The sequence below is a fragment of the Rhodococcus wratislaviensis genome, from assembly GCF_900455735.1.
Classification (GTDB): domain Bacteria; phylum Actinomycetota; class Actinomycetes; order Mycobacteriales; family Mycobacteriaceae; genus Rhodococcus_F; species Rhodococcus_F wratislaviensis.
In genome coordinates this window covers 115,097-165,977 of record NZ_UAUI01000006.1, presented here as the reverse complement: position 1 = coordinate 165,977, position 50,881 = coordinate 115,097, and the positions used below count along the sequence as shown (strand labels likewise).

50 protein-coding genes and 1 pseudogene (1 of these 51 only partly in view) are annotated in these 50,881 nt (G+C 68.4%); 31 read left to right on the top strand and 20 right to left on the bottom strand.

What is annotated here, in order from left to right:
- The 4 genes from DTA22_RS10900 to DTA22_RS10885 all read right to left on the bottom strand — a co-directional run.
- On the bottom strand, nt 1-1,194 hold a 1,194-nt coding region (locus DTA22_RS10900), incomplete at its 3' end, for a DEAD/DEAH box helicase (RefSeq protein ID WP_174233787.1).
- Between the two features lie 252 nt (nt 1,195-1,446).
- Nucleotides 1,447-1,860 (bottom strand): molybdenum cofactor biosynthesis protein MoaE, encoded by a 414-nt coding sequence (locus DTA22_RS10895; RefSeq protein WP_112299431.1) that lies wholly within the window; start codon nt 1,858-1,860, stop codon nt 1,447-1,449.
- Entirely contained in the window at nt 1,853-2,827 is a 975-nt protein-coding gene (gene moaCB, locus DTA22_RS10890; protein ID WP_112299430.1) for a bifunctional molybdenum cofactor biosynthesis protein MoaC/MoaB, read from the bottom strand. Before moaCB ends, DTA22_RS10895 begins: the two co-directional genes overlap by 8 nt.
- Nucleotides 2,824-4,008 (bottom strand): molybdopterin molybdotransferase MoeA, encoded by a 1,185-nt coding sequence (locus tag DTA22_RS10885; protein ID WP_112299429.1) that lies wholly within the window; start codon nt 4,006-4,008, stop codon nt 2,824-2,826. The genes moaCB and DTA22_RS10885 overlap by 4 nt, the downstream gene beginning before the upstream one ends.
- Before the next feature lie 122 nt (nt 4,009-4,130).
- Between DTA22_RS10885 and moaA the strand changes: the two genes are divergently transcribed.
- Together moaA and DTA22_RS10875 are read left to right on the top strand one after the other, a co-directional pair.
- Entirely contained in the window at nt 4,131-5,186 is a 1,056-nt protein-coding gene (gene moaA, locus DTA22_RS10880) for a GTP 3',8-cyclase MoaA (protein WP_112299428.1), read from the top strand.
- Complete coding sequence (locus DTA22_RS10875) at nt 5,179-5,436, top strand: MoaD/ThiS family protein (protein WP_037245341.1); 258 nt, start codon at nt 5,179-5,181, stop codon at nt 5,434-5,436. The genes moaA and DTA22_RS10875 overlap by 8 nt, the downstream gene beginning before the upstream one ends.
- Here DTA22_RS10875 and DTA22_RS10870 read toward each other — a convergent pair.
- A complete protein-coding gene (locus DTA22_RS10870; protein WP_112299427.1) occupies nt 5,433-6,218 on the bottom strand; it encodes an SDR family oxidoreductase in 786 nt (261 codons plus the stop codon). The two genes, DTA22_RS10875 and DTA22_RS10870, sit on opposite strands and share 4 nt — an antisense overlap.
- 4 nt (nt 6,219-6,222) lie before the next feature.
- Nucleotides 6,223-7,062: an ammonia-dependent NAD(+) synthetase gene (nadE, locus tag DTA22_RS10865; RefSeq protein ID WP_037245345.1), complete on the bottom strand. Its 840-nt coding sequence runs from the start codon at nt 7,060-7,062 to the stop codon at nt 6,223-6,225.
- A gap of 50 nt (nt 7,063-7,112) precedes the next feature.
- Here nadE and DTA22_RS10860 point away from each other — a divergent pair, with 50 nt between their 5' ends.
- Entirely contained in the window at nt 7,113-7,664 is a 552-nt protein-coding gene (locus tag DTA22_RS10860) for a nucleosidase (protein WP_112299426.1), read from the top strand.
- On the opposite strand, the gene DTA22_RS10855 is transcribed toward DTA22_RS10860, so the two are convergent.
- On the bottom strand, nt 7,661-8,431 hold the full coding sequence (locus DTA22_RS10855) for an META domain-containing protein (protein ID WP_112299425.1): 771 nt from the start codon (nt 8,429-8,431) through the stop codon (nt 7,661-7,663). The two genes, DTA22_RS10860 and DTA22_RS10855, sit on opposite strands and share 4 nt — an antisense overlap.
- Nucleotides 8,432-8,465: 34 nt before the next feature.
- Nucleotides 8,466-9,065 (bottom strand): TetR/AcrR family transcriptional regulator, encoded by a 600-nt coding sequence (locus tag DTA22_RS10850; protein WP_112299424.1) that lies wholly within the window; start codon nt 9,063-9,065, stop codon nt 8,466-8,468.
- A gap of 101 nt (nt 9,066-9,166) precedes the next feature.
- Here DTA22_RS10850 and DTA22_RS10845 point away from each other — a divergent pair, with 101 nt between their 5' ends.
- Nucleotides 9,167-9,730, top strand: coding sequence for an NAD(P)H-dependent oxidoreductase (locus tag DTA22_RS10845; RefSeq protein WP_037245358.1), 564 nt, complete (start codon nt 9,167-9,169; stop codon nt 9,728-9,730).
- Nucleotides 9,731-9,758: 28 nt separating this feature from the next.
- Here the strand turns inward: DTA22_RS10845 and DTA22_RS10840 are convergent, their stop codons facing one another.
- On the bottom strand, nt 9,759-10,592 hold the full coding sequence (locus DTA22_RS10840; RefSeq protein ID WP_112299423.1) for a siderophore-interacting protein: 834 nt from the start codon (nt 10,590-10,592) through the stop codon (nt 9,759-9,761).
- 563 nt (nt 10,593-11,155) lie between these two features.
- Between DTA22_RS10840 and DTA22_RS10835 the strand changes: the two genes are divergently transcribed.
- The 4 genes from DTA22_RS10835 (at nt 11,156) to nrdF (ending at nt 15,111) form a co-directional block, all read left to right on the top strand.
- Nucleotides 11,156-11,389: a redoxin NrdH gene (locus tag DTA22_RS10835; RefSeq protein WP_005240286.1), complete on the top strand. Its 234-nt coding sequence runs from the start codon at nt 11,156-11,158 to the stop codon at nt 11,387-11,389.
- 88 nt (nt 11,390-11,477) lie between these two features.
- The gene (nrdI, locus tag DTA22_RS10830; protein ID WP_112299422.1) at nt 11,478-11,936 is read left to right on the top strand and encodes a class Ib ribonucleoside-diphosphate reductase assembly flavoprotein NrdI; all 459 of its coding nucleotides are present in this window, start codon (nt 11,478-11,480) and stop codon (nt 11,934-11,936) included.
- On the top strand, nt 11,894-14,080 hold the full coding sequence (nrdE, locus tag DTA22_RS10825; RefSeq protein ID WP_043825778.1) for a class 1b ribonucleoside-diphosphate reductase subunit alpha: 2,187 nt from the start codon (nt 11,894-11,896) through the stop codon (nt 14,078-14,080). The genes nrdI and nrdE overlap by 43 nt, the downstream gene beginning before the upstream one ends.
- Before the next feature lie 65 nt (nt 14,081-14,145).
- Entirely contained in the window at nt 14,146-15,111 is a 966-nt protein-coding gene (nrdF, locus tag DTA22_RS10820) for a class 1b ribonucleoside-diphosphate reductase subunit beta (RefSeq protein WP_015890191.1), read from the top strand.
- Nucleotides 15,112-15,176: 65 nt separating this feature from the next.
- Here nrdF and DTA22_RS10815 read toward each other — a convergent pair whose 3' ends face one another.
- From DTA22_RS10815 to DTA22_RS10805, 3 genes are read right to left on the bottom strand one after another with little or no spacing between them, the layout of a single operon-like run.
- Nucleotides 15,177-15,650 (bottom strand): NUDIX hydrolase, encoded by a 474-nt coding sequence (locus DTA22_RS10815; protein ID WP_112299421.1) that lies wholly within the window; start codon nt 15,648-15,650, stop codon nt 15,177-15,179.
- Nucleotides 15,651-15,658: 8 nt separating this feature from the next.
- On the bottom strand, nt 15,659-16,726 hold the full coding sequence (locus DTA22_RS10810) for an iron-siderophore ABC transporter substrate-binding protein (RefSeq protein ID WP_112299420.1): 1,068 nt from the start codon (nt 16,724-16,726) through the stop codon (nt 15,659-15,661).
- A gap of 35 nt (nt 16,727-16,761) precedes the next feature.
- Nucleotides 16,762-17,769 carry an ABC transporter substrate-binding protein gene (locus DTA22_RS10805; protein WP_112299419.1) on the bottom strand — a complete coding sequence of 336 codons (1,008 nt, stop codon included), beginning with the start codon at nt 17,767-17,769 and terminating at the stop codon, nt 16,762-16,764.
- Between the two features lie 302 nt (nt 17,770-18,071).
- Here DTA22_RS10805 and ctaD point away from each other — a divergent pair, with 302 nt between their 5' ends.
- From ctaD to yczE, 4 genes are all read left to right on the top strand, one after another.
- A complete protein-coding gene (gene ctaD, locus DTA22_RS10800) occupies nt 18,072-19,862 on the top strand; it encodes an aa3-type cytochrome oxidase subunit I (protein WP_112299418.1) in 1,791 nt (596 codons plus the stop codon).
- Between the two features lie 104 nt (nt 19,863-19,966).
- Nucleotides 19,967-21,187, top strand: a complete 1,221-nt coding sequence (gene serB / locus DTA22_RS10795; RefSeq protein WP_005240300.1) for a phosphoserine phosphatase SerB — start codon at nt 19,967-19,969, stop codon at nt 21,185-21,187.
- A complete protein-coding gene (locus tag DTA22_RS10790; protein ID WP_112299417.1) occupies nt 21,184-21,963 on the top strand; it encodes an aminoacyl-tRNA hydrolase in 780 nt (259 codons plus the stop codon). Before serB ends, DTA22_RS10790 begins: the two co-directional genes overlap by 4 nt.
- 83 nt (nt 21,964-22,046) lie before the next feature.
- Complete coding sequence (gene yczE / locus DTA22_RS37250; RefSeq protein WP_245973304.1) at nt 22,047-22,748, top strand: membrane protein YczE; 702 nt, start codon at nt 22,047-22,049, stop codon at nt 22,746-22,748.
- Nucleotides 22,749-22,792: 44 nt separating this feature from the next.
- On the opposite strand, the pseudogene glgX reads toward yczE, so the two are convergent.
- A pseudogene (glgX, locus tag DTA22_RS10780) lies at nt 22,793-24,763 on the bottom strand (glycogen debranching protein GlgX); the annotation flags it as partial.
- 50 nt (nt 24,764-24,813) lie between these two features.
- Here glgX and DTA22_RS10775 point away from each other — a divergent pair.
- The 5 genes from DTA22_RS10775 to DTA22_RS10755 all read left to right on the top strand — a co-directional run bounded on the left by DTA22_RS10775 (nt 24,814) and on the right by DTA22_RS10755 (nt 29,569).
- A complete protein-coding gene (locus tag DTA22_RS10775; RefSeq protein WP_112299415.1) occupies nt 24,814-25,638 on the top strand; it encodes an ABC transporter ATP-binding protein in 825 nt (274 codons plus the stop codon).
- A gap of 65 nt (nt 25,639-25,703) precedes the next feature.
- Complete coding sequence (locus DTA22_RS10770) at nt 25,704-26,546, top strand: NUDIX hydrolase (protein ID WP_112299414.1); 843 nt, start codon at nt 25,704-25,706, stop codon at nt 26,544-26,546.
- Between the two features lie 57 nt (nt 26,547-26,603).
- Entirely contained in the window at nt 26,604-27,383 is a 780-nt protein-coding gene (locus DTA22_RS10765; RefSeq protein ID WP_037245385.1) for an enoyl-CoA hydratase/isomerase family protein, read from the top strand.
- 55 nt (nt 27,384-27,438) lie between these two features.
- The gene (locus tag DTA22_RS10760; RefSeq protein WP_007296833.1) at nt 27,439-28,410 is read left to right on the top strand and encodes a class I SAM-dependent methyltransferase; all 972 of its coding nucleotides are present in this window, start codon (nt 27,439-27,441) and stop codon (nt 28,408-28,410) included.
- 1 nt (nt 28,411) lies between these two features.
- Nucleotides 28,412-29,569: a THUMP-like domain-containing protein gene (locus tag DTA22_RS10755; protein WP_112299413.1), complete on the top strand. Its 1,158-nt coding sequence runs from the start codon at nt 28,412-28,414 to the stop codon at nt 29,567-29,569.
- 39 nt (nt 29,570-29,608) lie between these two features.
- Here DTA22_RS10755 and DTA22_RS10750 read toward each other — a convergent pair whose 3' ends face one another.
- On the bottom strand, nt 29,609-30,916 hold the full coding sequence (locus DTA22_RS10750; protein ID WP_112299412.1) for an outer membrane protein assembly factor BamB family protein: 1,308 nt from the start codon (nt 30,914-30,916) through the stop codon (nt 29,609-29,611).
- Nucleotides 30,917-31,055: 139 nt separating this feature from the next.
- On the opposite strand from DTA22_RS10750, the gene DTA22_RS10745 reads away from it, so the two are divergent.
- The gene (locus DTA22_RS10745) at nt 31,056-31,799 is read left to right on the top strand and encodes an acyltransferase (RefSeq protein WP_005240319.1); all 744 of its coding nucleotides are present in this window, start codon (nt 31,056-31,058) and stop codon (nt 31,797-31,799) included.
- 25 nt (nt 31,800-31,824) lie between these two features.
- Nucleotides 31,825-32,082, top strand: coding sequence for a DUF3253 domain-containing protein (locus DTA22_RS10740; protein ID WP_037245391.1), 258 nt, complete (start codon nt 31,825-31,827; stop codon nt 32,080-32,082).
- Between the two features lie 8 nt (nt 32,083-32,090).
- Here DTA22_RS10740 and DTA22_RS10735 read toward each other — a convergent pair whose 3' ends face one another.
- The 3 genes from DTA22_RS10735 to DTA22_RS10725 are packed head-to-tail and all read right to left on the bottom strand — an operon-like array spanning nt 32,091 to nt 35,754.
- On the bottom strand, nt 32,091-33,335 hold the full coding sequence (locus DTA22_RS10735) for a glycosyltransferase family 4 protein (protein ID WP_112299411.1): 1,245 nt from the start codon (nt 33,333-33,335) through the stop codon (nt 32,091-32,093).
- Entirely contained in the window at nt 33,332-34,930 is a 1,599-nt protein-coding gene (locus tag DTA22_RS10730; protein ID WP_174233786.1) for a 1,4-alpha-glucan branching protein domain-containing protein, read from the bottom strand. Before DTA22_RS10730 ends, DTA22_RS10735 begins: the two co-directional genes overlap by 4 nt.
- Nucleotides 34,927-35,754 (bottom strand): class I SAM-dependent methyltransferase, encoded by an 828-nt coding sequence (locus DTA22_RS10725; RefSeq protein ID WP_112299410.1) that lies wholly within the window; start codon nt 35,752-35,754, stop codon nt 34,927-34,929. The genes DTA22_RS10730 and DTA22_RS10725 overlap by 4 nt, the downstream gene beginning before the upstream one ends.
- 241 nt (nt 35,755-35,995) lie before the next feature.
- Here DTA22_RS10725 and DTA22_RS10720 point away from each other — a divergent pair, with 241 nt between their 5' ends.
- From DTA22_RS10720 to DTA22_RS10680, 9 genes are all read left to right on the top strand, one after another.
- Complete coding sequence (locus DTA22_RS10720; protein WP_037245401.1) at nt 35,996-36,796, top strand: electron transfer flavoprotein subunit beta/FixA family protein; 801 nt, start codon at nt 35,996-35,998, stop codon at nt 36,794-36,796.
- 46 nt (nt 36,797-36,842) lie between these two features.
- Entirely contained in the window at nt 36,843-37,799 is a 957-nt protein-coding gene (locus DTA22_RS10715; protein WP_005240335.1) for an electron transfer flavoprotein subunit alpha/FixB family protein, read from the top strand.
- A gap of 134 nt (nt 37,800-37,933) precedes the next feature.
- Nucleotides 37,934-38,767 carry a GNAT family N-acetyltransferase gene (locus DTA22_RS10710; protein ID WP_112299409.1) on the top strand — a complete coding sequence of 278 codons (834 nt, stop codon included), beginning with the start codon at nt 37,934-37,936 and terminating at the stop codon, nt 38,765-38,767.
- A complete protein-coding gene (locus DTA22_RS10705) occupies nt 38,764-39,687 on the top strand; it encodes a lysophospholipid acyltransferase family protein (protein ID WP_112299408.1) in 924 nt (307 codons plus the stop codon). Before DTA22_RS10710 ends, DTA22_RS10705 begins: the two co-directional genes overlap by 4 nt.
- 17 nt (nt 39,688-39,704) lie before the next feature.
- On the top strand, nt 39,705-40,925 hold the full coding sequence (locus DTA22_RS10700) for a cysteine desulfurase family protein (protein WP_112299407.1): 1,221 nt from the start codon (nt 39,705-39,707) through the stop codon (nt 40,923-40,925).
- Nucleotides 40,925-42,019, top strand: coding sequence for a tRNA 2-thiouridine(34) synthase MnmA (mnmA, locus tag DTA22_RS10695; protein WP_112299406.1), 1,095 nt, complete (start codon nt 40,925-40,927; stop codon nt 42,017-42,019). The genes DTA22_RS10700 and mnmA overlap by 1 nt, the downstream gene beginning before the upstream one ends.
- Nucleotides 42,016-43,038 (top strand): methionine synthase, encoded by a 1,023-nt coding sequence (locus tag DTA22_RS10690; RefSeq protein WP_112299405.1) that lies wholly within the window; start codon nt 42,016-42,018, stop codon nt 43,036-43,038. The genes mnmA and DTA22_RS10690 overlap by 4 nt, the downstream gene beginning before the upstream one ends.
- Nucleotides 43,039-43,079: 41 nt before the next feature.
- Entirely contained in the window at nt 43,080-45,170 is a 2,091-nt protein-coding gene (gene ligA, locus DTA22_RS10685; protein ID WP_112299404.1) for an NAD-dependent DNA ligase LigA, read from the top strand.
- Between the two features lie 57 nt (nt 45,171-45,227).
- On the top strand, nt 45,228-45,716 hold the full coding sequence (locus DTA22_RS10680; protein WP_037245415.1) for a GNAT family N-acetyltransferase: 489 nt from the start codon (nt 45,228-45,230) through the stop codon (nt 45,714-45,716).
- 52 nt (nt 45,717-45,768) lie between these two features.
- Here DTA22_RS10680 and DTA22_RS10675 read toward each other — a convergent pair whose 3' ends face one another.
- Nucleotides 45,769-46,419: an ACT domain-containing protein gene (locus DTA22_RS10675; RefSeq protein ID WP_025432327.1), complete on the bottom strand. Its 651-nt coding sequence runs from the start codon at nt 46,417-46,419 to the stop codon at nt 45,769-45,771.
- A 204-nt stretch (nt 46,420-46,623) separates the two neighbouring features.
- Here DTA22_RS10675 and DTA22_RS10670 point away from each other — a divergent pair, with 204 nt between their 5' ends.
- Genes DTA22_RS10670 through gatA form a run of 3 tightly spaced genes read left to right on the top strand, consistent with a single transcriptional unit; the run spans nt 46,624 to nt 49,019 of the window.
- Complete coding sequence (locus DTA22_RS10670) at nt 46,624-47,181, top strand: antibiotic biosynthesis monooxygenase (RefSeq protein ID WP_112299403.1); 558 nt, start codon at nt 46,624-46,626, stop codon at nt 47,179-47,181.
- A gap of 60 nt (nt 47,182-47,241) precedes the next feature.
- A complete protein-coding gene (gene gatC, locus DTA22_RS10665) occupies nt 47,242-47,541 on the top strand; it encodes an Asp-tRNA(Asn)/Glu-tRNA(Gln) amidotransferase subunit GatC (protein WP_112299402.1) in 300 nt (99 codons plus the stop codon).
- Nucleotides 47,538-49,019, top strand: a complete 1,482-nt coding sequence (gene gatA / locus DTA22_RS10660; RefSeq protein WP_105413070.1) for an Asp-tRNA(Asn)/Glu-tRNA(Gln) amidotransferase subunit GatA — start codon at nt 47,538-47,540, stop codon at nt 49,017-49,019. Before gatC ends, gatA begins: the two co-directional genes overlap by 4 nt.
- On the opposite strand, the gene DTA22_RS10655 is transcribed toward gatA, so the two are convergent.
- On the bottom strand, nt 49,016-50,467 hold the full coding sequence (locus DTA22_RS10655) for an alpha/beta-hydrolase family protein (protein ID WP_112299401.1): 1,452 nt from the start codon (nt 50,465-50,467) through the stop codon (nt 49,016-49,018). The two genes, gatA and DTA22_RS10655, sit on opposite strands and share 4 nt — an antisense overlap.
- Nucleotides 50,464-50,881, bottom strand: partial view of a hypothetical protein gene (locus DTA22_RS10650; protein WP_112299400.1) — the 3' portion only. The gene runs 224 nt beyond the window's last position; the window shows 418 of its 642 coding nt (coding positions 225-642); its start codon lies beyond the right edge, outside the window; it ends in the stop codon at nt 50,464-50,466. Before DTA22_RS10650 ends, DTA22_RS10655 begins: the two co-directional genes overlap by 4 nt.

Below are 50,881 nucleotides of genomic sequence, written 5' to 3'. Positions count from 1 at the left end.
GTGCGGTGCGATGTCGCCGACCAGGTCGAGCACGTGCGCGGAATCCGCGGTGCTGCGGACGGGGGTCACCTTGATCGCGGCCTTGCGCATGAGGACGGCGAGGTCCTTGCGCTGCTCGGGCAGCACGACCGTCACGACGTCGCCGGCGCTGCCCGCGCGTGCGGTGCGACCGGAACGGTGCAGGTATGCCTTGTGCTCGGCGGGCGGATCGACGTGGACGACCAGCTGCACGTCGTCGACGTGGACGCCGCGCGCTGCGACGTCGGTGGCCACCAGCACGCGTGCCTCACCGGCGGAGAACGACGCCAGGTTGCGGTCACGGGCCGCCTGCGACAGGTTGCCGTGCAGGTCGACCGAGGGGATTCCCGCCTCGGTGAGCTGACGGGCCAGCTTGCGGGCCTGGTGCTTGGTGCGCATGAACAGGATCCGGCGTCCGGTTCCGGAGGCCAGCCGCTCGACCAGCTTGCGCTTGGCTTCGACGCCGTCCACGTCGAACACGTGGTGCGTCATGGCCGCGACGGGCGAGTTCGCCTCGTCGACCGAGTGCAGAACCTCGTTCTTCAGGAACCGCTTCACCAGCTTGTCGACGCCGTTGTCCAGGGTGGCGGAGAACAGCAGCCGCTGTCCCTGCTGGGGGGTCGCGGTGAGGATGCGGGTGACGACGGGCAGGAAGCCGAGGTCGGCCATGTGGTCGGCCTCGTCGAGCACGGTGATCTCGACGGCGTCGAGGCTCACGAACTTCTGCTTCATCAGGTCTTCGAGCCGTCCGGGGCACGCGACGACGATGTCGACGCCGGCCTTGAGGGCGCTCACCTGACGGTTCTGGGAGACACCACCGAAGATCGTGGTGACCCGCAGGTCGTAGGCGGCTGCGAGGGGCTCGAGGGTGGCGGTGATCTGCGTGGCGAGCTCACGGGTGGGGGCCAGGATCAGGCCGACCGGGCGACCCGGGCGGCGCTTTCCGCCCGACAGTTCGCCCGCGAGGCGGGACACCATCGGAATGGAGAAGGCGAGCGTCTTACCGCTGCCCGTCTTTCCCCGGCCGAGCACGTCGCGGCCCGACAGCGTGTCGGGGAGGGTGTCGACCTGGATGGGGAACGGGGAGGTGATCCCCTTGTCGGCGAGTGCTTTCACCAGGGGGTCACGGACACCGAGCGCGGCGAACGTCGTGTCGGGAGTATGTGTGTCAGACAAGTGGTCAGGCCTTTCGGGCACAGGGTTGTGCCCGGAGGGCCGATACGGAAGGTCTCCGTCGGAGCTCGAGCACAGGTTGGCGGCGTTGCCGGTCGGCAAGCTTCTTCGCCGTAAGAAGAGCGGATGCGGTGGTGCACATCCAACAGGATTCGGGTGACCGAACTGAATGCGTTCTACGACGCTGGGTGACCGTCGTGGTCACCTAGTGATGGCCACTGTACCCGGTGGCGGCCCAACGGTCCGACCGAGGAGTCACAGACCCACCCATTCCGAGGCCCCGTCGGCGAACTTCTGCCGCTTCCAGATGGGTACCTCGTGCTTGATCCGCTCGACCAGTTCGGCGCACGCGGCGAATGCCTCGGCACGGTGGGGTGCGGCGACCGCGGCGACCACCGCGAGGTCGCCGACGGTGAGGGATCCGACCCGGTGGATGGCCGCCACGGGAAGTCCGGAAGAGGCCGCGACCTCCTCGCAGACGGTGCGGAGGAAGCGCTCGGCGTCGGGGTGCGACTGGTACTCGAGGGACGAAACGGATTGTCCGCCATCGTGATTGCGGACGACTCCGGTGAACACCACGACGGCGCCGTGCTCGGGCCCGGCCACGGCCGCGTCGACTACGGCGGGATCGAGGGGCTGATCCGAGATCTGGGCGAGGATGTCAGGCATCGTGCGTACCTCCGCCGGCGACCTGGGCGAGAAGGTGGTCGACGAGGGGATCGAGAACGGATAATCCGTCCTTGACGCCACCCGGCGAGCCGGGGAGATTCACGACGACTGTGCCGTTCGCCACACCGGCGAGTCCGCGGCTCAGCGAGGCGTGCGGCGTCACCTCCGTCCCGCGGTTCCGGATGGCGTCGGCCACACCGGGTAGTTCCCGGTCGAGCACCGCACGGGTGGCCTCCGGCGTGGCGTCGGTGGGGGAGACGCCCGTGCCGCCGGTGCTGATGATCAGCGCAGGATTGCCGGACAATGCGTCAGCGAGGCCGGCCGCGATGTCGGCGTCCGCGTAGACCAGCGGACCCCGGGTGGTGAAGCCACGCTCCTCGAGCCATGCCGCGATCACCGGGCCGGTCGTGTCTTCCCGGGTGCCCCTCGCGCCACCGGTGGAGGCGACCAGGACGGCCGCGGATCGCGGTGTCACCGTGAGGGTTCCGGTGCTCTGCTGCTCACGCGTCCAGTGTCCGCGTTTGCCGCCGTCCTTGGTGAGCAGCCGGACGCCGTCCAGTGTCGCGGCGGGGTCGACGGCTTTCACCATGTCGTGCAACGTCAATCCGGCCACCGCCACGGCGGTGAGGGCCTCCATCTCGACGCCGGTGGGGCCCTTCGTCTTCGCGGTGGCCTCGATGGTGATGGCATTCTCGGTGAACCCGAACTCCAGCTTCACCGAGGACAACGCAAGCTGATGGCACAGCGGAATCAGCTCGGACGTCTTCTTCGCCCCCGAGATCCCGGCGATCCTGGCCGTCGCGAGAACGTCCGCCTTCGGCAGATCGTCGGCCCGGACGAGTTCGATCACCCCGGGTGTGGTGACCAATTGCCCCGCGGCCACCGCGATTCGGGTCGTGTCCGCTTTCGCGCTCACGTCGACCATGCGGGCGCGGCCCTCACTGTCGAGGTGCGTCAGGTCGGTCATAGGGGGATCACCTTCACGAGTTGGCCGGCGTCGAGCGCGGTGACGTCGGCGGGAACGTCGAGGAGGACGTCCGCCCATGCCATCGCGGCGACGAGATGGGAACCGGGGCCGGATACGAGTTCGACTCCGGCGTCTGTGCGGCGTGCGCGGAGGAACTGCCGCTTGCCGGGAATGGAGGTGACGGCCGCGGCGAGCGGCAGTTCCTCGGATTCCGTCGGGGGGAGCCCGGCTGCGCGCCGGATCTCGGGACGCGCGAACACCTCGAACGAGACGAGGGTGCTCACCGGGTTCCCGGGAAAGTTGAGGACGGGCGTGCCGTCCACGACGGCGGTGCCCTGCGGGCCGCCCGGTTGCATCGCGACGTGACCGAACTGTGCGCCGAGCGGCGTGAGCGTCTCCTTGACCACCTCGAAGTCGCCCATCGACACCCCGCCGGAGGTGAGGACGAGATCGGCAGTGGTGGTCGCTTCCGCGAGCAGGGTGCGGAACTCGGCCGGGTCGTCGCCGCTGCGGGTGATCGAGACGACCTCGGCGCCGTTGGCCCGGGCGCTCGACGCGAGAGCGATTCCGTTGGAGTCGTATATCTCCCCGGGGTGCAGCGCAGTTCCGGCATCCACCAGTTCGGCCCCCGTGGTGATCACGGCGACGCGGGGACGGGGACGCACCGGGACGCGCTGCAGTCCGACGGCGGCGAGGACGGCGATGTGCCGGGCGGCGAGAACACTGCCCGCGGGCAGCAGGAGCGTGCCCTCGCGGACGTCGCTGCCGCGCTCGCGCACGAATTCGCCCGCCGTGCGCGAGCGTTCGATGCGGACCTGCCCGTCCGTGGCCTCCGTGTCCTCCACCGGGACGACGGCATCGGCACCGTCGGGGATCGGCGCGCCGGTCATGATCCGGTAGGCGGTCCCGGGTGTGTGGGTGGTGGCGCCGGCCGGTCCCGCGGCGATCACACCCAGCACCGGCAGCAGGGCCGGGACCGATGCGACGGATGCGGCGTCGACCGCGTATCCGTCCATCTGCGAATTCCGGAACAACGGCAGGTCGACGGGGGAGTGGACGTCGGCGGCGAGGGCGCGCCCGAGTGCCTCGCCCAGCGGAATCTCCTCGGCCGGCCGCTCGTGGAGCGTCGCGAGGAGTTCGGCGACGTGCTGGGCGTGCTGCTCCACAGAGCGTGCGGTCACGATGTTCCTCCGGCCATGGTCACCAATCCTAGGCACCTCTCCAGCGGAGCGACGCATGCCCCGCGCCGGACAACGGTCACCCCCTCGCGGCATACTGGACAGATGCAGGGAAAGGCAACTCGATGACGGCGGTAGCGATGGGAATCCCGACCGTCCGGCCGTCGGTCTCGCTCGAGGGGAGGCCCGACGTCGACCAGCTGGTCGACCGGTTCGGCCGGGTCGCGCGGGACCTGCGGGTGTCCATCACCGAAAAATGCTCGCTGCGCTGCACGTACTGCATGCCAGAGGAAGGTCTGCCTGCCATTCCCGCGGAGAACCTCCTCACCGCGAACGAGATCGTCCGGCTCGTCGACATCGCCGTCCACCGGCTCGGTGTGCGCGAGGTGCGGTTCACCGGGGGTGAACCGCTGATGCGGGTGGATCTCGAGCAGATGATCGCCGGGTGCGCCGAGCGCGCGCCGGGTGTCCCGCTCGCGATGACCACCAACGCGGTCGGACTCGAGCACCGCGCGGCCGGGCTCGCCCGCGCCGGACTGACGCGGGTCAACGTCTCCCTCGATTCGGTCGATCGTGAGCACTTCGCGAGACTGACGCGGCGCGACCGTCTGCCGTCGGTGATCGCCGGTATCCGCGCCGCCGCCCGCGCCGGACTGGCGCCGCTGAAGATCAATGCGGTGCTGATGCCCGAAACTCTCAGTGGAGCGGCCGATCTCCTGGAGTGGTGCCTGAGCGAGGGCGTCGCGCTGCGGTTCATCGAGGAGATGCCGCTCGACGCCGATCACGAGTGGGCACGCGAGAACATGGTCGCCGCCGACCGGTTGCTGGCCGTCCTCGGCGAGCGGTTCACCCTCACCGAACACGGGAGGGAAGATCCGTCCGCGCCCGCCGAGGAGTGGCTCGTCGACGGTGGACCGGCCACGGTCGGGATCATCGCGTCCGTCACCCGCTCGTTCTGCTCGGACTGCGACCGCACCCGTCTCACGGCGGAGGGAACGGTACGGTCCTGCCTGTTCAGCGACCAGGAGATCGACCTGCGGGCGGCCCTGCGGTCGGGTGCGGGCGACGAGGAGCTGGCGCAGTTGTGGCGCGGCGCGATGTGGAACAAGTGGGCGGGCCACGGAATCAACGCGGACGGCTTCGCACCGCCGCAACGCAGCATGGGAGCAATCGGTGGATGACGTGACGGGCATTTCCGTGCGGTACTTCGCAGCCGCCGCCGACGCGGCGGGCTGCACCAAGGAAACTCTCGACCTCCCGGCCGGCGCGGATCTCGGCCAGGTGAAGGCGCTTCTCCTGGCCAAGTACGGTCCCGACATGCAGCAGGTGCTGTCGGTCTCCGCGTTCCTCGTGGACTCCGAATTGACGCGCGATCTGACCCGCACCGCCGGTGCGCAGGTGGACGTGCTGCCGCCGTTCGCCGGCGGCTAGCGGCCCGCGTTCGCGGAGTCGGCCAGCCACCGGTCGAACGTGATCGTTCCGAACCGATTGTCGGGCACCAGGTTCGATCCGTCCCGAAAGAACCGACCCAACGCGCCGGGAAGGGGCACGTTCACCACGAATCCGTGCGTTCCGGTGGCCTTCTTCCACGCCGTCGTCATATCGCGGGCGGTGCGCACCTCCGGTCCACCGATGGTGATCGGCCCCTCCGGCGCCGGTTCCGCGGCCAGGGCGGCGTCGACCAGCGCGGTCGCGACATCCCTGGTGTCGATGGTCTGGAAACTCGTCTTGGAGAAGGCGGGGATCAACCCGGCCCGGCTCGCGGGCTTCGCGATCATGGGAATGAAGTCGTGGAACTGGGTCGACCGCACTATCGTCGTCGCCATCGCAGCACCCTCGTAGACCCGTTCCTGCTTCCGCTTCGCCTGGTAATAAGGGAACTCGGCCTGGTCGACGTTGACGATGGACAGCAGGACGGCGCGTCCGACGCCCGCACCGTCCGCGGTGGCGAGCAGGTTCTCGGCGCCCTTCTCGAGCACGGCCCGAGTTCCCCGGGTCTTGCCGTCGGTGGTGTCCACCAGGACGTCGACACCGTCGAGTGCCTCGGCGAGGCCGTCACCGGTGACGAGATCACCGTGGAAATGGGCGATCTCGCTGCCCGGCGCACCGCCGTGCCGGGTCAGGACCCGGACGGAGTGACCGCGCGCGAGGAATTCCTTGACCACCTGCCGGCCCGCCGTGCCGGTACCGCCCGCGACCAGCGCCTGGACCATCGGGTCACCGCCACCAGGTGTCGAGCGGGGTCACCGGGACCGTGCGCTTGTGGCGGGTATTCAGGAACATCGTCTCCAGCTTCTGCCCGACGGCGTCCGGCACGTCCTTGCCTTCGAGGTAGTCGTCGATCTGGGCGTACGTGACCCCCAGCGCTTCCTCGTCGGGGAGGGCGGGCCGATCATCCTCCAGATCGGCAGTCGGAACCTTCTTCCACGTGCTCTCGGGTGCGCCGAGTTCGCGCAGGAGCGCGGCGCCCTGACGCTTGGACAACCCGGTCAACGGGGTGACGTCCACGCCGCCGTCGCCGAACTTGGTGAAGAAGCCGGTGATCGCCTCGGCGGCGTGATCGGTGCCGACGACGAGATACCCGAGCTGGCCGGCGATCGAGTACTGGATCACCATCCGTTCGCGGGCCTTGATGTTCCCTCGGACGAAGTCGCGGAGTTCGCCGCCGTCGCCGATGATGTCGCGCAGCGCCTCGGACGACTCCTTCGCGGTGGCGTCCGCGCCGGGCTTCACGTTGACGACCACCGACCGGTCGGGCTTGATGAAGTCGAGGGAGATCTGCGCGTCGGACTCGTCGGCCTGGGTGCCGTAGGGCAGTCGCACGGCGACGAACTCGGCGTCGTGGCCCTCGTCGCGGAGCTCGCTCGCCGCAAGCTGGGCGAGGCGGCCGGTGAGGGTGCTGTCCTGACCGCCGCTGATACCCAGGACGAAACCCTTGGCCGGGGTCGACAGCAGGTAGTCCTTCAGGAACTGAACACGTTTGCGGATCTCGTCAGCCGCATCGATGGTGGGCTGGGCACCGAGTTCCTCGAGGATCTGCGCACGTAGATTCGCCATGCCAGAACTCTAGCGAGTGCCCCTGACGAACGCAGGGTACGGTTCCGCGCATGAGTAGATCGGACGTTCTGGTGGTCAGCGCGACCAAGGCGGAGGCGGTGCACGTCCCGTCCGAGTTCGAGGTCCTGATCACCGGGATCGGAAAGGTGAGCGCCGCCGTCGCCGTGGCGTCCGCACTCGCCGACTACCCGCGAACGGACAAACCGCTCGTCGTCAACATCGGTACCGCCGGCGCGTTGCACGAGCATCACAGCGGCCTGTTCACGCCGTCGACCGTCCTCAACCACGACATCAGTGGCGATGCCATCCGGGCGCTCGGGCACGAGGTGGCCGATCTCCTCGCCCTGCCGGACGGTGACGGTTCCGTGCTCGCGACCGGCGACCTGTTCGTGTCCGACGCCGGCGTACGCGACATACTCGCCCGCAGAGCCGACCTCGTCGACATGGAGGGCTTCGCCGTCGCCTATGCCAGCGCTCGCGGCGGCGCCCGGTGCCGGCTGGTCAAGCACGTCAGCGACACGGCCGACGACTCGGCACTGGACTGGCCCGCCCGGATCGATGCGAGCGCCCGGGAACTCGGGCGCTGGCTCGCGGCTCTCTAGCTCGCCCGCAGTGTCAGCCCGACCCCGTCGCTGTTGACCAGCCGCAGCGAGTCCGAGTGGACGCTGTAGCCCGTCTCCCCGGTCAACGCCGCGAGCACGGCACGCTCGACCTCGGAGACGTCCGGGGGGCACGCCATCCGGGTGGTGGCCCAGGGGCCGAACAGGATCGAACTCTGCTGCACGTCCGCGGTCCCGGTCATGCGGTTGCAGCCGGTGAAGCCGGACGCCGAACCGTCGCCGGCGATCAGCAACTGGGGTGCCGTCCTCTCCAGTGCCGCCGTCGTCGTGACCGCGTCCGGACTGATCAGCGCGGTCACCGTCCACGTGGTCCCGACGACGGGCCGATCCGGCCGGGCGACCTTCTCGTCCGTCAGCGTCACCGACCCGGTGGGGGTGGTGAGGGTGAGTGTGTCGCCGCCGAGGGTCCAGTTCGGTTGCGCATCCAGCAGTGCCGCCACCCAGGCGTCCGCGCCGGCCGCCTCTCCCGGACATGCCATCAGCGTCATCGCGAGTGGTCCCGCCACGACCTTGCCCTCGGACAGGTCGACGTCGGCGCTGCCCTGATTGCACCCGGCCTCGACGGAGAGGCGTCCGGTGTCGGTGAACCCGAGTACGAGCGGCCCACCGCCGGGAATGGGATCGCCCTCGACGGAGGTGGAGACGAAGGTGCGGCCCGACGGATCGGGGGGCGTGGTCTGCTCATCCCCGCCGCAGGCGGTGAGCGAGGCGAATGTCAGGAGGCCGAGAACGGCGGCGGTGGTGCGCATTCCCCGAGGTTAGACACATTGTCCGGATCCGGGATCAACATCGGGTGACGCGCCGGATCAGGTCCTCCCAGGCGGCGCCGAGCCGTTCGACGGACATTCCGAGGTCGCGCAATTCGTGCAGAACGAGCGTCGCCTCGAGGGGGGCGAGGAGGGAACAGGTGAGCAGTTCGTGGTCGCCCTGCACCCCGGCCGCGCGGAGCAGGGACACGACGTGGCGCACGGACACTGCCCGGGCGGGTGCGGCAAACCGGAACTCGAGGGAGTTCTCGGCCGCGCGCTGTACCTCGCCCTGCACCTCGACGATCGCGATGCGGGCGTGCCCGAAGGCGATCAGCCGGTCGATCGGGTCGCCGCCCGGCCCGAGCGGTGGTGGACCGAACATGAAGGACTGCTGGAGTTCCCGTTCGGTGTGGTCGAGGAGTGCGTGCATGAGGCCCGACCGGCTGCCGAACCGGCGGAACACTGTGCCCTTACCCACACCGGCCTTGCAGGCGACCGCGTCCATCGTGACGGCGTCGACGCCGCGCTCCGCGACCAGCAGTGCCGCCGCATCGAGCAGAAGACGCCGATTACGTGCGGCGTCTCCGCGTTCCGGGGGGTCGACCCCGATCTGGGGCAGCAGGGGACTGGTCACGCTTGGCATCCTACCGTGACGGGAACATAAGTGGACCGCGGTCCGTTTAGTTGCTATACATGTTCACGAGTCGCCCTACGCACCATCGAAGGATTATTGACATGTCACAGACCAACGTTCTCGTTCTCGTCGGCAGCCTGCGCGCCGCCTCGGTCAACCGTCAGCTCGCCGAGACCGCGGTCGCCGTGGCGCCCGAGGGTGCCGAGGTGACCGTGTTCGACGGACTCGGAGACGTCCCCTTCTACAACGAGGACATCGACGTCGCCGGTTCCATCCCCGCCGTCGAGGCGCTGCGTGACGCCGCAGGCCGCGCCGACGCGCTCCTGCTCCTCACGCCCGAGTACAACGGCACCATCCCCGCCGTCCTCAAGAACGCCATCGACTGGATCTCCCGGCCGTACGGCACCGGTGCCGTGAAGGACAAGCCCGTCGCCGTCATCAGCGCCTCGCCCAGCGGCAACGGTGCACAGTGGGCGCACGAGGACACCCGCAAGGCTGTTCGCATCGCAGGCGGCAAGGTCCTCGAGGACGTCACCCTCGCCATCGGCGGCACCATCGACAAGTTCGGTGACCGGCACCCGCGCGAGAACGCCGAGGTCGCCCAGCAGGTCGCCGGCGTCGTCGCCAGCCTCGTCGACGCCACGAAGCAGCTCGTCGACGCCTGACGATCCGCTCGCGCGGCACCGTCGTCGGCTACAGCCCGGTCCGATCCAGGGCTGCGTCGACGGCGTCGCGCACCGAGTCGAAGTCTTCACCGGCCGCCAGGGCAGAGTCCCTGGCGGCTTCTATCTGTTCGCGCACCGTCTCGTACCGCGCGACCCACTCCTCCTTGTTGTCGCGCCAATAACCGATGACGTCGTAGCGGTCCGCATGCCAGCCCAGGTCGTGGCGCAACCAGCGCCGCACCACCCGCGACACCTTCGCCTCGCCCGCGAACCACACGTATCCCGGTGCATCCGGCCGCGGCCAGTCGTGGGCCGCGTCGGCGAGCAGACTGGCCCCGGCGCCGTTGCCGCTCCCGTCCAGCCACGTCACGGTCAGCGCGGCCTCGGTGGCGAACTGCTGCCGGTCCTCGTGCGTGGTGACCTCTGCGATCACGTGCGCCCGCGCCGAGCCGGGCAGTTCCTCGACGATCCGGCCGACCGCGGGCAGTGCCGTCATGTCGGCGACGAGGAGTTGCCACGCGGCGTCAGCCGGCGGCGCGTACCACCCCGAGGCGGTCGAGAACCCGAGCGTCTCGCCCGGGCGGGCGTCCGCGGCCCAGTGCGCCGCGGTCCCGCCCGCGTGGACGGCGAAATCGATGTCCATCTCCAGTGCGTCCGGGTCCCAGCGGCGCACGGTGTAGCTGCGCTTCTCCGCGCCGTCCGGTGGGAAGGCGAGGAGCAGGCGCTCGTCCGGCCTCCCGCTGGACGCGAATCGACCGAGATCTCCACCCGCGAGGGTGATCCTCTGCATGTTCGGCGTCACCCGCCTCGTGCGCGCCACGGGCGCCGACCAGTCGAGGTGGTCCAGGGAGTCGTCGGACATGCGCTCAAGGTACCGGGCGGGCCGGCAGCTACCGGTGGGCAAGCGTCGGGCGAGCGTCGTCCGCGACGCCCTTGTGTGCCCGGCCGCGAGCGGTCGGGGAGTGGCGTCTCCGGATGTGGCGAGTACGGCGCCCGAAGGGTGTCACCACGGTCCGGCGGAGTCGTCTCCGGCCGGTCCGGACAGTGCTCTCCCGGGGCCCGCACCGCGGATGCGGGCGTGTCTCCGGAGGTGACGTAAGCTCCCGGAGCCTCCAGTGCACGAGCGCGATGCGAGGGGTGTTCCGCGTCACGCCGAAAATGTGATGTGCGACACGCCGGAGCGAGCACGAAATTTATGGTCGGCGGGATGACGACCTGGGAATTTCATCAATGTGACTCACAACATCTCGGGTTGAGTGTTTCTGTCGGCCACTAGGTGTAGTGTCTTGAGCACTGAGAGACCACAACGAGAACCGACTCGGTGAGCATCTCCATCGGGGGTCACCGCCATCTCGATCCGGGGAAGTCTCAGTGCGCTGAACACACACTTCGTCAGCTCCATTCGGCAGTGGAAAGAGGGACTTCATGAGCATCACCGTCTACACCAAGCCCGCTTGCGTTCAGTGCAATGCCACCTACCGGGCCCTCGACAAGGCGGGTATCGAATACTCCGTCGTCGACATCACCGAAGACCCCGAGGCCCGGGACTACGTCATGGCACTGGGATACCTGCAGGCGCCCGTGATCGTGGCCGGTGACGAGCACTGGTCGGGCTTCCGCCCCGACCGCATCAAGACCCTCTCGGCAAACGCTGCTTGAAGCGAGGCGATCGCACCGCCCGAGGCGGAGATCGATCCGATTCCCGGGCGGCAGTAAACGGTAGTACTACTCCAGATGGTGGAAACCGATGACATCGCTGGTGTACTTCTCCAGCGCCTCGGAGAATACCCATCGCTTCGTTCGGAAGTTGGGTGTCCCGGCCACGCGCATACCGCTGCACGACCGCGCGGGCACGTTCGAGGTCGATGAGCCGTACGTCCTGATCCTGCCCACCTACGGGGGCGGGATCACCGCGACCGGTCGGGACACGAGCTACGTGCCCAAGCAGGTCATCAGATTCCTCAACAACACGCACAATCGCTCCCTCATCCGTGGGGTGATCGCTGCAGGCAATACGAACTTCGGCGAGTCGTATTGCTATGCCGGAAACGTGATTTCGCAGAAGTGCAGGGTTCCGTACTTGTACCGCTTCGAGCTCATGGGTACCGCCGAAGACGTAGTAGCAGTCCTGGACGGGCTCGAACAATTCATGGAGAGTGAACAGTGGCACCGACAATCACAGACACAGCCCCGGCTGGGAGTGTAGAACGCGCTGTGGCACGACCCGACGTCTCCTCGGGAGAACTCGATTACCACGCGTTGAACGCGATGCTGAACCTGTACGGCCCCAACGGCGAGATCCAGTTCGAGAAGGACCGCGAGGCCGCGAACCAGTACTTCCTCCAGCACGTCAACCAGAACACCGTCTTCTTCCACAACCAGGACGAGAAGCTGGACTACCTGGTCAAGGAGAACTACTACGAGCGTGAGGTCCTCGACCAGTACACGCGCAACTTCGTCAAGTCGCTGATCGACCACGCGTACTCGAAGAAGTTCCGGTTCCCCACCTTCCTCGGTGCATTCAAGTACTACACGTCGTACACGCTGAAGACATTCGACGGCAAGCGCTACCTGGAGCGGTTCGAGGACCGCGTCTGCATGGTCGCGCTCACGCTCGCCGCCGGCGACGAGGAACTGGCGACCAAGCTCGTCGACGAGATCATCGCCGGCCGCTTCCAGCCCGCCACCCCCACGTTCCTCAACTCGGGCAAGAAGCAGCGCGGCGAGCCCGTATCCTGCTTCCTGCTCCGCATCGAGGACAACATGGAGTCGATCGGCCGCTCCATCAACTCCGCCTTGCAGCTGTCCAAGCGCGGCGGCGGAGTCGCGTTGCTGCTCAGCAATGTTCGCGAACACGGCGCCCCGATCAAGAAGATCGAGAACCAGAGCTCCGGGGTCATCCCGATCATGAAGCTGCTCGAGGACTCCTTCTCGTACGCTAATCAGCTCGGTGCGCGTCAGGGCGCCGGCGCGGTGTATCTGCATGCGCACCACCCGGACATCTACCGCTTCCTCGACACCAAGCGCGAGAACGCGGACGAGAAGATCCGCATCAAGACGCTGTCGTTGGGCGTCGTCATCCCCGACATCACGTTCGAGCTGGCGAAGAAGAACGAGGACATGTACCTCTTCTCGCCGTACGACGTCGAGCGCATCTACGGGGTGCCCTTCGCGGACATCAACGTCACCGAGAAGTACTACGAGATGGTCGACGACAAGCGGATCCGCAAGTCGAAGATCAAGGCACGCGAGTTCTTCCAGACCGTGGCCGAGCTGCAGTTCGAGTCCGGGTACCCGTACATCATGTACGAGGACACCGTGAACCGTGCCAACCCGATCGCGGGCAAGGTCACCCACTCCAATCTGTGCTCGGAGATCCTCCAGGTTTCCACGCCGTCGGAGTTCAACGACGACCTGTCCTACAGTCATATCGGCAAGGACATCTCCTGCAACCTGGGTTCACTCAACATCGCCAAGACGATGGACTCCCCGGACTTCGCGCAGACCATCGAGACCTCGATCCGCGCGTTGACCGCCGTCGCCGATCAGACCTCCATCGACTCGGTCCCGTCGATCAAGAAGGCGAACGACGAGGGACACGCCATCGGTCTCGGGCAGATGAACCTGCACGGATACCTGGCACGCGAGCGGATCCACTACGGCTCTGACGAGGGCATCGATTTCACGAACATCTACTTCTACACCGTGGTGTTCCACGCGATCCGGGCGTCCAACGAGATCGCCAAGGAGCGCGGCACGTACTTCGCCGGCTTCCCGGAGTCCAAGTACGCCTCGGGTGAGTACTTCGACAAGTACACCGATCAGGTGTGGGAACCGAAGACGGAGCGGGTGCGGCAGCTGTTCGCCGATGCGGGCCTGCACATCCCGACGCAGGACGACTGGCGTGAGCTGAAGGCGTCCGTGCAGCAGCACGGCATTTACAACCAGAACCTGCAGGCGGTGCCGCCGACCGGATCGATCTCGTACATCAACAATTCCACAAGCTCCATTCACCCGGTGGCGTCGAAGATCGAGATCCGCAAGGAAGGCAAGATCGGCCGCGTCTATTACCCGGCGCCCTACTTGACCAACGACAACCTGGAGTACTACCAGGATGCCTACGAGATCGGGTACGAGAAGATCATCGACACCTACGCCGCGGCGACGCAGCACGTCGACCAGGGGCTGTCGCTGACGCTGTTCTTCAAGGACACCGCAACCACCCGCGACATCAACAAGGCGCAGATCTACGCGTGGCGCAAGGGCATCAAGACGCTGTACTACATCCGGCTGCGTCAGATGGCTCTGGAGGGTACCGAGGTCGAAGGTTGCGTCAGCTGCATGCTGTAGCCCGTGAGTACTTGTTAACCGCCGGCGGTTAACAAGTACTCACAGCCGAACGAAGTGAGGAATCAATGGTCAAGCTGGTGAGTCGCGTATCCGCGATCAACTGGAACCGCGTCCAGGACGAGAAGGACGCCGAGGTGTGGGACCGTCTCGTCGGCAACTTCTGGCTGCCCGAAAAAGTGCCCGTGTCCAACGACATCCCGTCGTGGGGGACGCTCACGGCGCAGGAGAAGCAGCTCACGATGCGGGTGTTCACGGGGCTGACGCTCCTCGACACCATTCAGGGCACGGTGGGCGCCGTCAGCCTCATCCCCGACGCCATCACGCCGCACGAAGAGGCGGTGTACACCAACATCGCGTTCATGGAGTCGGTGCACGCGAAGAGCTACAGCTCGATCTTCTCGACGCTGTGCTCCACCCGCGACATCGACGACGCCTTCCGCTGGTCCGAGGAGAACCCGAACCTGCAGCGCAAGGCCGAGATCGTCATGGACTACTACCAGGGCGACGAGCCGCTCAAGCGCAAGGTGGCGTCCACCCTGCTGGAGAGCTTCCTGTTCTACTCGGGCTTCTACCTGCCGATGTACTGGTCGTCGCGGGCGAAGCTCACCAACACCGCCGACCTCATCCGCCTCATCATCCGTGACGAGGCCGTGCACGGGTACTACATCGGCTACAAGTACCAGAAGGGTCTCGAGCAGCTCACCGAGGCCGAGCGCGACGACCTCAAGAACTACACGTTCGAGTTGCTCTTCGAGCTCTACGACAACGAGGTCGACTACACCCAGGACCTCTACGACGAGGTGGGCCTCACCGAGGACGTCAAGAAGTTCCTGCGGTACAACGCCAACAAGGCGCTGATGAACCTCGGCTACGAGGGTCTGTTCCCGAAGGACGAGACGGACGTCAACCCGGCGATCCTGTCGGCGCTCTCACCGAACGCGGACGAGAACCACGACTTCTTCTCCGGCTCGGGCAGCTCCTACGTCATCGGCAAGGCCGTCAACACCGAAGACGAGGACTGGGACTTCTAGTCCTTTCGCCCAATGTCACACCGGTGCAGTTCGACTGCACCGGTGTGACATTGGGCGAACTGCGTTCAGCGGCGGAACCAGGCCTCGGGCTCGTCCTGCAGCGCCTTGTCGAGCCGCAGTCGCGACGACGGGGTGAGGTCCGACGGCAGAGCGTCGGGGGAGAACCAGGCGACGTCGTGGTTCTCGTCGTCCGACACGGCGGCCTCCCCGCCGACGTACCGCGCCAGGAAGCACACGTCGAGATACTGTGCGACGTCGCCGTTGGGGTAGGTGATTGGATCGGTGACGTCGACGCTCGTGATCCGGACCAGTTCCGCGTCCACGCCGGTTTCCTCGCGCACCTCACGCAGCGCCGCGGGTCCGGGTTCCTCCCCGGGCTCGAGGATGCCGGACACGACGGCCCACTTGCCGTTGTCGACGCGCCGGGTCAGCAGCACCCGGCCGTCGGCGTCGCGCACCACGACGCTCACCCCGGACAGCCACAGCGGCGCAGTGCCGACGTGGCCGCGCAGAACGGTGACGAACTCGGGGACGGGCACCGGGCCTCCTAGCCGACGTAACCGTTCAGCGTGTTCCTGAGGTCGGTGAGCATCGCGCGTGCGGCGACGACACCGTTTCCGCCCCACACGTCACCCTCCACGGCGAAGACCCGCTTGTCGGCGGCCGCCTCGAGGTCTTCCCACGCCTCACCGGACATCACGTCCTCCGCGTGCGCGGTGCCCTCCTCGCCGTCCAGGACGGCGTAGATGAGGTCGCCCTCGGCCTGGTCGATGTCGGACTCGGAGATCGGTTCGGTGACTGCGCCGTCGAGGTTCTGATAGGCGGGCCGCCGCACTCCGGCGTCGGTGAGGACCTGGCCGGCAAACGTGGCCGGACCCTCGACCTCGATGCTGTCGGCGTCGAATCGGACGACGGACGCCTGTGTCTGCGCGGCATCGATGTCGACGCCGAGCTGCCTCGCGTCCTGCTGGTATTGCTCGAGCGCGGCCGTCGCCGCGTCGGCCCGGCCCAGGGCGTTGCCGGCGAGGAGGAACTGGGCCTTCCAGTACACGGGGTCGGAGCCGACGAACACGGTGGGCGCGATGGGGGAGAGCGCGCCGTACAGCTGGTCGGACGCCGGACTCGATCCGAGGATCAGGTCCGGGTCCGCCTGCGCGATCTTGTTCAGGTCCGGGGCGTCGACGGATCCGACGCTGGGGATCTCGGAGACGCCCGTGCCGAGGTACCCGGGCTGAGGCGAGTCCCCGTCGACGGTCGCCGCGCCGACGACGTTCTTCCATAGACCGAGTGCGCACACCGCGTCCAGCGCGGCGCTGTCGAGTACCACGATCCGCTGCGGATCGGACGGAACGTCGCTCTCGCCCTTCGTGTGGACCACCCGGTGGGTCGAGCCGGCCGCGAGTGCGGCGTCGACCGGGGCCGGCTCGGCGCAGGCGGTCGTGGTGTCACGCTCGATGCCGACCACGCCCGCTCCGGCGATCTGCGTGGTCGTCCGGACGATGGACGCTGCGGGATCGTCGTCGGACGGTTGAGAGCAGCCGGCGACTGCGAGCACAGCGACGGCGGCGACGAGACCGGTGGACGCGCGGCGGGCGGAAAACCTACGAGGGGACAATTCGGCGACTTCCTGTGTGTGCGGGCGCGTTCAGGTTAGCCGCTGTGCTTGTCCACCCCGAACGTGTCCGACAGGTCGTCGAGGATGAGGTGCGCGCCCTGGATGCTGACCGGCGACATCCAGCGGGCGTCGTCGACGTCGACCTTGCGTCCCTTCAGCGTCTGCCACAGCGGGCTCTCCAGGAACGGCTTCGCCGCTTCGGCGCTCTTGCCCGCCGGGTCCTGCCAGGTGCTGACGAAGATGGCGTCGCCCTCCGCCTCGCTGATCAGCTCGGGGCTGATGGCTTGCATGATGTTGTCCGGATCGGCCGGATCGGGGCCCTGGCTCTGCGGACGAGCGAGCCCGGCGTCCGCGAGGACGATCCCGCTGAACGAGGTGGTGCGGTAGAGGCGTGCCGTGGGCTCGCCCGCGAACCGGACGACCGAGATCACCGGATTCGACGCCGTGTCGTTGATCTCCGCGCCGACGGCGGCGGCCCGCTCCTCGTAGGCGCCGATCTTCTGCTCCGCGAGTTCTTCCTTGCCCAGTGCCTTGCCGACGAGCCGGATGTTGTCCTTCCACGTGGGCCCGGTCGTCTCCGTGAAGATGGTCGGCGCGATCGCGGACAGTTGCTCGTAGTTCTTTCCGTCGCGCACCTCGGCGGAGATGATCAGGTCGGGTTGCAGCGCGGCGATCTGTTCGAGGCTCGCGGTGCTGACCTTGCCCACCGACTCGGCTTCCGCCGCGAACTCGTCCCGCGAGGAGCCGAGGTAGTCGGGCAGGCCGGGTTCGCGGTAGTCGACGTACCCGACGAGTGGCGCCTCGAGGAGGAGGACGGCGTCGGTGAAGCTGTTGTCGAGTGCCACGATGCGCTGCGGTGCGGCCGGGATCTCGGTGCTGCCGCGGAAGTGGTCGACGGTGCGGGGGAACTGCCCGGTCGACGACGTGGTGCCGGACTCGGCGGCGGAGTCGTCGCTGCTGGAGCAGGACGTGATCGAGAAGGTGGCTGCAGCGGCTAGTGCGACCGCGCCGGCGACTACCCGGCGTCGGGAAAGAACGTTCACATGGAGCTCCTGATCGAAGTTAGGTGAGCGAAACCTTAGCACCGGGGTTCCGGCGTGTCGGAGTCTCCGTAGGTCCGTGTCGAGCGGTCGCGTGCGACACGCCGGACCGCGTGACAGTGAGCACTCCCCGGTGGGACAAACCGCAGGTCGCATGAGTCACAATTTGCTCTGAGTCCGGGTAAGTACGACAGTGGGTAGGACCCAGTCGGAGGCCGCTCAGGGCACGGTCTACGATTCGATGAGCGCAAGCCAGAGACCGTTCGCCTCGCAGCCCGGGGACGGACGCGCATTCAGGAGGATCAGTGACTGCCGTAGCGCCCCAGCCAGTCCCCGCGATAGCTGCAGCCAGGCCTTACCCGCCGCGGCAGGGACCCAAGGGCTCGTTCATCTTCAAAATGATTACGACCACCGACCCCAAGGTGCTCGGAATCATGTACTTGACGACCTCGATCGCGTTCTTCCTCATCGGTGGTCTCATGGCCCTGATGATGCGCGCCGAGCTCGCTGTGCCCGGTATGCAGTTCTTGTCGAACGAGCAGTTCAACCAGCTGTTCACGATGCACGGCACGATCATGCTGCTGCTGTACGCGACGCCGATCGTCTTCGGGTTCGCCAACTTCATCCTGCCGCTGCAGATCGGTGCCCCCGACGTGGCGTTCCCGCGACTCAACGCGTTCAGCTACTGGCTGTATCTGTTCGGGGCGCTCATCGCGACCGCCGGGTTCATCACCCCGGGCGGCGCCGCCGACTTCGGCTGGACCGCCTACGCCCCACTCAGCTCCGCAATAAGTTCGCCCGGTATCGGCGCGGACCTGTGGATCGTCGGTCTGCTGGTCTCGGGCCTGGGCACCATCCTGGGCGGTGTCAACATGATCACCACCGTGGTCTGCCTGCGCGCCCCCGGTATGACGATGTTCCGCATGCCGATCTTCACCTGGAACATCTTCATCACCAGCATCCTGATTTTGCTGGCGTTCCCGCTGCTGACCGCGGCACTGCTCGCGCTGCTCGCCGACCGGCAACTCGGCGCCCACATCTTCGACCCGGCCACCGGCGGTGTGATGTTGTGGCAGCACCTGTTCTGGTTCTTCGGACACCCCGAGGTGTACATCATCGCGCTGCCGTTCTTCGGCATCGTCTCGGAGATCTTCCCGGTCTTCTCCCGCAAGCCGATCTTCGGGTACACCGGCCTGATCTACGCGACCCTGGCGATCGCCGCCCTCTCCATCGCGGTGTGGGCGCACCACATGTACGCCACCGGCGCCGTGCTGCTGCCGTACTTCTCGTTCATGACGTTCCTGATCGCCGTCCCGACCGGGGTGAAGATCTTCAACTGGATCGGCACCATCTGGAAGGGCCACCTGACGTTCGAGTCGCCGATGCTGTTCTCGATCGGCTTCCTCGTCACGTTCCTCTTCGGCGGTCTGTCCGGTGTGCTCCTCGCCAGCCCGCCGATCGACTTCCAGGTGACGGACACCTACTTCGTGGTCGCCCACTTCCACTACGTCGTCTTCGGCACCGTCGTGTTCGCCACCTACGCCGGCATCTACTTCTGGTTCCCGAAGATGACCGGCCGCATGATGGACGAGCCCCTGGGCAAGTGGCACTTCTGGACCACGTTCATCGGCTTCCACGGCACCTTCCTCGTCCAGCACTGGCTGGGTAACGAAGGTATGCCCCGCCGCTACGCCGACTACCTGCCCTCGGACGGCTTCACGTTCCTGAACTCGTTCTCCACGATCTTCGCGTTCGTCCTCGGTGCCTCGACGCTGCCGTTCATCTGGAACGTCTTCAAGAGCTACCGGTACGGCGAGGTCGTCACCGTCGATGACCCGTGGGGCTTCGGCAACTCGCTCGAGTGGGCCACCAGCTGCCCGCCGCCGCGGCACAACTTCACCGAGCTGCCGCGCATCCGCTCCGAACGTCCCGCGTTCGAGCTGCACTACCCGCACATGGTCGAGCGGATGAAGGCCGAGGCGCACGTCGGACCGGGCCACGGTGGCAAGCACGCCAGCACCGTGCTCGAGAAGGAACGCCACGAGCCGCTGACCGTCGGCGACGAAGGCGACCCCGGAACCGACACCGGCCGCTGACACCTCAGTTTCGGAAAGGCCCCGCCCCCACACCGGGCGGGGCCTTTCACTTGGCACAATGGGTGCCGGACAAGCCGCGCGAGCAACATGATCGGAGTACATCGGTGGGTGCAGCTGACACCACTGTTCTGGTGACCGTGACGGGCCCCGACCGACCCGGCGTCACCTCGGTGCTCTTCGGGTCGCTCTCCCGTCACGACGTGAGCCTTCTCGACGTGGAGCAGGTGGTGATCCGCGGGCGACTGACCCTCGGTGTCCTGGTGGCCTGCCCCGAGAACGGGGAAGCGCTGCAGGAGGAACTCGAAGAGGCGATGGCCACCGTCGGGATGTCGGTGGACGTCGAGATCGGTGCCGATCCCGGCAGGCAGTCGCTGTCCACCCATGCGGTGGTCGTCCTCGGTAGTCCGGTGTCGGCTCGCGCACTGCGTTCGGTGGCGCGGGAGATGGCGACGCTCGGGGTCAACATCGACTCGATCCGCGGTGTCGCCGACTACCCGGTGACGGGCCTCGAACTCCTCGTGAGCGCTCCCGGCACGGCGGAGGCGGACAAGAGTCTGCGCACCGTGCTGGCAGAAGTGGCCGTGCGCGAGAACGTCGACATCGCGGTCGAGCGCGGGGGACTGGCCCGGCGCGCCAAACGGCTCATCGTGTTCGACGTCGACTCGACCCTCGTCCAGGGCGAGGTCATCGAGATGCTCGCCGCTCGCGCGGGTGTCGAGGACGAGGTGCGCGCCGTCACCGAATCGGCGATGCGCGGCGAGATCGACTTCACCGAATCCCTGCACCAGCGGGTCGCGACCCTCGCCGGCCTCGACGCCTCCGTGATCGACGACGTCGCGGAAAACTTGGAACTGACACCGGGCGCCCGCACCACCATCCGTACGCTGCGCAGGCTGGGCTTCCACTGCGGTGTGGTGTCCGGCGGTTTCCGGCAGGTCATCGAGGGTCTGGCCCACGAACTGGAACTGGACTTCGTGCAGGCCAACACGCTGGAGATCGTGGACGGCAAGCTCACCGGCCGGGTGATCGGCGACATCGTGGATCGGGCCGCGAAGGCGACCGCACTGCGCAAGTTCGCCGCTCAGGTCGGCGTCCCGATGGAGCAGACGGTGGCGGTCGGCGACGGAGCCAACGACATCGACATGCTCAACGCCGCCGGCCTGGGAATCGCGTTCAACGCCAAGCCCGCTCTGCGGGAGGTCGCGGACACCGCACTCTCGCACCCCTTCCTCGATGCGGTGCTGTTCATCCTCGGGGTCACCCGCGACGAGGTCGAGGCCGCGGACGCGGTGGACGGCGTGGTGCGACGAGTCCCGCTGTCGTGACGGAATCGTGCCGGGACGCGGTCACCGGGGAGACCGGTGACGAGACCCTCTGGGCGGCGCGTCACGCCGTCCTCGCGGCCGGATACGGCGGCCGGCCGGATCCGGACGACCCGGCGCAGGTTCTCGCCATGCCGATCGTGCTGCACATTCCGAAGGCCGACCCCCCGCCGCGTAGTGCTCTGCTCGAAGCTGCCGCGACCGCGGCGGTGGCGTTGTGCCTCGACCCCCGCGTCGGCCCCGACGAGACGGGCGCGCCCGGACCGTGGCAGGAGGACTACCTCGCCTGGATCGGGTCCCGGATCCGCAAGGTGTCCCGGCGGGCGCGGGGAGCGGGGTGGCGTGCGGCGCAGGAGGTCGAGGGGATCACCGTCGACGTCGACGGTGCGCAGGCCCGCGCACTCGTGCCCGTCGCCGTCGGCGCGCTCGATCCCCGCATCCGGAAATTGCAGATCGGCGGCACCGATCTCGACCACGACGATCCCGGGGAGATCCCGGACGGGATTCCGGTGCTGTGGATCAACTCCGCCCTGGACATGACGGTAGGAAAGGCCGCGGCGCAGGTCGGGCACGCGTCGATGCTGCTCGCGGGCGCGATGACCACCGAGCAGGCACGCGCGTGGGCGGCCACCGGCTACCGCTGCGCGGTGCGGGACGCCGACGTCGGACTGTGGGAAGAGCTGACCATCGAGGTGGTGCGGGCCAGGGCGATCGCGGTGCGCGACGCCGGCTTCACCGAGGTGGCTCCCGGATCGATGACTGTGATCGCCTGCCCCTGAAGATCGATGCCTGAGACATCGTCGGTCCAGTGCCTGCGTCGTGGCTATGGGATGCGGCAGGTTTCCCCGGAACACTGACGGTCATGCTCGCTCGACGCCTGATCGCTCTGTTCGCCGGACTGTGGCTGTACGGTTTCTCGATGGCCATGATGGTCACCGCCGGCCTCGGTCTCGACCCGTGGGACGTGTTCCATCAGGGGGTCGCGGATCGCACGCCACTCAGTTTCGGTGTGGTGACCGCACTGACCGGGGTTGTGGTGCTCACACTCTGGATCCCGATCCGGCAGAAACCGGGATTCGGCACGATCGCCAACGTCGTGGTCATCGCCGTGTCGGTGGACACGTCGCTCGCGTTCCTCGAACCCGCCGAGTCCCTGGTCGTGCGGATCGTGGTGATGCTCGGTGGCGTGGTCCTCAACGCGCTCGCCACCGTGCTGTACATCGGTGCGGGGATGGGCCCCGGGCCGAGGGACGGTCTCATGACCGGTCTGGTCGCCCGCACCGGGCTGTCGGTGCGGGTGATCCGCACGTCGATCGAGGTGACCGTGCTGGCCACCGGCTGGTTGCTCGGCGGCACCGTCGGGGTGGGCACCGTCGTGTACGCGCTGGGCATCGGCCCGCTCATCCAGCTGATGATGCGGTTCGGCGGCCTTTACCCGACCGCACGGAAGACGAGCAGCGTCGGACCGGACAGTGCGATCGTGGAGTCTCCGGTGATCGGGCCGCCCGGCGGCGGTGCGCCGTCGGGGGACGCCGAGTCGAATTCGGCGAGCACCGTCCCGTAGAACCATTCGGGACGGCCGAGGGTGATCACGGTGGGTCCGCCCGAGTGGAAGACGAGGAGCCAGCTGTCGTCGGTGAGCTGGTGCCCGTCCTCGGTGTGGGAGCGGATGTCGGATCCGTCGATCCACGCCTGGAGGGTGCGCCTCGAGTCGTCGTACCACGCGGGGTCGTCCATCTCCGCGCCGTCGGCGCCGAACCACACGAGGTCGGGATGGCCGGTAGGTGTGCGCCTGCCCTCGAAGAATTCCGGCTGGCGCAGGGCGGGGGAGGCGCGTCGGAGGTCGAGGGCGCGCGTGACGAAGGCGGTGAGAGTCGTGTCCCCGGTGATCCAGTCGAGCGGCCAGGAGTCTTCACGCGGGGTGTCCTCGGGGACGCAGTACGCGTTGTTGTTGCCGCCCAGTGTGTGACCGAATTCGTCGCCGGCCGTGAACATCGGCGTGCCCGTCGACAGTGCGAGCGTGGCCAGGAGTGCGCGGACGTGCCGGGACCGTGCCTCGATGATCGACGGATCCTCGGTGGGGCCTTCGACGCCGTGGTCGACGGAGTCGTTGTGATCGGCGCCGTCCCGGTTGTCCTCGCCGTTGGCCTCGTTGTGTTTGCGGACGTACGACACGAGGTCCGCGGCGGTGAACCCGTCGTGGGCGGTCACGAAATTGACGGACGCCCACGGCCGCCGGTTTCCGAACACGTCCTCGGAACCCGCCACCCGGGAGGCGAGATCGCGCACCCCGGTGCCGCCGTTCCAGAACCGTCGAACGGTATTGCGGTACTTGTCGTTCCATTCCGACCACTGGACGCCGAAGTGCCCGACCCGGTATCCGTCCGACGTGGCATCCCACGGTTCGGCGATCAGTTTGCACCGGGAGAGAACGGGATCCGCCGTGATCGCGGAGAAGATCGAAGCGCGGGAATCGAATCGGCCGCCACCGGGCCGGCCGAGAGCGGACGCGAGGTCGAACCGGAAGCCGTCGACCCCCATCTCGTGCGCCCAGTAGCGCAGGCTGTCGCCGATCATCCGGACGACGACGGGCGACTGAGCGTCGACGGTGTTCCCGCAACCGGTGATATCGATGTCGCGACCGTCGGAGTCGAGGAGGTAGTAGCCGGGGGCGTCGAGGCCGCGCCAGCTGAGGCTGATGCCGTCGACGCCCTGTTCACAGGTGTGGTTGTACACCACGTCGAGAATGACCTCGATCCCCGCGGCGTGCAGCGCGTCGACCATCGTGTGGAACTCGGTGATCTCCTCACCGGGCACCACCGCATAGCCCGGGTGGGGGGCGAAGAACGCTGCCGTGGAGTATCCCCAGTGATTGCGCATGCCCCGGGAACGCACGGTGGCCTCGGAGACGAACGCCTGAACGGGAAGAAGTTCGACCGCGGTCACCCCGAGACGGACGAGATGGCCGACGACGGCGGGTTCGGCGAGACCCAGGTACGTTCCGCGGTACTGCGGCGGCACATCGGGGTGCCGTGCGGTGAACGATCCCACGTGAAGTTCGTAGACAACGGTTTCCTCCCACGGCCTTTCGATCCGCGGTCCGCTCGTGCGGGCGTGGTCGGCCGTGACCACCGACAGCGGTGTGTGGCCCAGGCTGTCGACGCGTGACGGGCCGCCGAACGGGTCGCCGTCGTGGGAGACGAGTGCGTCGTGGTCGCCGAGTTTTCCCGTGATGCGGGTCGCCCACGGATCCAGAAGCAGCTTGGCGGGGTTGAGGCGCACGCCGCGAGCGGGGTCCCAGCGTCCGTGCGCGCGGTAGCCGTAGCGCCTGCCCGCGCCGACACCCTCGACGATGCCGTGCCAGATACCGTACGTCCGCTGAACCAGATCGATCCGCGTCTCGTCGCCGTCCTCGGAAATCAGGCACACCTGTACCAGCTCGGCGTCGGGAGCGTGAACCGCGAACTGCGTTCCGGTGCCACGCACTTTCGCTCCCAGCGGAAACGGTGATCCGGGCAGCCGCAGACTCGGCGGGAGCGACGAGATCTCGCCGGGGTGCGAATCGATGTGAGGCGACACGCAACTGATCCTGCCGTGAATGCTCGGAAGATGTGCGGGAAGATGGGTGCGTGCATGAACCTGATCCCGATCTCCTCATCGAATTCGACGACGTTCTCCTCCGCCGCGGGGGCAACACTCTGGTGGGCCCGGTCACCTGGAAGGTGGAACTCGACGAACGATGGGTCGTCCTCGGGCCGAACGGGGCAGGGAAGACGTCGTTGCTCCGGATCGCGGCCGCCGAACTGCATCCCACGAGCGGAAGTGCCTACCTTCTCGGCGAAAGACTCGGCCGGGTCGACATCAACGAACTTCGACCGCGGATCGGACTGTCCTCCTCGGCGCTCGCCAACCGGGTGCCGTCCGAGGAGGTCGTGACCGATCTCGTCGTCTCCGCCGGCTACGCGGTACTCGGGCGCTGGCGTGAGCGCTACGACGACATGGACACCGACCGTGCCGTCGAGATGCTCGAGAGCCTGGGCGCCGAGCACCTCGCGAAGCGCACGTACGGCACGCTGTCCGAGGGTGAGCGCAAACGCGTCCTCATCGCCCGTGCGCTGATGACCGACCCGGAACTGCTGCTGCTCGACGAGCCCGCCGCCGGTCTCGACCTCGGTGGGCGCGAGGAACTCGTCGCGCGCCTCACCGACCTCGCCGCCGACCCCGACGCACCCGCGACGGTCCTCATCACCCACCACGTCGAGGAGATCCCGCCGGGGTTCACTCATGCAATGCTCCTCAAGGAGGGGGAGGTGGTCTCGCAGGGGCTCCTGGATCAGGTCATCACGGCCGAGAACCTCAGCGAGGCGTTCAGCCAGTCGATCAGCCTGGACAAGGTCGACGGCCGGTTCTTCGCGCGGCGGACCCGCGTCCCCGGCGCGCACCGGCGGGGCTGAGCACCGGCGGTCACACGGGGGGACCGACTGCGACCCGCGTCACCCGGCGGCGTAGGTTCCGAGACATGGTCTCGAAGCAAGAGCAGGCGCCCCGCGACAGTACCGACGTGGCACCCAAGGACGCGTCCACCGTCATCCTCATCCGTGACGCCGCGGCAGACGTCGCGGCGCCCGGAATCGAGGTGTTCCTCCTCCGCCGGGTGAAGGGGATGGCGTTCGCCGGCGGCATGACCGTGTTCCCCGGCGGCGGGGTCGACCCGTCGGACGCCGACGCCGAGGTCGACTGGGCGGGACCGTCCGTCGACTGGTGGGCCTCGCGGTTCTCGACCGACCCGGCGCGCGCGAAGGCCCTCGTGTGCGCGGCGGTGCGCGAGACGTTCGAGGAATGCGGCGTGCTTCTCGCGGGACCGAGCGCGGACACGGTCGTGGCGGACACATCCCGGTACGCGCAGTCCCGCACACAGCTCGAGAAGCGCGAACTGTCGTTCAGCGACTTCCTGAAGCGCGAGAACCTCGTCCTGCGGGCCGACCTGCTGCGGCCCTGGGCGAATTGGATCACTCCGGTCGGCGAGGGCCGCCGCTACGACACGCGGTTCTTCGTCGCCGCCGCACCACACGGCCAGATCGCGGACGGGGCGACGTCCGAGGCCGAGGACGTGCAGTGGCAGAGTCCTGCCGCGGCACTCGCGCACTGGCAGGGCGGCGGAAGCATCCTGCTGCCGCCGACGTGGAGTCAGCTCACGGCGCTCAGCGCGTTCGGTTCGGTCGCGGAGGTGCTGGCCGCGGAGCCGGAGATCCCGGTGATCCTGCCGACGCTGATCACGGGCGAGGAGCAGCTCCGCGTGGAGTTCCCGGGACAGGACGGCTACTACGAAGCGGGTCCGCATCCGTGGGCGTCCCGCGACTGATCGCGATGCGGCGGGCCGCGAAACCGCGTCGGAGGCAGACAAGTAGCCTTTTGCCTCATGGCTGAGTTTGTCACTCTCGAGGTATCCGAAGGCATCGGCACGATCCGGCTCGCGCGCCCCCCGATGAATGCCCTGAACCGTCAGGTTCAGCAGGAGTTGCGGGCGGCGGCGCGGGAGGCGACCGTCAACGCCGACGTGAAGGCCGTCATCGTCTACGGCGGCGAGAAGGTCTTCGCCGCGGGCGCGGACGTGAAGGAAATGTCCGAGATGGACTTCGGGCAGATGTCCGACGTGATCGGCGACCTGCAGTCCGACCTCGCGGCGGTTTCCGAGATCCCGAAGCCCACCGTCGCCGCCATCACGGGGTACGCGCTCGGCGGCGGCCTGGAGGTCGCGCTGTCGGCCGACCGGCGCATCGCGGGCGACAACGCCAAGCTCGGCGTGCCGGAGATCCTTCTCGGCGTCATTCCCGGCGGCGGCGGCACCCAGCGTCTGGCCCGGCTGATCGGACCGTCCAAGGCCAAGGATCTGCTGTTCACCGGCCGGTTCGTCGACGCCGAGGAGGCTCTCGCGATCGGTCTGGTCGACGAGGTCGTGGCGCCGGACGACGTGTATGAGGCGGCCCGCACGTGGGCGTCGCAGTTCACGAAGGGTGCGGGCCGCGCCCTGGCTGCGGCAAAGGCCGCCGTGGACCGTGGGCTGGACGTCGACCTGGGTACGGGGCTCGCGGTGGAGCGTCAGCTGTTCACCTCGTTGTTCGCCACCCGGGACCGCACGATCGGGATGGAATCGTTCATCGAGAACGGCCCAGGTAAGGCTCAGTTCACGGGCGAGTAGTCTGGAGCCCGAAACTAGAACCTGTTCACTCTTACCAGCGAGTAGGATTTGCCGCATGACTGCAAGCGCCCATGACGACCCAGCTCCTCATCCGCACGCCACCGCCGAAGAGGTAGAGGCTGCGCTGAAGGACACCAAACTCGCCCAGGTGCTGTACCACGACTGGGAAGCCGAGACGTACGACGAGAAGTGGTCGATCTCGTACGACGAGCGGTGCATCGACTACGCACGCGGACGTTTCGACGCCGTCGCGGGCGATCAGCCGCTTCCCTACGAGCGGGCGCTCGAACTGGGCTGCGGCACCGGATTCTTCCTCCTCAACCTGATGCAGGGTGGAGTCGCGAAGACCGGTTCGGTCACCGACCTGTCGCCCGGCATGGTGAAGGTCGCCCTCCGCAACGCCGAGGGCCTGGGATTGTCCGTCGACGGCCGCGTCGCCGACGCCGAAACCATCCCGTACGAGGACGACACGTTCGACCTCGTCGTGGGACACGCGGTCCTGCATCACATCCCGGATGTGGAGCAGTCGCTGCGCGAGGTTCTGCGCGTCCTGAAGCCGGGCGGGCGTTTCGTGTTCGCCGGTGAGCCGACCACGATCGGCAACTTCTACGCCCGCTGGCTGGGTCGCGCGACGTGGGAGGTCACCACCCGGGTCACCAAGTTGCCGTTCCTCGCCGACTGGCGTCGACCGCAGGCGGAACTGGACGAGTCCTCGCGCGCGGCCGCGCTCGAGGCCGTCGTCGACCTCCACACGTTCGATCCGAGCGACCTCGAGAAGATCGCGAAGTCGGCAGGCGCCGAGCAGGTTCACGCGGCCACCGAGGAATTCGCCGCCGCTCTGCTCGGGTGGCCCGTCCGCACGTTCGAGGCCGCTGTGCCGCCGGAGAAGCTGGGCTGGGGCTGGGGACGTTTCGCGTTCACCGGATGGAAGACGCTCAGCTGGGTCGACGAGAAGGTTCTCCGGCACGTGGTGCCGCGGGGGTTCTTCTACAACGTCATGATCACCGGCGTGAAGCCCGGCAACTGAATTGGGCTATGCGTTCACTCCCGGGGACGTGGAGTTCCTGCAGAGCCCGGACGGGGCGGCCGCTCTCGCGGAAGTGGACGGCTTCGCACTGACCACGTCTACGCGCCTGGCCGACATCGGCCGGGCGCGTACACGTTTCGGCTCACACGGGGCGTTACTGGTGGAGACCGTGCTGTTGCGGCGGAAGGCTGCCGCCAAACTTCCCGGCACCGACACCTGGTTCTTCACGGACGATGCTCTGCAACAGGCGACGCCGCGGGTGGTCGCCGCGCACCGTGCGCTGCGGCTGAAGGACCGGGACGTCCACGACGTCACGTGCTCCATCGGTGCCGAACTGGACGCGGTGGTCGGGACGGCCGCGACCGTGATCGGCAGTGACCTCGACCCGGTCCGGCTTCTGATGGCGCAGCACAACGTTCCCGGGGCGGCCGTTCTCCGCGCCGACGCGCTCGTCCCGTGCACCCGCGGCACCGTCGTCCTCGCGGATCCGGCGCGACGGTCCGGCGGCAGGCGCACGCACGATCCCGCCGCGCTGGAACCGCCGCTGCCCGATCTGATCGACGCGTACCGCGGACGCGATCTTGCAGTGAAGTGCGCCCCGGGACTCGATTTCGACCGGCTCGGCTGGGACGGCGAAGTGGAGGTGGTGTCCCTCGACGGCGGCGTGCGCGAGGCGTGTCTGTGGTCGCCGGGACTGTCCGGTGCCGGTGTCACCCGGCGGGCGAGCGTGCTCGGCTCCGACGGCACCGCGTGGACGGTGACGGACGCCGAGGACGACGACATCCCCGAACGCGCACCGGGGCAATGGATCATCGACCCCGACGGCGCCGTCGTGCGTGCGGGCCTGGTGCGGCACTACGCCGCCCGGCACGGACTGTGGCAGCTGGATCCCCGGATCGCCTATCTCACCGGCGATTCGGTTCCCGACGGCGTGCGGGGCTTCCGCATTCTCGAACAGGTGAAGTTTTCGGAGAAGTCGCTGCGGCAGGACCTGGCGCGGCACGACTGCGGGGTGGCGGAAATCCTCGTGCGCGGCGTCGACGTCGATCCCGCGGTCCTGCGTCCCAAGTTGAAGTTGCGCGGAAGTCGTTCGCTCAGTGTGGTGATCACACGGATCGGCCGAGCCGGCGTCGCCTTCATCTGCGCTTCGCGCCCGTGAGTACTTCTCAACCGCCGGACGTTGACAAGTACTCACGGGTCAGCGGAGGACGAACAGCTCCCCGAGCAGTGTCGGGGTGAGGACGTCACCCTTCGGCCCGATGGAGGTGCCGACCGTGAACCCCTTGGCCCCGGGCAGGGTGTCCTGGTCGAGGGTTTCACCGGTTCCGGTGTCGAACGTCAGCATCGCCAGTCCGTCCGTACCCTCGCGGACCACTGCGTAACCGGTCGACCCGGCCGTCTGTGCCGGGACGCCCAGCTGCAGCAGATCCTTCCGCTCCCAGACCAGTTCGGCGTGATCGCCCTTGTCCTGCAACGCCAGCAGGTGGCCGTCGAGTCCGCCCGCGGGGATGATCAGCCCGTCCGCGGACGTGGACGGGCTGCCGGCGGCGGCGTACCCGATGTCGTAGCTCCACTTCGGATCGCCGGTCGCAGAATCGATCGCCCACAACGTGCCCCAGTTGTCGTTCGCGTAGACGACGGAGCCGTCGGCCGACAGATCGGGGCTGGACGCGCTGCCGCCCGGCAGAGTGTCGCTGGACCATTCCTGGGTGATTGCGGGGTTGTCGCCGCCGGAGTACTTCATCGCGACGAGTTCCGCCTCGGGAGCGCCGGGCGCGAAGAACGTGAAATAGAACTTGCCGGACTCGAGGTCGATGGCCGGCATGTTGGCGACCGGGCAGTCGGGGTAGCCGAAGAAGCAGCCGTTGAGGCCCTTGTCGTCGGGGAGGATGTCGACGTTCGCGCCCTCGGCGACGGACGGCGGCGGGACGAGATCGTACGGTGCCACGACCTTCTGACCGGTCTGCGTGTTCACGACGTTGATCTGGCCGAGCTGGGTGATGAAGAGGAGGTTGCCGTCGCCGGTGAACTGCGCCGACAGCGGCGTCCCGACCACCGGTGTGCGCCAACGCAGCTGGCCGTACTCGTTGAACGAGTTGATGGCGCCGTTCTCGCCCACGTACACGTTGGCGGCGCCGTCGACGATCGGCGTGGACGCCACGACACCCGGCGCGAGCTGGCGGCACCAGCGTTTGCGGCCGCTGTCCATCTGGTAGGAGAAGAGGTTGCAGCCCTTCTCGGTGCGGGCCGTGATGAAGATCTGGCCGCTGGCGGCCACCGACGCGTAATTCGCGACCGGACCGCCGAGCGGGCGAGACCAGGCGAAGGAGATGTCACGGGAACCGGTGACGGGGCTGGTGTCGCTGTTGCGGGCGTCCGCGTGCATGCCGGGCCACCCGCCCGCGGAGAAGATGTCGTCGACCTGCGTTCCGCTGCTGCAGCCGCTGAGGACGACAGCCGAGATCGTCGCCAGCGCCAGTACTGACGAACGTAGGACCCGCCGCATTACATCTCCTCGTCTTCGATAACGCTCGGCCCAGAGACTATCCCGCCGAGGCTGCGCCGATCGGCACACCCCGATGCCGGTGTCGGAGTCCGGACACACCCGAACGGGGGCGCGAGCCGTGAACGTAGGCTGACAGGCTATGACGAGCATGTGGGGCGCACCGTTGCGTACGAGGTGGCGAGGATCCCGGCGGAGCGACAGCGAGCAGGCCCGCTTCCTGACACGCGACTCGCTGCGATGGGTGCTGGCGAACAAGGCGTACACGCCGTGGTACCTCGTGCGGTACTACCGGCTCGCGAAGTTCAAGCTGGCCAACCCGCACGTGATCCTGCGCGGCATGGTGTTCCTCGGCAAGCGGGTGGAGATCCATTCGACCCCCGACCTGTCGCGGCTCGAGATCGGCCGCTGGGTCCACATCGGTGACGGCAACGCGATTCGCTGCCACGAGGGTTCGCTGCGCATCGGCGACAAGGTGGTCTTCGGCAAGGACAACGTCGTCAACACGTACCTCGACATCGAGATCGGCGCGTCGACGCTCGTGGCGGACTGGTGCTACATCACCGACTTCGACCACCGTATGGACGACGTGAACGTCCCGATCAAGGATCAGGGCATCGTGAAGGGCCCGGTCCGGATCGGCCCCGACACGTGGGTGGCGGCCAAGGTCACGGTTCTCCGCAACACGCGGGTGGGGCGGGGCTGTGTCCTCGGCGCGCATGCCGTCGTGAAGGGTGACATCCCGGACTTCAGCATCGCCGTCGGTTCACCCGCCAAGCCCGTGAAGAACCGCAAGGCCGAGTGGGAGGCGGGCGCGTCCGAACGCGCGAAGTACATCGCGGCCCTCGAAGACATCGCCCGGAAGAAGGCGGCGCAGGAGAACTGACCGGCGCGGTGGCATAGTCGGCATCATGACCGTGTCGGACAGCGAACTCGAGGAGCGCATCCGGGCGCTCCTCGACGCCCGGGCCGACAGTGCGAGCATCTGCCCGTCGGATGTCGCGCGCGCCGTGGCACCGGACGACTGGCGGCCCCTCATGGAACCGGTGCGGGAGGCCGCCCGGCGTCTGGCCGACGCAGGGGAAGTCGAGGTCACCCAGAAGGGCGCCGTGGTGGATCCGGGGTCGGCGCGGGGTCCGATCCGGATCCGGCGGGTGCGCACGGACTGAGCGCCGCGTCAGCGGCCGGGCAGCGGACGCTCGGGAATCTCCGGTCTCGCCAACGGGTGCCGCACGCGACGCTTGGCGCCCGCGTAGACGTGGACGGTGTCCTCGGCCACCGTGTGCCAGTCGAAATCGGCGGTGAGGCGGTCGCGCGCGGCCACCGCGCGCTGCTGCGCCCCGGCGGGATCGTCGAGGACCTCCCGGACCGCGGACGTGAGCCCGGTGACGTCGCCGGGGTGGAACGACATGCCGGTCTCCCCGTCGACGACCGCTTCACCGAGGCCGCCGGCGGTGGACGCCACGAGCGGGGTTCCGGAGGCGGCGGCCTCGAGGGCGATGATGCCGAACGGCTCGTACCGGCTGGGCAGGACGATGGCGTCGGCGCCGTGCAGCCACCCGAGCAGTTCGATGTGGTCGAGGTTGCCGAGGAAGTTCACGGCGCGGGCGACGCGATGGGTGCGGGCCTGCTGGTAGAGCCAGGTGAACTGGGTGCCCTCGCCGGCGATCGACAGGGTCGTCCCGGGGTGGCTGCGGCGGATGCGGGGGAGCGCGGCGATGGCGTCCTGCACACCCTTCTCGTATTCGAGGCGGCCGACGAACAGCAGTTTCGGTGGACCGGACCGTGGCGCGCGCTCGCGGAAGCTCCAGGTGGTGACGTCGATTCCGTTGCGGATCACCGTGATCGGCGGGAGCAGTGGGCCGTAGAGTGTGGTCACTTCGTCCTGCATCGATGCGGAACAGGTGATGAGAGCATCGGATTCGTTGGCCAGCCACCATTCCACCGAATGCACCTGCCGGTTGATCCGGCCGGACACCCAGCCGCTGTGCCGTCCGGCCTCGGTGGCGTGGAGCGTGGAAACCAAAGGGACGTCGTAGAATTCGGCCAACGCGATCGCGGGGTGGGCCACGAGCCAGTCGTGTGCGTGCACCACGTCCGGCTGCCAGCCCTCCCCGACACCCGGTTTGTGCAGGGCGACGCCCGCGCGCACCATCGCGTGCCCCATCGCGAGTGTCCACGCCAGCATGTCCTCGCCGAAGACGAAGTGCGCGGGGTCCTCGGCGACGGCGACCACCAGGACGCCGTCCTCGATGTGCGTGACGGTGGGATGGGTGGCGGCGTCGGTGCCCGACGGCCGCCGCGACAGCACCACCACTTCGTGTCCGGCCGCCGCGAGTTCGGTGGCCAGGTGGTGGACGTGGCGACCGAGACCGCCGACGACGACGGGTGGGTACTCCCACGACACGATCAGGATCTTCACGACGCCCCTCCCTCGGTGCCCGTCAGCCGCTGGTCCCTGCCGGGCAGACGGCGCGCGTCGAGCCCGGGGAACAGGCCGTCGGCGCGGTTCCATCCCTCTGCGAGTCGGTTCGCGGCCACGTCCTTGCCCGCCGACACCGCGGCGGCGATCTCGCGGGTGGCGTGCGCGTGCTTGTGTGCCCGGTCGCGGGCATACCCGGCCGCCGAATCCTTGCTGACCATGAACGCCCAGTCGCTCGACACCGTCATGAGTGCCTCCCGCAGTATCTGATCGTTCACGCGGTTCCGGAGCGCGGGACGTCCGGGGGCGGTATCGGCGTCGTGGGTCTTGTCGACGGTGTCGAGGGCGGTCGCGACCACCTCGGAGTTGAGTTGCACCAGGTCCGACACCTGATCGCCGGCCCATACCCGCCAATCCTTGCCGGATCCCCACGACGAGTTCTCGAGCTGGACGGGCTCGCCCACGTAGCCCTGCCTGCGGGCGTCGTCGAGGGTGCCGACGCGAATTCCGGCCTCGGGCAGCGCCCGCAGTACCTTCTCGAGCCATTCGGGGCCCTCGTGCCACCAGTGCCCGAACAGTTCCGTGTCGAACGCGGCGACGACGAGCGCGGGCCGTCCGATGCGCTCGGACTCGTCGCGCAGCCGCTTGCGGACGGTGGCGACGAAGTCGGCCACGTGCCGATCGACCGCGGCCGACGCGAGCGCGGGGTCGTACGGCGCCTTGTCGGCCGAGTCGACCGTGCGGCCGGTCACCCGGGCCGGTTTGAGGCCCGTGTCGTGGTCGTACGTGTGGAAGTCGCGGTAGGCGCCGTGCCCGGGATAGCCCGACTTCGGGGACCACACCCGGTAGCTCACCTGCAGGTCGCGGCCGAACGCGACCACATCGGACTCACGGACCGGCCTGCCGAGCGACGTGTCGCCCCGCAGGGCGGGACCGTCGACCATGAAATGAGTGACGCCCGCCTCGGCGTATCCGGTCTCCATGCCGGGGGTGTACCCGCATTCGGGCCCCCAGATACCTGTCGGGGTGCAGTTCCACCGAGCGGCCGCATCGGCGAGTCCCTCGCGGAGGGAGTAGGCGCGCAACCGCGGATCGAGCAGCGGCTGGAACGGGTGGGCCAGCGGGCCGCCGAGCAGTTCGAACGCCTCGCGGTCGAGAAGGTCGCGCAGGACGGGTGAGCCGCCGTGCCGCCAGCGCAGCTCGAAGTCGGCGAGTGCGGCAGCGGACGCGCGGTGCTCGCGGGCACCGAGATCGCGGTGCGCGTCGTCGGGCATGCCTGCCGCCTCGTGCGCGCGGATCTGCCAGTTCCCGAGCCAGTGGTGCATTCCCGCCAGACAGTGCGGATCATCGAGCTGAGCTGCGAGAACGGGGGTGATACCGAGGGTCAGCAGATGCGCGCGACCCTCGTCGGACAGTCGCCGCAGCATCGCGGTGAGGGGGAGGTACGACGCCGCCCACGACTGGTACAGCCACTCCTCGCCCACCGGCCACCGGCCGTGGTTGGCGAGCCAGGGCAGGTGGGAGTGCAGGACCAGGCAGAACATGCCCGGTTCCGTCGCGTCGCCCGCTCCGGTGCGGTTGTCGGTTTCGGTCACCGAACAGGATCTTTCACCGCGACGGCCACCAGGTCGAGGCTGTCGTCGATGTCGCCCTCGTGCAGGGCGAAATCGTCGACGGTGATGCCCTCGACGTCGCGGGTCAGTTCGTCGGGCCAGGGTTCACCGGCGAGTGCGCGGTCGATCTGCGCGCCGATGAAGGAGCCGCCGTGCTTCGCGTCGAGGGACTTCAGCCGATCGCCGTGATGGACGCCGGTCATGAGGGCGAGCGTGAACCCGGCCTCCTCGAGGAGTTCGGTCAGCTCGGCCGCGTCGAGTTCGCGGGTGTGAAACGGATTGAGCGGCGTGTCGCGGCCCGGCGAGAACGTGATGCGGTTGGGGGTGCTGACGAGCAGTTCCCCTCCGGGCGTCAGCACCCGGAAGCACTCGCGCAGGAATTGGGCCTGGTCCCACAGGTGTTCGATCACCTGGAAATTGACCACGGTGTCGACGGATTCGTCGTCGAGGGGAAGCTCCGCGAGGTTGCCGTGCAGCATCTCGACGCGGGGGTATCGCGCACGCACGTGTTCGACTGCCGAGATGTCGTAGTCGAGTCCGGTGACGCTCTGTGCCACATCGGCAATCATGTTGGCGCCGTAGCCTTCTCCGGATCCGGCCTCGAGTACCCGGCGTTCCGCGCAGCGGGGGAGGAGGTCGCGGTAGACCACCTCGTGACGCCGGAACCAGTAGTTCTCCTCGGGGATCCCGGGCACGGTCCGCTCGCCCGTGAGGGGTAGTTGCTCGTCTCCGGTCGATGGCAATTGCTCGTGACCGTGCGGGGGCAGCGGTGCGTCCTCGCGGTCGCCGACAAATGATTCGCTCACCGCTGCGAGGTTAGTGCCACCGGCAAGGTCGCTCGTCCAGGTGGTCTACATCACAGGGATGAAATGCGCTTTCGGCCGTTATGGTGAACGAGACTTTCACGCAAGTTACCGACCGGTAACTTAACGTGGGGTAATCTGTCGCAGAGCCATCGTGCGACGAAATATCGACAACGAGAGCTCGGCCCACGCGGAGCAACTCACGATAACCACGCAAGAACACACAGGAGGTCGACGAAGACCCATGACGAACATCGTTGTTTTGATCAAGCAGGTCCCCGACACGTGGTCCGAGCGCAAGCTGACCGACGGTGACTACACGCTTGACCGCGAGGCCGCCGATGCAGTGCTCGACGAGATCAACGAGCGCGCCGTCGAAGAAGCGCTCCTGATCAAGGAGGCTCAGGGCGGCGAGGTGACCGTCCTCTCCGCAGGTCCGGACCGTGCCACCGACGCCATCCGCAAGGCCCTGTCCATGGGTGCCGACAAGGCAGTGCACATCAACGACCCGGCCCTCCACGGCTCCGACGCGGTGCAGACCGCGTGGACCCTGGCCGCGGCACTCGGACAGATCACGTTCGAGAACGAAGAGCCTGCCGACCTGATCATCGCCGGTAACGAGGCCACCGACGGCCGCGTCGGCGCCGTCCCGGCCATCATCGCCGAGTACCTGGGCATCCCGCAGCTCACGCAGCTGCGCAAGCTCACGGTCGCCGACGGCACCGTCACCGGCGAGCGCGAGACCGACGAGGGCGTCTTCGGCCTCGAGGCGAGCCTGCCGGCCATCGTCAGCGTCACCGAGAAGATCAACGAGCCCCGCTTCCCCTCCTTCAAGGGCATCATGGCCGCGAAGAAGAAGGAAGTCATCGTCTACACGCTGGCCGACCTCGGTGTCGACCCGGAGACCGTCGGTGTCGCCAACGCGGGCACCACCGTCACCGCCTCCACCCCCAAGCCCCCGCGTACCGCTGGTGAGCGCATCGTCGACGAGGGCGACGGCGGCAGCAAGATCGCTGCCTACCTCGTGGGCCAGAAGATCATCTGATCGCGCCCCTCTACAGACCAGCAGACACATACAGGGAGAGTTAGACATGGCAGAAGTACTGGTGCTCGTCGAGCACGCAGAGGGTGCGCTGAAGAAGGTCAGCACCGAACTCATCACCGCCGCTCGCGCGCTCGGTGAGCCGGCCGCAGTGGTCACCGGTCCCGCCGGTACCGCCGACAAGCTGGCCGAGGGCCTCGCCGCCGCAGGCGCGGCCAAGATCTACGTCGCCGAGTCGGACGACATCGACGGCTACCTGGTCACCCCGAAGGTCGACGTGCTCGCGTCGCTCGTCGAGTCGGCTGCGCCGGCCGCGGTCATCACCGCCGCCAGCGTCGAGGGCAAGGAGGTCTCCGGACGTCTTGCTGCCCGCATCGGCTCCGGCCTGCTCGTCGACGTCGTCGACGTCAAGTCCGACGGCAGCGCCGTGCACTCCATCTTCGGTGGCGCGTTCACCGTCGACGCCAAGGCCAACGGCGACGTCCCGGTCATCTCGGTCCGTCCGGGTGCCATCGAGGCGAAGCCCGAAGCCGGCGCAGGCGAGAAGGTTTCCGTCGAGGTTCCGGCCCAGGACGAGGGCGCCGTCAAGATCACCTCGCGTGATCCGATCGTCGGTGGCGACCGTCCCGAGCTCACCGAGGCGACCGTCGTCGTCTCCGGTGGCCGTGGTGTCGGCAGCGCCGACAAGTTCTCCGTCGTCGAGGAACTCGCCGACTCGCTCGGTGCCGCCGTCGGCGCCTCGCGTGCCGCGGTCGACTCGGGCTACTACCCGGGCCAGTTCCAGGTCGGTCAGACCGGTAAGACGGTCTCCCCGCAGCTGTACATCGCGCTCGGCATCTCCGGTGCCATCCAGCACCGCGCCGGTATGCAGACGTCGAAGACCATCGTCGCCGTGAACAAGGACGAGGAAGCCCCGATCTTCGAGATCGCGGACTACGGCATCGTCGGCGACCTGTTCAACGTCGCTCCGCAGCTCACCGAGGCTGTCAAGGCTCACAAGGGCTGATTCTCGACCGACGGCGGCCCCGTTCCCTTCCCGGGAGCGGGGCCGCCGTCGTATCTTCCGTCGTTCATCCGGGCTGCATCGACACGACACCCAGGCGATGCCCTCACGCCGCCCCTGCTCGGTAAACCTGCGCCATGACAACTTCGTCAGTTCTCCGCGCACCGAGTGAGACCGCCGATTCTGTTGTAACCGCACCCCGATACTCCCTGGTCGTCTCGTCCGACCGCGAACACCGCGTGGCCGCCCAGCGGCTGCGCTACCGCGTGTTCGCCTCCGAGCCCGGATTCTCCGTCCCCGCGCATGCGGACGCCCTCGACGCCGACCGGTTCGACGACTTCTGTGACCACCTCCTCGTCCGCCACGAGGCGACCGGCGAGTTCGTCGGGTGCTACCGCATGCTCCCGCCCGACGCCGCAGCCCAGGCCGGTGGCTACTACACCGCCACCGAATTCGACATCTCCGCTCTGGACCCCGTCGGCAACCGCATCGTCGAGATGGGCCGGGCGTGCGTCGACCCCGACCACCGCTCCGGTTCGGTCCTGAGCCTGATGTGGGCCGGGATCCTCCACTATCTGCAGCTCACTGGATACGAGTGGGTCATGGGGTGTGTCTCCGTGCCGATGCGGGAGCATCCGGATGCCGTGGCCGGTTCCAACGTCCGCGGGGTGCGAGACCTGCTGCTCCGCAAGTACGGCAATGACCCGGACGCACGGGCCGTGCCCAGGAACCCGGTGTTCGTCGACGGGTGGTCGCTCGACGAGATCGATCCGCCCGCCCGGCCGACCCTGCCGCCGCTGCTCCGGGGCTACCTGCGCCTCGGCGCCAAGGTGTGCGGTGAGCCCGCGCACGATCCGGAGTTCGGTGTCGCCGATTTCGTCGCCCTGCAGGGACTGCACGGCGCCAACGAGCGGTACCTCGAACGCCTGCGGTCGGCGTCGGCCACTCTCGAGGCGGGGGCACAGGCATGAGTACGGCCGTGTCCGAGTCGACCGGGGTGACCGTGCACTCGTGGATGCCGTCGAGTCCGTGCGGCGCGGGGTGTCTGCCTGCGGAGGCGAACGGAGTGTCGATCCCGACCGTGGTCGTTCGGTGGTGTCTCGTGGTGTCGGCCCTGGCGACGGCGCCGCTCCTGACCGCGGGATGGTTGCTGCCCCGGTCGTGGCGGACCGGTCTGCAGCGGCGGTACGCGGCGATCCTGTTGCGCTGCGTGGGAATCCGCCTCGTCGTCGTCGATCATCGCGGAAAGCGCCGCCATACCGGCGGGATACTGGTGGTGGCGGGCCACGTGTCGTGGACCGACGTACTGGTGCTCAGCGCACTCGCCCCGGCGAACTTCGTCGCCCGCGGGGATCTGCTCGACTGGCCGGTTCTGGGATCGCTCGCGCGGCGGATGAGGGTCGTCCCGATCGTGCGGCAGAGCCTGCGGGCGCTCCCGGCCACGGTGGCGACGACGGCGGGCAGGCTGCGCGCCGGCGAACGAGTCGTGGCGTTCCCGGAGGGCACCACGTGGTGCGGACGGGCGTACGGCGGTTTCCGGCCCGCGCTGTTCCAGGCGGCGATCGACGCGGAATGCCCGGTCCAGCCGATCTCGCTGCGGTACACCGGCCGGGGCGGGGAGCTGACGACCGGGCCGTGCTTCGTGGGCGAGGAGACGATCGGTCAGTCGATCCGGCGCATCATCCGCCAGAAGGGGGTCATCGCGGAGGTCAGGCTGGCGCCGATCGAGTATCCGGGAGAGTGCCGCCGCGATCTGGCGGCCCGGTGTGAGCGCGCCGCGCGAGGCGACGAACGGATCGATCTCGCAGCGCACGACATCGTCGATCCGCTGCAGGGTGCGGTCGGGGCGGCGGCCGCGGGCATCGAGGCGGCGGAGCGTCTCGTCGCCTGAGCTATCCTGGTCACGTCATGACCTCTGCCCGCAGTGCCGATCACCCCGTCTACCTGGACCACGCAGCCACCACTCCCATGGTGCCCGCGGCCGTCCGGGCGATGACCGACATCTTCAGGACCGTGGGCAATGCGTCCTCGCTGCACGGTTCCGGGCGCGCCGCCCGCCGTCGCATCGAGGAGGCCCGCGAGTCCATCGCCGCCGACCTCGGCGCCAGACCGTCCGAGGTCATCTTCACCTCCGGCGGCACCGAGAGCGACAACCTGGCCGTCAAGGGCATCTTCTGGGCCCGGCGCGACGCCGACCCGGGCCGGGTGCGGATTCTCGCCAGTTCCGTCGAGCACCACGCGGTGCTCGACGCGGTGGAGTGGCTCGAGAAGCACGAGGGTGCTCAGGTCACGTGGCTGCCCGTCGACGAACTGGGCCGGGTGTCCCCGCAGACGTTGCGCGACGAACTCGCCGTCCACGCGGACGAGACGGCCCTGGTCACGATCATGTGGGCCAACAACGAGGTCGGCACGATCATGCCGATCACCGAACTCGCTGCGGTCGCGGCCGAGTTCGGTGTGCCGATGCACAGCGACGCCGTCCAGGCCGTCACGCACATCCCCGTGGACTTCGCTGCGAGCGGGTTGTCCGCGCTGAGCATCGCCGCGCACAAGGTCGGCGGACCGCAGGGCGTCGGTGCACTACTGCTGGGACGGCAGGTGCCGTGTGTGCCGCTGCTGCACGGCGGGGGACACGAACGCGACCTGCGTTCGGGTACCCCGGACACGGCGGGTGTCGTCGGCATGGCGGCGGCGCTGCGCGACACGACGGCCGACCTCGACTCCCGTGCGACGGAACTGACCGTCCTGCGCGACCGCCTGATCGAGCGCGTCGGCGAGACCGTTCCCGACGCCGTGCTGAACGGGCCGGTGGGCAGCGCGCGACTGCCGGGCAACGCCCACTTCACGTTCCCCGGCTGCGAGGGCGATTCGCTGCTGATGCTGCTCGACGCCGCCGGGATCGAATGTTCTACGGGCTCGGCGTGTACCGCCGGGGTCGCTCGTCCGAGTCACGTCCTGACCGCGATGGGCGTGGATTCCGCGACCGCGCGGGGATCGCTGCGCTTCTCGTTCGGGCACACGTCGACCGTCGCGGACGTGGATGCAGTCGTCGCGGCACTGCCGCAAGTTGTGGAGCGGGCCCGGGCCGCCGGGCTCGCCGGTGTCGGAGCGCGTGGAGGGGATCGTTGATGCGAGTACTGGCGGCCATGAGTGGCGGCGTGGATTCCGCTGTGGCGGCGGCCCGGGCGGTCGCTGCCGGGCACGACGTGGTGGGAGTGCATCTCGCGCTGTCCGCCGAGCCGGGCACGCTGCGGACCGGATCCCGGGGCTGCTGCTCCAAGGAGGACGCCGGTGATGCCCGGCGTGCCGCGGACGTGCTCGGAATCCCGTTCTATGTCTGGGATTTCGCCGACCGTTTCAAGGAGGACGTGATCGATGACTTCGTGGCGTCGTACGCCGCGGGGGAGACCCCCAACCCGTGCCTGCGGTGCAACGAGAAGATCAAGTTCGCGGCGCTCGCGGACCGTGCGATCGCCCTCGGGTTCGACGCGGTGGCCACCGGCCACTACGCGCAGCTCGAGAACGGCGTGCTGCGCCGTGCCGTCGACGCGGACAAGGACCAGTCGTACGTGCTCGGTGTGCTCACCGCCGAGCAGTTGTCGCGGGCGATGTTCCCGGTGGGGGACACCCCGAAGGACCGGATCCGGGAGGAGGCCGCCGAACGCGGCCTCGCCGTGGCGAACAAGCCCGACAGCCACGACATCTGCTTCATCCCGTCCGGCGACACCCGCGCGTTCCTCGGCGCCCGCATCGGTGTCCGTCCGGGCAGTGTGGTCGACGCCGATTCGGGTGAGGTGCTCGCGGAACACGAAGGCGTGCACGGTTTCACGATCGGCCAGCGGAAGGGCCTCGGCGTCCAGGGTCCCGCAGCCGACGGGCAACCGCGGTACGTGACGTCGATCGAACCCGACACCGGCACCGTCCGTGTCGGTTCCGCACGCAACCTCGAAGTGCACGCGATCACGGCGGACCGCGCCGTGTGGACGTCCGGGAACGCGCCTACCGGGCCGGTCGAATGCACCGTCCAGGTACGGGCGCACGGCGGGCTCGCCGAGGCCGTCGCCGAAGCGGTCGACGGCGGCATCGCCATCTCTCTTCGGGAGCCGCTGACCGGTGTCGCGAAGGGGCAGGCCGTCGTCCTGTACCGGACCGACCCGGCAGGCGACATCGTGCTGGGCAGCGGAACCATCTCGGGTACCGACGCGCGTCCGAACACGCAGTGACGCAGGGTATCTCACTGGCCGGGGCCGTCACCGGCGTCGGCTCGTGGCCGGGCACCGATCCGCGTGAAGCCGCCACGATCGTCCTCGGCGAACTCGGCGGGCTCCCGCACCTCGTCGAGTTGCCCGCCCGTGGGCTCGGCGCCGACATGATCGGCCGGGCCAGCGCTCTGCTCGTGGATCTGCAACTGGACGTGTCCACGACGGCCTACCGTGTGGTGCAGCGTCGCGGCTCGGTCGCCAAGCGGGCGACCGACCTCCTGAACCAGGATCTCGACGCGCTGGAGGAGGCGTGGGAGAGCGCGGGCCTCGTCGGTGCCGACCACGTGGTGAAGGTGCAGTCGGTGGGCCCACTCACGCTGGCGGCCGAGGTGGAACTCGGCACCGGCCGGCGCGTGCTGACCGACCCCGGCGCGGTGCGCGACTTCGCCGAATCGCTGGGCGAGGGGCTCGCGCGGCACGCCGCGGAGGTCAACCGACGTCTCGGCGCGCAGGTGCTGGTCCAGTTCGACGAGCCACGACTGCCCGCCGTGCTGGCGGGCACGCTGTCCGGCCGGTCGCGGCTCGAGACCGTGCGGGCGATGCCGGAACCGGAGGCGCTCGCCGTGCTCGAGGCCGCCCTCGCGGGCTCCGGCGCGGTGACCATGGTGCATTGCTGCTCCGGCGATCTGCCCACCGACCTCCTGCGGCGCAGCAGTGCCCGCGCAGTGGGTCTGGACGTGGCACAGCTGACGTCCGCGGACCTGGACGGCATCGGCGAGTTGCTCGATGCGGGCAAGGAGCTCGCATTCGGCCTCGTTCCGACCGACACTCCCGCTGTGCCTGCCACGTGGCGCGACGTCGCTCGACCTGCGGTGACGTTGATCGACCGGCTCGGATTTCCGCGCACGACGCTGCGGACCCAGGTCGCCGTGACTCCCGTCTGCGGGCTCGCGGGCGCCGATCAGTCCTGGAGCCGGGAGGCGCTGAAGTTGTGCTCCGAGGTGAGCAGCGCGTTCACCGATGACCCCGAATCGCTCTGAGTCCGGCGTTCGGTGTCGGCCGGACCGGTTAATCTTCGGTAGTGAGTGAATCGACCGAAGCCCCGACACCGGCCCCCGGACACGTCCGGGAGCACTGGAACGAGCTGGCCGAGGAAGTGCGACAGCACCAGTTCCGCTATTACGTCCGCGACGCGCCCATCATCTCCGACGGAGAGTTCGATGTGCTGCTGGGCGAGCTGAACGACCTCGAGAACCAGTATCCCGACCTGCGGACGCCCGATTCGCCGACACAACTCGTCGGCGGCGGTTTCGCCACCGACTTCGCCTCCGCCGATCATCTCGAGCGGATGCTCAGCCTCGACAACGTCTTCGCCACCGACGAACTGCGTACCTGGATCAGCCGGGTGGAGCAGGAGACCGGGCCCGACCTGCACTACCTGTGCGAGGTGAAGATCGACGGAGTCGCGCTGAACCTGGTCTACGAGAACGGCCGGCTCGTCCGGGCGGCCACGCGCGGCGACGGCCGCACCGGTGAAGAAGTGACCCTCAACGCGCGGACCATCGACGACATCCCGGAAAAGCTCACCGGCACAGACGAATACCCGGTCCCGGCGCTCCTCGAGGTGCGCGGCGAGGTGTTCTTCCGGCTCGAGGACTTCGCGGCACTCAACGCGGCGCTCGTCGAGGAAGGCAAGGCGCCGTTCGCGAATCCCCGGAACTCCGCGGCCGGGTCGCTGCGGCAGAAGAATCCGGCCGTCACCGCCCGCAGGCGCCTCGGGATGATCTGCCACGGCCTCGGCCGGAGCGAAGGATTCGAGCCGGTCTCCCAGTACGACGCGTACACGGCACTGGCGGCGTGGGGCCTGCCCGTGTCGACCCACACCGCCCGCGTCACGGGCGCGGACGCCGTCGTGGACAGGGTGCAGTACTGGGGCGAGCACCGGCACGACGTGGAGCACGAGATCGACGGTCTGGTGGTCAAGGTCGACGAGACGTCGCTGCAACGCCGGCTGGGGTCCACGTCGCGGGCGCCGCGCTGGGCGATCGCCTACAAGTACCCCCCGGAAGAGGCCACCACCAAGCTTCTCGACATCCGGGTCAACGTCGGTCGCACCGGCCGCGTCACCCCGTTCGCCTACATGGAACCGGTCACGGTCGCCGGCTCCACCGTCTCCCTCGCCACCCTGCACAACGGCTCCGAGGTCAAACGCAAAGGCGTGCTCATCGGCGACACGGTCGTGCTGCGCAAGGCCGGTGATGTCATCCCCGAGGTCCTCGGGCCCGTGGTCGACGCCCGGACGGGCGACGAGTACGAGTTCGTGATGCCCACCCACTGCCCGGAGTGCGGCACACTGCTGGCCCCCGCCAAGGAGGGGGACGCGGACATTCGCTGCCCCAACCAGCAGTACTGCCCCGCGCAGCTCCGGGAACGCGTGTTCCACGTCGCGGGCCGCGGCGCATTCGACATCGAGGTCCTCGGCTACGAGGCCGCCACGAGCCTCCTCGAAGCCAAGGCGATCGGCGACGAGGGCGACCTGTTCTCGCTCACCGAGGACGATCTGCTCAAGACGTCGCTCTTCCGGACCAAGGCCGGCGGGTTGTCGGCCAACGGCCGCCGGCTGCTCGACAATCTCGACTCCGCCAAGGACAAGCCGCTGTGGCGGGTGCTGGTCGCGCTGTCCATCCGTCATGTCGGTCCCACGGCGGCACGTGCCCTGGCCGGTGAATTCGGGTCGCTCGAGCGGATCCGGGAGAGCTCCGTCGAGGAACTCGCGGCAGTGGACGGGGTCGGCGGCACCATCGCCGCGGCCGTCGCCGAGTGGTTCGGCGTCGACTGGCACCAGCAGATCGTGGAGAAGTGGTCCGCGGCCGGGGTTCGCATGGAAGACGAACGCGACGAATCGATTCCGCGCAACCTCGAAGGCCTGTCGATCGTCGTCACGGGTTCGCTCGAGACGTTCTCGCGCGACCAGGCGAAGGAGGCGATCCTCGTCCGAGGCGGTAAGGCCGCGGGTTCGGTGTCGAAGAAGACGGCGTTCGTGGTGGTCGGCGAATCACCGGGTTCGAAGCACGACAAGGCCGTCGAACTCGGAGTGCCGGTCCTCGACGAGGACGGGTTCCGCCGACTACTGGAGGGCGGACCGGACGCCGTCGCGGATTCCGGAGTGTGATCGGAACCTCACGCCCGCATTTTGGGCGGCGTGAGCCGTCCTGTCATAGTTCTGGACATGATCGAGATTCGGAATGCGACGCCGGACGACTACGAGGCCGTCGGTGACCTCACGCTGATCGCCTACGTGGGTGGCGGATTCGTCGAGGCGCACGATCCGTACACGAACCGGTTGCGCGACACCGCCGAGCGGGCGGAGAAGGCGGATGTGCGGGTGGCCGTGATGGAGGGCCAGATCGTGGGTTCCGTCACTATCGCGGAACCGGCTTCCCCGTACGCCGATGTCGCGCAGCCGGGTGAACTCGAATTCCGGATGCTCGCCGTGTCACCCGACGCCCGCGGTGCCGGGGTCGGGTCGGCGCTCGTGCGGCACGTGCTGGACACGGCATACGACCGCGGGGACCGCGCGGTCGTGATGTCCACCCAGCCCGACATGGAAGACGCCCGCCGGATCTACGACCGCAACGGTTTCGTGCCTGTGCCCGAACGCAATTGGGCACCAGTCCCCGGTGTCGAGCTGACCGTCCTGGTCCGCGAGCTCGTCTGAGGCGGCCACCGCCGGACCTCTCGGACCGGCGCGGTGGTCAGCTCAGCGGTGGTCAGCTCAGAACCGTCGCGATGATGCCGGCGAGGTAACCCAGCCGGGCGATCTCGGACGGACGGAATTCCGGGCCGCCGGGGCGGCCGAGCATCAGCACACGGCCGGTCGTCCCGAGGGGAGCCGCCGCGAGTGTGGTGTTCATGTCGCGCCACACCTGCGGCACCCAGTCACCCTCGCCGTCGAGCGCGGTGGGCTTCTCCAGCGGCATCCACGGGATCTCGGTGGCATGGGTCTCGGGAGCTCCCGAGCTGCCGACCACACGGTATGCGCCGTGCGGGCCGAGGTCGGCGACCACGGACCAGCCGACCCGGAGCACGCGCGGCGCCCCGTCGACGAGGACCTGCAGTCGATCGTCCGCCGCGGTGGCGACCTGGTCGATGAGCTCGAGCTCGCGGTGGGTGTCGAGGATTCCGGCGTACGGCCGGATGGAGTCGACGGTGACGCCGGGCAGGTTCTCGGCGGCCGTGATGAGGGTGTCGGGGAGCGATCCCGGCTCGACATCGACCACGAGGTCGTCGATGGCGAATCCGGCACCCCGTTCCACCACGTCGAGCGACAGAATGTCAGCACCCACCGAGCCCAGGGCGACGGCGAGAGAGCCGAGGCTACCGGGACGGTCGGGGAGCTGGACGCGAAGCAGATACGACACGTGCGTCCCTTTCACCACGAGATAGACGCGGGAGTACCTGCGACCCCCGTCGCTCACCATCCTTGCACTTTCGTTCCCGAGTATGCGGTCCCCCCTGCGGCTTCGCCGGGGACGGGACGGGGACGTGCAGGTCGCGCTCGATTCGTGACACTGCCGATACGGATTCGCCTCGTCCGCGAAACACGACAGCCCAAACATGGGTGCATGAACATCACGGCAACGGGAGTGACGACGTCCGTCTCGCGGCGGGTGGCGGCGGGCCGGGAACAGGAATTCCTGCGCTGGACGGACGCCGGGATGGCAATGGCGGGCACGTTCCCGGGGTTCCTCGGCGGGGGATGGCTGCGCGCGGCGACCGACCCCGAGCAGTACCACGTGGTGTACCGGTTCGCGGACGAGGACACTCTCGACGCGTGGACGACGTCGCCCGCCAGGAAGGTGTGGGTGGGCAGGGGAACCGGTCTCGCGCAGGACACGGTCACGCACCGGCTGACCGGGGTGGAGGGCTGGTTCGAACCGCAGTCGACGCTCACGCACGCCGTTCGGGTCACGCCGCCACCGCCGCGGTGGAAGCAGGCGGTCACCATCTGGCTCGGTTTCTTCCCGATCTCACTTCTCATCGCGTTGTTCGTCACTCCTCGGCTCTCGGCCCTGGACGTGGTGACGCGCACCGTGGTGGCGTCGGTGGTCACGACTCCGGTGATGGTCTTCGTGGTTCTGCCGTTCCTGACGGGCAGGTTGCGGCGCTGGCTGCACGGCTGATCGGGCCACGCTCTAGGCTGGGACCCACTTGTGTACGTCCGAACCGAAAGGGGCCCCGCGGTGCCTGCCATCTCCCGTGACGAGGTCGCGCACCTCGCGCGGTTGTCTCGACTCGCCCTGACCGATGCCGAGCTCGACGAGTTCGCCGGTCAGCTGGACTCGATTCTCAGCCACGTGAAGGTGGTCACCGAGGTGCCCGCCGAGGATGTTCCGCCGATGGCGAACCCGAACGCGGTCACCAACGTGACCCGTCCCGACGTGATCGTTCCCGGCTTGACTCCCGAGCAGGCGCTGTCCGGCGCACCGGCTGTCGAGCAGGGTCGCTTCGCTGTCCCGCAGATCCTTGGAGAGGGCGAATGAGCGCCGAACTGACCACTCTCGACGCCGCAGATCTCGCGTCGAAGATCCACAGCCGTGAGGTGTCGTCCGTCGAGGTCACCCAGGCGCATCTCGACCGCATCGCCGCGGTCGACGGTGACCTGAACGCCTTCCTGCACGTGGCAGGCGAGCAGGCCCTCGTGTCGGCGAAGGAAGTGGACAGCAGCCTCGCCGCAGGCAATGCACCCGCCTCCCCGCTCGCGGGAGTTCCGTTGGCGCTCAAGGACATCTTCACCACCACCGACATGCCCACCACGTGCGCGTCGAAGATCCTCGAAGGTTGGATCGCACCGTACGACGCGACGCTCACGAAGAAACTGCGCGAGGCCGGCATCCCGATCCTGGGAAAGACCAACCTCGACGAGTTCGCGATGGGTTCGTCCACCGAGAACTCCGCCTACGGCCCCACCCGCAACCCGTGGGACACCACGCGCATTCCGGGCGGTTCGGGCGGCGGCAGTGCCGCGGCCCTCGCGTCCCGGCAGGCCCCGCTCGCGATCGGCACCGACACCGGCGGCTCGATCCGTCAGCCCGCCGCCGTCACGGCGACGGTCGGCACCAAGCCGACGTACGGCACGGTCTCCCGTTTCGGCCTCGTGGCCTGCGCGTCCTCGCTCGACCAGGGTGGTCCCTGCGGCCGCACGGTCCTCGACACGGCGCTGCTGCACGAGGTCATCGCCGGGCACGACCCGCGCGACTCCACGTCGATCGACGCGCCCGTGCGTCCCGTGGTGGCGGCTGCGCGTGAGGGTGCCGGTGGCAACCTGAAGGGCGTGAAGGTGGGTGTGGTCAAGGAACTGCACTCCGACAGCTACCAGCCCGGGGTCATCTCGTCTTTCGATGCCGCCGTCGCGCAACTCACGGAACTCGGTGCCGAGGTCGTCGAGGTGTCGTGCCCCAACTTCGAGTACGCGCTCGCGTCGTACTACTTGATCCTGCCGAGCGAGGTGTCGTCGAACCTCGCACGCTTCGACGCGATGCGGTACGGCCTGCGCATCGACGAGGGTGACATGAGCGCCGACCAGGTGATGGCCGCGACGCGCGCCGCCGGTTTCGGCCCGGAGGTCAAGCGCCGCATCATGATCGGTACCTACGCGCTGTCGTCCGGCTACTACGACGCCTACTACGGTCAGGCGCTCAAGGTGCGGACGCTCATCGCCAGGGACTTCGAGAAGGCGTACGAGAAGGTGGACGTCCTGGTGTCGCCCACCAGCCCGTTCACCCCGTGGAAGCTGGGCGAGAAGGTCGGCGACCCGCTCGCGATGTACCTCTCGGACCTGTGCACGCTGCCCACCAACCTGGCGGGGCACTGCGCGATGTCGGTTCCGTCGGGACTGTCCGCGGACGACGGACTGCCGGTGGGGCTGCAGATCATGGCACCCGCGCTGGCCGACGAGCGGCTGTACCGCGTCGGTGCCGCCTACGAGGCCGCACGCGGTCCGATCGGCTCGCCGAACTAGGAGCAGTCGGGCAGGGCGGTGCCCTGCTCACTGCCGTAGCGGTGTCCGTGGCCGGCTGCGAAGTTCAGCGCGGACACCAGGTCGACACTCGTCTGCAGGAACGTGATGCCCGGAATCCATTGGGGTACCGGCGCATCGCGTACTGCGAGCGAGAGGTCGGGTCGGTGCAGGACCAGGTCGGGGGACCACCACACTACCGGGTCGGATGTGTTCGCCAACATCGTCGCCCCGTCCGTCAGAACCGAGCCGGCGGGCGGGCCGGCCCACAGTGCGCCGCAGACTCGCTCGCGCAGTGGGTCGGCGTCGGTGAAAATTGCACTGCCGCCGACGGATCCGAGGCTCTGACCGTAGACGTACAGCGCCGGGCGCAGGAGGTCGGGGAGGTCGGCGATCCGCTCGGCGACGGCATCGAACAACGCGGCCGCCGATTCGTCTGCGGCGGAACGCCCGAACACGAACGTGATCCAGCTCGGCAGGTACGAGTACTGCATGCCGACGATGGCGACGTCGTCGGCGAAGCGTTCCTCGAATCCCTCGGCGGCGTTCTCGTCGATCCACCCCGAGCCGGTGGGCACCGTGACGACGATGGCGGACCGGGTGAATCCGCCGGCCCGCTCGAGTTCCGAGACTGCCAGTGCCGCACGCGATTCGACGTCCGGTGCCGAATCCATCCCCACATAGGTGCGGATGGCGGCCGACTGCTCGCCCGCCGCCACGAACCGTCGTCCCTGGCGCCCGAGCGACTCCCAGCTGATCGCGGAGTCCGGGCTGCCGGACAGTTCGGCGGACATCGGCCGGTGCAGGGACACGTCGACGAGCGCGTTGGAGTCGCTGTAGGAACGCGACATCATTCCCCACAACGCCGGTCCGGCGACCAGTTGCAGTGCGGTCGCGAGAACGACGGCGGTGGTGGCGCTGCCGATCCAGCCGAGACGTCGGGCGACCGTGCCGACGACGCTGCCGATGCCGGCGAACAGCAGGAACGTCAGAGCAGCCACGATGATCGCCTGCATCCAGTGGTCCGGCCCGATGCCCGGCATGCCCATGGCGGCGCGCAGCGAATCCTGCCAGTGGTCGGCGAGCACGATCGCCCAGGACACGACGATCATGGCGCCGATCAGCACCAGCAGACGCACCGAGTCCCGCGGAGGGTGGTTGCTGCGCGAACGGGTGACGAGGTACCGCAGGCGGCGGGCGAGGACGACGAAACCGAAACCGATCGCGGCGAGGACGCCGGTGAACAGGGCCTGCGTCAGCGCACTCCGGGGGAGCAGTGAGGGAGCGAGAGATGCGAGTGTGACGGCGGTGACGACGATCGTGGAGGCGGCGCGGGGGAGGGCGGAGACCGGGATCGTCGTGACCAGAGTGCGGCGCAGGGCATTCGGCTTCGTGTGCGAGCGACTGTGCACCGTGCTCCGTCCGGGACCGGACAGAGCGGTGGTGGTCATGCGACGGCTCCGACCGGATGCGGCCGGCGGCGGATCGACCAGGCCGCGCCGGCGAGGAGCACGACACCGACACCGCCTGCCAGTGCATACGGGAGTCCGGATTCGGTGACCGGTGCCGAATAGCCCTGGCGCCAGCTGTTTCCGGTGACGAAGGTGGTCGCGACGTTTGCCATGACGAAGCACTGCGCCCGTGCCTGCTCGTCGGCGCGGGTGTCGCACGCCGCGTGCATGCGCTGATCCAGCTGCGTGTCGAGGCTCTGCCGCGCCCAGGGACCCAGGTCCTCGCCGGACCGGGACGCGTACCGCAGAAGGTCGTACCCGAGGTCGTGCGCCTTGCACGACGTGTCGAACTCGAGGGGCAGCGGCACGGGAGACGAGCAGTCCCCGCCGGGATTGGCGAGCATTCCGTCGATC

Excerpts from the sequence above, each read along its gene's own strand:
- DTA22_RS10845 (WP_037245358.1), top strand. The coding sequence starts at position 9,167 with ATGTCACAGACCAACGTTCTCGTTCTCGTCGGCAGCCTGCGCGCCGCC.
- gatA (WP_105413070.1), top strand. The coding sequence starts at position 47,538 with ATGAGCGCCGAACTGACCACTCTCGACGCCGCAGATCTCGCGTCGAAG.
- DTA22_RS10710 (WP_112299409.1), top strand. The coding sequence starts at position 37,934 with ATGACAACTTCGTCAGTTCTCCGCGCACCGAGTGAGACCGCCGATTCT.
- DTA22_RS10870 (WP_112299427.1), bottom strand. The coding sequence starts at position 6,218 with ATGGTCCAGGCGCTGGTCGCGGGCGGTACCGGCACGGCGGGCCGGCAG.
- DTA22_RS10765 (WP_037245385.1), top strand. The coding sequence starts at position 26,604 with ATGGCTGAGTTTGTCACTCTCGAGGTATCCGAAGGCATCGGCACGATC.
- DTA22_RS10705 (WP_112299408.1), top strand. The coding sequence starts at position 38,764 with ATGAGTACGGCCGTGTCCGAGTCGACCGGGGTGACCGTGCACTCGTGG.
- DTA22_RS10700 (WP_112299407.1), top strand. The coding sequence starts at position 39,705 with ATGACCTCTGCCCGCAGTGCCGATCACCCCGTCTACCTGGACCACGCA.
- DTA22_RS10855 (WP_112299425.1), bottom strand. The coding sequence starts at position 8,431 with ATGCGCACCACCGCCGCCGTTCTCGGCCTCCTGACATTCGCCTCGCTC.
- mnmA (WP_112299406.1), top strand. The coding sequence starts at position 40,925 with ATGCGAGTACTGGCGGCCATGAGTGGCGGCGTGGATTCCGCTGTGGCG.
- moaCB (WP_112299430.1), bottom strand. The coding sequence starts at position 2,827 with ATGACCGACCTGACGCACCTCGACAGTGAGGGCCGCGCCCGCATGGTC.
- DTA22_RS10670 (WP_112299403.1), top strand. The coding sequence starts at position 46,624 with ATGAACATCACGGCAACGGGAGTGACGACGTCCGTCTCGCGGCGGGTG.
- DTA22_RS10720 (WP_037245401.1), top strand. The coding sequence starts at position 35,996 with ATGACGAACATCGTTGTTTTGATCAAGCAGGTCCCCGACACGTGGTCC.
- yczE (WP_245973304.1), top strand. The coding sequence starts at position 22,047 with ATGCTCGCTCGACGCCTGATCGCTCTGTTCGCCGGACTGTGGCTGTAC.
- DTA22_RS10750 (WP_112299412.1), bottom strand. The coding sequence starts at position 30,916 with ATGCGGCGGGTCCTACGTTCGTCAGTACTGGCGCTGGCGACGATCTCG.
- DTA22_RS10715 (WP_005240335.1), top strand. The coding sequence starts at position 36,843 with ATGGCAGAAGTACTGGTGCTCGTCGAGCACGCAGAGGGTGCGCTGAAG.
- nrdF (WP_015890191.1), top strand. The coding sequence starts at position 14,146 with ATGGTCAAGCTGGTGAGTCGCGTATCCGCGATCAACTGGAACCGCGTC.
- DTA22_RS10840 (WP_112299423.1), bottom strand. The coding sequence starts at position 10,592 with ATGTCCGACGACTCCCTGGACCACCTCGACTGGTCGGCGCCCGTGGCG.
- DTA22_RS10860 (WP_112299426.1), top strand. The coding sequence starts at position 7,113 with ATGAGTAGATCGGACGTTCTGGTGGTCAGCGCGACCAAGGCGGAGGCG.
- DTA22_RS10745 (WP_005240319.1), top strand. The coding sequence starts at position 31,056 with ATGACGAGCATGTGGGGCGCACCGTTGCGTACGAGGTGGCGAGGATCC.
- DTA22_RS10655 (WP_112299401.1), bottom strand. The coding sequence starts at position 50,467 with ATGACCACCACCGCTCTGTCCGGTCCCGGACGGAGCACGGTGCACAGT.
- DTA22_RS10680 (WP_037245415.1), top strand. The coding sequence starts at position 45,228 with ATGATCGAGATTCGGAATGCGACGCCGGACGACTACGAGGCCGTCGGT.
- DTA22_RS10835 (WP_005240286.1), top strand. The coding sequence starts at position 11,156 with ATGAGCATCACCGTCTACACCAAGCCCGCTTGCGTTCAGTGCAATGCC.
- DTA22_RS10760 (WP_007296833.1), top strand. The coding sequence starts at position 27,439 with ATGACTGCAAGCGCCCATGACGACCCAGCTCCTCATCCGCACGCCACC.
- nrdI (WP_112299422.1), top strand. The coding sequence starts at position 11,478 with ATGACATCGCTGGTGTACTTCTCCAGCGCCTCGGAGAATACCCATCGC.
- DTA22_RS10740 (WP_037245391.1), top strand. The coding sequence starts at position 31,825 with ATGACCGTGTCGGACAGCGAACTCGAGGAGCGCATCCGGGCGCTCCTC.
- DTA22_RS10895 (WP_112299431.1), bottom strand. The coding sequence starts at position 1,860 with ATGCCTGACATCCTCGCCCAGATCTCGGATCAGCCCCTCGATCCCGCC.
- moaA (WP_112299428.1), top strand. The coding sequence starts at position 4,131 with ATGACGGCGGTAGCGATGGGAATCCCGACCGTCCGGCCGTCGGTCTCG.
- DTA22_RS10770 (WP_112299414.1), top strand. The coding sequence starts at position 25,704 with ATGGTCTCGAAGCAAGAGCAGGCGCCCCGCGACAGTACCGACGTGGCA.
- nadE (WP_037245345.1), bottom strand. The coding sequence starts at position 7,062 with ATGGCGAATCTACGTGCGCAGATCCTCGAGGAACTCGGTGCCCAGCCC.